Genomic DNA, 56,943 nt, shown 5'->3' with positions numbered 1-56,943 from the left:
CCTGCCTGTACGGCGCGACAGGGGGCAAGCTGTTTGCCGCTGGCACAGCCGGTGAACGCTTTGCGGTTCGTAACTCTGGTGCCCATGCGGTGGTAGAAGGGGCCGGGGACCACTGTTGTGAATACATGACCGGCGGCCTGGTGACCGTTCTCGGTTCCACCGGCTATAACTTCGGTGCCGGCATGACCGGCGGCTTCGCTTATGTCCTGGACCTGGACAACACCTTCGTGGACAAGTACAACCACGAACTTGTTGAGATCCAGCGTATTTCGCGGGAAGACATGGAGGCATACCGGAATCACCTGCGTGGTGTGATCCGGGAGCATATTTCCGAAACCGGAAGCGCCTGGGCGGAGCACCTACTTGAAGATTTCGACGATTACATCGGCCGTTTCTGGCTGGTGAAGCCAAAGGCTGCGAACCTGCGCAGCCTGCTGGCCAGCACCCGTGCCCGCCCGGAATAAGGCTGGGCAACGTAAAGGTTGATGGGCTACGCCAGCGGGCGCAGCCCCCGTCGAAATTGAGCTGATGAGAGTAGCAACATGAAAGAACGTCTCAACAATGACTTTCAGTTTGTGGAAGTTGGGCGGGTAGACCCGAAGAAGGTGCCGGCCAAAAAGCGGAAGAAAGAATTCGGTGAGATCTATCACCCGTTTACCGAAACCCATGCGGCATCTCAGTCTCACCGCTGCCTGGCTTGCGGTAACCCCTATTGCGAGTGGAAATGCCCGGTACACAACTATATTCCGAACTGGCTGAAGCTGGTGTCTGAAGGCAACATCATGAAGGCCGTGGAGTTGTGCCACCAGACCAACTCCCTGCCGGAAGTGTGCGGCCGGGTGTGCCCACAGGATCGCCTGTGTGAAGGTGCCTGTACCCTGAACGATGGCTACGGCGCGGTAACCATCGGTTCAGTGGAAAAATACATTACCGACACGGCCTTCGCGCTGGGTTGGAAGCCTGATATGTCCAATGTGAAATGGACAGACAAAAAAGTGGCGGTTATCGGCGCCGGGCCCGCTGGCCTCGGCTGTGCCGATATCCTGGTGCGTAATGGCGTCAAGGCGGTGGTTTTCGATCGTTACCCTGAAATTGGCGGTCTGCTGACCTTCGGTATTCCCGAGTTCAAGCTGGAAAAGTCCGTGATGTCTCGGCGCCGTAAGGTGTTCGAGGAGATGGGCGTGGAATTCCGTCTGAACACCGAGGTGGGTAAAGACGTCCAGGTGAAGAGCATCATGGAAGAATTCGACGCGGTGTTCATGGGCATGGGCACCTATACCTACATGAAAGGCGGCTTCCCGGGAGAAGAATTGCCGGGCGTCTATGATGCTCTGCCGTTCCTGATTTCCAATGTGAATCGCCGTCTTGGGTTCGAGAAAAAAGCGACAGACTTCATCGATATGAAGGGCAAGCGCGTGGTGGTGCTGGGTGGTGGTGATACCGCCATGGATTGCAACCGCACCTCCATTCGTCAGCAGGCGGAGAGCGTCACCTGTGCCTACCGTCGGGATGAAGCCAACATGCCCGGTTCGCGCCGGGAAGTCGCAAACGCCAAGGAAGAAGGTGTGAAGTTCCTGTTTAACCGGCAGCCTATCGCCATCATCGGTGAAGACCGTGTTGAGGGCGTCAAGGTGGTGTCTACCCAGCTGGGAGAACCGGACGAAAATGGCCGTCGCCGCCCTGAAGTCGTGCCGGGTAGTGAGGAAGTCATTCCTGCCGATGCGGTACTGGTGGCGTTTGGTTTCCGGCCGAGCCCCGCTGACTGGTTCGGTGAACACAAGGTGAACACCGATGATTCCGGTCGCGTTGCAGCGCTGGAGGAAGCCGAGTTCCCGTTCCAGACCAGCAACCCCAAGATCTTTGCCGGTGGCGATATGGTGCGCGGCTCTGATCTGGTGGTCACTGCCATCTGGGAAGGTCGCCAGGCTGCGGAAGGCATTCTGGACTACCTCGACGTATAACTCTGAGTTGATCAGAGTCAGAAGGGCGGCTTGCTACGGGTAAGCCGCCCTTTTTTATTCGTATAAACGGGGTATCATTGCTCCCCATTATCTCTGACCATTTACCGACGAGAACGGGATACCATATGACCGAGCTGAAGAATGACCGCTTCCTGCGCGCCCTGATGCGCCAGCCTGTAGACCGCACCCCGGTGTGGATGATGCGCCAGGCGGGCCGCTACCTGCCGGAGTACCGCGCAACCCGGGCCAAGGCCGGCGATTTTCTCAGCCTGTGCAAGAACACGCCGCTGGCCTGTGAAGTTACCCTGCAGCCGCTCGAGCGCTATCCGCTGGACGCTGCCATCCTGTTCTCCGATATTTTGACCATTCCTGATGCTCTGGGCCTGGGCCTGTATTTCGAAACTGGCGAAGGTCCGAAATTCCGCAAGGTGATTCGCACCGAAGCCGACGTCGACGCTCTGCCGAAGATGAATGCCGAGTCGGATCTGGACTACGTGATGAACGCCGTCTCCACCATCCGCCGCGAACTCAGCGGCCGGGTGCCTCTGATCGGTTTCTCCGGCAGCCCCTGGACCCTGGCCACTTACATGATTGAGGGCGGCTCCTCCAAGACTTTCTCCGAAGCCAAGAAGCTGATGTATGGCCAGCCGGAAGTGATGCACCACTTGCTGGACCACCTGGCAGACTCGGTGATCGATTACCTGAACGGTCAGATCAAGGCTGGTGCCCAGGCCGTGCAGATTTTCGATACCTGGGGTGGGGTGCTGAGTAGCTGGGCCTACGAAGAGTTCTCCCTGCGTTACATGAAGAAGATTGTGGATGGGCTGATTCGTGAAAGCGAAGGCCGCAGGGTGCCGGTGATCGTGTTCACCAAGAACGGCGGCCAGTGGCTTGAATCCATTGCCGATTGTGGTGCGGATGCCGTGGGCCTGGACTGGACAACGGACATCGGCAATGCCCGCGCCCGCGTGGGCGATAAGGTTGCCCTGCAGGGCAATATGGACCCGGCGATGTTGTATGCGCCGAAGGAGCGGATTCGCCAGGAAGTGGCTGACATCCTGAAGCGGTATGGCTCGGGGTCTGGGCATATCTTCAACCTGGGGCATGGGATTACGCCGGATGTGGATCCGGAGCATGCTGGGGCGTTCATTGAGGCGGTTGTGGAGCTTAGCGGGCAGTATCACCAGTGATTTCTGCTTTGGAGAATGCCGTATTTTAGTAGCCTGCAAGGTTGGCGTTTGCGGGCCGGTAGAACGGCCTCCGAAAAAACGCTACGAGCACATCCATGTGCGCTTCGCTCCGGCCATCCATGGCCTCCGAGATTTTTCGGAGGCCGTTCTACCGCCCCGCTTCGGGTCTCTCTGGAAGAAACCTTCCAAGACTCCGGTCTGTTTTCTGATTGGTTGGTGTTATCGTCAACTTGCCTGGTGCTGTACTCCCTTTTATGTCCGGTCTATAGTCATAGGAAGTAAGAACTTCTGGCCGGAGCTTTCCTTTGTCTACCAAATCATCCGAAAAACGCCGTTTCCATCGAATCAGTTTCGATGCGCCCTGTGAGCTGCATTGTCAGGATCAGGTGTGGTCAACCGAGGTGTTGGATATTTCCCTGAAGGGCGTTTTGGTCCAGCGGCCGGAAGATTGGAAGGTTCCGCTGAACAAGCCTTGTGAGGTGGTGATTCACCTGAATGAACATGAAGCCGCGATTGTGATGGCGGTGGAGTTGAAGCACGTGGAGGATCATCGGCTGGGATTTCGGTGTCAGTATATTGATCTTGAAAGTGCAACGCATTTGAAGCGGCTGGTTGAGTTAAATCTTGGGGATCAGGCGCTGTTGGAGCGGGAGTTTGCACATCTGATCGACTGACGAGGGCACGCTGAGGCTTTTCGTTTGAGGTGCGGATTGCACTGAGGATAGAGAGGGCAGTGTTGGAGCGCCTTTCAAAAAATCTCGGAGGCCATGGATGGCCGGAGCGAAGCGCACAGGGATGTGCTCGTAGCGTTTTTTTGAAAGGTCACCCAACGCCGCCCTAACTCCAAGCCTGGGAAGGCTGGGTGCTAGAGCCTAAAGCTCCTCTAAAGCCGAAAGAGCATCAGAAAGCTTGGTCACCGGAATGACCTTCATGCCTTCCAAAGGCTTGCGCGGAACGTTAGCCTTGGGAACCAAAGCCCGAGTGAAGCCGTGCTTGGCTGCCTCGTAAATCCGCTCCTGACCATTCGGCACCGGCCGGATCTCGCCGGACAGGCCCACTTCTCCGAAAATCACCAGATCCTGCGGCAACGCCCGATTCCGGAACGACGACACCACCGCCGACAACAGCGCAAGGTCCGCACTGGTTTCATTGACCTTCACACCCGCCACCACGTTCACGAACACATCCTGATCGGCTACATGCATACCGCCATGACGATGCAACACCGCGAGAAGCATCGCCAACCGGTTCTGGTCGGTACCCACGGCCACACGGCGCGGATAGCTGCCCTGGGCCATATCCACCAAAGCCTGGATTTCCACCAACATCGGCCTGGTGCCCTCCCAGACCACCATCACCACACTGCCGGGAGCAGCTTCCTCTCCCCGGTTCAGGAAAATGGCGCTGGGGTTTTTCACTTCCTTCAGGCCTTGCTCCAGCATGGCAAATACGCCCAGCTCATTCACTGCGCCGAAGCGGTTCTTGATGCCTCTCAGGGTGCGGTAGCGGCTGTCGCTGGAGCCTTCCAGCAGGATGGAGCAGTCGATCATGTGCTCCAGTACCTTCGGGCCGGCCAGGCTGCCGTCTTTGGTGACGTGGCCAACCAGCAGCAAAATCGTGCCGGTTTGCTTGGCAAAGCGGGTGAGGAAAGCGGCGCTCTCCCGCACCTGGGAGACTGAACCCGGGGCGGATTCGATATCGGCCACGTGCATCACCTGGATACTGTCGATCACCAGAATGCGGGGCTTCTCCATTTCCGCCACCTGCATTAAACGCTCCACGGACGTTTCCGAGAGCATTTTCAGGTCTTTGGTGGGTAATCCCAACCGTTTGGCGCGCATGGCCACCTGTTGCAGGGATTCCTCACCGGTGACGTAAAGCGCCGGGTGCTGCTCGGCTAGTTGGCAAACCGCCTGGAGCAGCAGGGTGCTTTTGCCCGCGCCGGGGTGGCCGCCCATCAATACCGCGGAACCCTCCACCAAGCCGCCGCCCAGCACCCGGTCGAACTCCTGCATGCCGGTGCTGATGCGGGCCTGCTCGGCCAAGCTGACTTCGTCCAGGCTTTTGACCTCGGATAGGCTGCCCGCGTAGCCCTCAAACCGGGCGCTGCGGGCGCCCTTGCCGGGGCCGGAAACGCCGCGCACTTCGCTGATGGTGTTCCAGGCCTGGCAGGCCGTGCACTGGCCCTGCCACTTGGAGTAATCCGCACCGCACTCGGTGCATACAAAGGCGGTTTTGGCTTTGGCCATGGCAGAATTCCGTATCGGGCAAATCGGGGCGGGAGGAGCGAGCCGGCAAACGCCGGCTCAGTACCACAGTTACGCCAGCTTCTTGTACTTCATGCGCTTGGGCTGCATGGCAGATTCCCCTTTGCGCTTCTTGAAGTCGGCGTCGTAGTCGCTGAAGTTGCCTTCAAAGTACACCACCTCACCGTCATCCTCGAACGCCAGAATGTGGCTGGCCACACGGTCCAGGAACCAGCGATCGTGCGAGATGATCAGAGCGGAGCCGGGGAAGTTCAGAATGGCTTCTTCCAGTGCGCGCAGGGTTTCCACGTCCAGATCGTTGGTGGGTTCGTCCAGCAGCAAAACGTTGCCGCCTTGCTTTAGCAGCTTGGCCAGGTGCAGGCGGTTACGCTCACCACCGGAGAGATCGCCTACCCGCTTTTGCTGGTCGGTGCCCTTGAAATTGAAGCGGCCCACATAAGCGCGGGAAGGTGTTTCGTAGTTGCCAACCTTGATGATGTCGTTGCCGTCGGACAGCTCTTCCCACACGGTTTTACTGCCGTCCAGGTCGCGCATCTGATCCACGTAAGCGAGCTCAACGGTTTCGCCCACGGTGATAGTGCCGGAGTTTGGTTGGTCCATGCCAGCAATCATCTTGAACAGCGTGGATTTACCGGCACCGTTACCACCGATAATGCCGACAATGGCGCCCGGCGGTACGCTGAACGATACGTTTTCATATAGCAGGCGATCATCGAAGGCCTTGCTGATGCCCTCCACTTCGATCACCTTGCCACCCAGGCGTGGTCCGGGCGGGATATAAAGTTCGTTGGTTTCGTTGCGCTTCTGGAATTCCTGAGAGCTCATCTCCTCAAAGCGGGCCAGGCGGGCCTTGCTCTTGGACTGGCGGCCCTTGGCGTTGGAGCGCACCCACTCAAGCTCCTGCTTGATGGCTTTCTGGTGCGAGGCTTCCTGCTTGGATTCCATTTCCAGACGTTTTTCTTTGTTCTCCAGCCACTGGCTGTAATTGCCCTCGAACGGGATGCCGTGGCCACGATCCAGTTCCAGAATCCAGCCGGCGACGTTGTCGAGGAAGTAACGGTCGTGGGTGATGGCGACCACAGTGCCGTCGTAATCGTGCAGGAAGCGTTCCAGCCAGGCCACGGACTCCGCGTCCAGGTGGTTGGTCGGCTCGTCCAGGAGCAGCATGTCCGGGCCAGACAGCAGCAGGCGGCACAGGGCCACACGGCGGCGCTCGCCCCCGGACAGCACTTTGACTTTCTGATCCCAGGCTGGCAGGCGCAGGGCGTCGGCGGCGACTTCCATTTTGCGTTCGATATCGTGGCCGTCGGTGGCCTGGATGATGGCTTCCAGTTCGCCCTGTTTTTTGGCAAGGGCGTCGAAGTCGGCATCCGGCTCGGCGTAGGCGGCGTACACCTGGTCCAGTTCGGCCAGGGCGTTGTGCACGTGGGCAACGGATTCGTCGACGATTTCCTTGACGGTTTTTTCTTCGTCCAGCTCCGGCTCTTGGGGCAGGTAGCCGACATTGATGCCTGGCTGGGGCCGGGCTTCGCCGATGTAATCCTGGTCGACACCCGCCATAATACGGAGCAGGGTGGATTTACCGGAGCCGTTCAGGCCCAGCACGCCGATTTTGGCGCCCGGGAAGAAGCTCAGGGAAATGTCTTTCAGAATCTCCCGCTTGGGTGGTACCACCTTGCCCACGCGGTTCATGGTGTATACGTACTGGGCCATATTGGCTTAAACCTCATTAAAATCAGGTTCGTGGATTCCGACGACGGTGGCGCGGGCAGCGGGGCAGGCCTCCAGGGATACGCTGTGAATACGTCCATGTACGCTCGACAAAATCATCCCTGATTTTGACGATCCCTGAAGGCCTGCCCCGCCGCCCTCGATCTAACCGCGTGCTTTTGATCCGGTAAGGTATCTAAAGCGTTCCGGGATAGCAATTGAGAGCCGCCCATGTGCCGGTATCTGCGGACGGCATAAAGGATGATTTTTAACCCGCTTTCGGGATAGAATAGCGGCCCAATTTTTCAGGGGTTACGGCATGCACAGAGGCAGCGCCGGGCCAGCCATACAGACAGGGGCAGCACATCCATGTTTAATCGTGATATGAAAATCGCCGGTTTCGATGACGAACTTTGGAACGCCATGCAGGCGGAAGAGAAGCGTCAGGAAGCGCACATCGAACTGATCGCGTCTGAAAACTACACCAGCCCGCGGGTGATGGAAGCCCAGGGCAGTGTGCTGACCAACAAGTACGCCGAAGGTTATCCCGGCAAGCGTTACTACGGCGGCTGTGAGTTTGTCGACATTGCTGAAGACCTGGCCATCGCCCGTGCCAAGGAACTGTTCGGTGCTGCCTACGCCAACGTTCAGCCTCACTCCGGCTCCCAGGCCAACTCTGCCGTGTTCATGGCCCTGCTCAAGCCCGGCGATACCGTTCTGGGCATGAGCCTGGCCCACGGTGGTCACCTGACCCACGGTGCCAGCGTCAACTTCTCTGGCAAGATCTATAACGCCGTTCAGTACGGTATCAACACCGACACCGGCTTGCTGGACTACGACGAAATCGAGGCGCTGGCAGTTGAGCACAAGCCGAAGATGATCATTGCCGGCTTCTCAGCCTACTCCCAGGAACTGGACTTTGCCCGCTTTCGTGCCATCGCCGACAAGGTTGGCGCCTACCTGTTTGTGGACATGGCTCATGTGGCGGGCCTGGTTGCTGCTGGCGTGTATCCGGACCCGGTGCCACACGCCCACGTGGTTGCAACCACCACTCACAAAACCCTGCGCGGCCCCCGTGGTGGCCTGATCCTGGCCTGTGATGATGAAGATCTGCAGAAGAAACTGAACTCTGCCGTCTTCCCCGGCGGTCAGGGTGGCCCGCTGATGCACGTGATTGCAGCCAAGGCCGTGTGCTTCAAAGAAGCCATGAGCGACGAGTTCAAGGCTTACCAGCAGCAAGTGGTGAAGAACGCTGCGGCCATGGCCGAAGTGTTTGTTGCGCGTGGCTTTGACGTGGTTTCCGGTGGCACCAAGAACCACCTGTTCCTAGTCAGTCTGATCAAGCAGGACATCACTGGTAAAGACGCCGATGCCGCGCTTGGCAAAGCGCACATCACCGTGAACAAGAACGCAGTCCCGAATGACCCGCGCTCGCCGTTTGTGACTTCTGGCCTGCGCATTGGTACCCCCGCAGTCACCACCCGTGGTTTCAAGGAAGGGGAGTGTCGTGATCTGGCTGGCTGGATCTGTGACATCCTCGACAACCTTGAAGACGAAGCAACCATCAGCCGTGTGCGTGAGCAGGTAGAAGCGGTGTGTGCCCGCTTCCCGGTCTATGGCTAAGTGATAGCGTAACAAGACTGCCCGGGTGTTCTTGACGGAGCCCCGGGTTCTTCCTTTCCGGAGCATCTGAATTATGCATTGTCCTTTCTGTGGTGAAGCCGATACCAAGGTGATTGATTCGCGCCTGGTGGCTGAAGGTGATCAGGTTCGCCGCCGCAGGGAGTGTTTGTCCTGCCGGGAGCGGTTCACTACGTTTGAAAACGCTGAGCTGGTGATGCCGCGCGTAGTCAAGCAGGACGGCACCCGGCAGCCATTCGATGAAGAAAAACTTCGGGCAGGCCTGATGAAGGCGCTGGAAAAGCGGCCGGTCAGCATCGAGGAAATCGACGCTGCCCTGAACCGTATCAAGTACCGCCTGCGTTCCACTGGTGAGCGTGAAGTAAAATCTATGCAGCTCGGTGAGGAAGTGATGACCGAGTTGCGACAGCTCGACAAAGTAGCCTACGTTCGCTTTGCCTCTGTTTATCGCAGCTTTCAGGACATCAACGAGTTCAAGGAAGAGATTGAGCGATTGTCTCAGGGTAATGGCGAAACCGCAGCCGACGTGGCGCGTGCGCTGGCCGACAAGCAGTCCGGAAAAGGCAAGGCATGATTGCAGACCGTGACCGGGCGATGATGGCCCGGGCCATTCAGTTGGCCTGGCGTGGCCGCTATTCTACCCACCCCAACCCCCGGGTTGGCTGCGTGATCGCCAAGGGCAACCGCATCGTCGGAGAAGGCTGGCACGAACGTGCCGGAGAGGCTCACGCAGAAGTTCGCGCTCTGAGCCAGGCCGGCCAGGATGCCCGTGGGGCGACTGCGTATGTCACGCTAGAGCCCTGCAGCCATTATGGCCGAACGCCGCCCTGTGCCAGAGCGTTGATTGACGCTGGCGTGGCGCAGGTATTTGCTGCGACTAAAGATCCTAATCCGTCAGTGTCTGGCCGGGGGCTGGACATGCTCCGGGATGCCGGCATCAAGGTGACCGAGGGGTTGATGGCTGATGAAGCGGCTCGCTTGAACCCCGGCTTTATGAAACGCATGAATACTGGCCGGCCCTGGGTTCGCCTGAAAATGGCCGCCAGCCTGGATGGCCGTACCGCTATGGCCTCTGGCGAAAGCCAGTGGATCACCGGGCCCGAAGCCCGGAGGGACGTGCAGCGGCTGCGCGCCATCAGCGATGCTATCCTGACGGGAGTAGGCACGGTTCTGGCGGATGACCCATCGTTGACGGTGCGTCGGGATGAAATGGGGGAGATTGGTGATGCCACGGATCCCTCACGCCAGCCTCTTCGGGTTATTGCCGACCGGGACGCCCGCACACCGGCGACGGCGCGTATTCTCCAGGGGGGCAATGTTCAGGTGTTCTGCGCCAGTTCGGCACTGGCATCGGCGCCGGCACAGGATCTGGCCGCGCTGGGCGTTAGCCTGACCGGTGTGGCCTGGAAAGATAATGGTGTTGACCTTGCTGAGCTGCTGGATGCCCTGGGCGAACTTGGCATCAACGAATTATTGGTAGAGGCGGGGCCAACCTTGGCCGGAACGTTCATTCGGGAAAACCTTGCGGATGAACTCTGGTTGTATCAGGCACCGGTATTTCTGGGCAGCACCGGGCGACCAACCGCTCATCTGCCGCTTGAAACAATGGCTGATAAAGTGCAATGGAAAGTGCTGGATCGGCGTCAGGTGGGTGAGGATCAGAGGCTGATCCTGGCCCGCAGCTAATCATTCAATTCATTCCCTTCGGTCGCAGCAAGATGCGGCCAGGGTGACAGGGTGCAGAACCGTATGGCACTGAACAGCATTGAAGACATCATCGAAGACATCCGCCAGGGTAAAATGGTGATCCTGATGGACGATGAGGATCGCGAGAACGAGGGCGATCTGGTAATGGCTGCAGAACATTGCACGCCGGAAGCGATCAATTTCATGGCTCGCTTTGGCCGGGGCCTGATCTGTATGCCGATGACCCGAGACCGGTGCGAACAGCTTGGCTTGCCGTTGATGGTGCAACAGAATGCTTCCGGTTTCGGCACCAAGTTCACGCTGTCTATCGAGGCGCGTGAAGGCGTGACCACCGGTATCTCTGCCGCTGATCGCGCCCGCACGGTACAAGCGGCGGTTGCCCGCAATGCCAAGGCGTCAGACCTGGTTCAGCCGGGCCATATTTTCCCCTTGATGTCTGATCCCGGTGGGGTTTTGAGCCGGGCAGGGCACACCGAAGCCTCCTGTGACCTGGCGGCTCTTGCTGGTTGCGAGCCTGCCGGTGTGATCTGTGAAATCATGAATGACGACGGTTCCATGGCGCGCCGTGAAGACCTGGAAAGATTCGCAGAAGAGCATGACCTGAAAATCGGCACCATCGCCGACCTGATCCACTACCGCACCATGAATGAAAAAACCGTGGAGTGCGTGGAAGAGCACGACCTGGATACCGAGTATGGTCTTTTCAAGTTACGTACCTACCGAGACAACATTCAGGGTGCCACCCACCTGGCCATGGTGATGGGAGATATTGCCCCTGAAGAGCCTGTGTTTGTGCGTGTACACATCACCGATACCCTTCGGGATCTGCTGGGTGCACGTCGTAAGGACTCGCGCAGTTGGCCATTGCATCATGCCCTTGAGAAAGTGGCTGAGGAAGGGCGTGGCGTTGTGGTTCTGCTGAACAGCGCTGAAGACAGCTATAACCTGGAAGATCGAATCCAGGAATTCTACGACGAGGGCACAGCATCTGCCGGGAAAGGCAGTTCTGGCGTGTACTTCACCGTCGGAACCGGTTCTCAGATTCTGCGGGATATCGGCGTAGGCAAAATGCGCTTGTTGAGCCCGCCGGTAAAATTCTCTGCCATTTCCGGTTTCGATCTGGAAGTTGTGGAATACGTACCCTACACCCCCGAATGATAAACCCGGCTGCGGCTCTGAGTGCCGCAGCTCGCGAAGGAGCCCAAGATGGCAGATATCAAAGTAATTGAAGGTGATTTCACCCAGTGCAGCGGCCGTTACGCCCTGGTGGTTGGCCGGTTTAATGGTTTTGTGGTTGAAAGTCTTGTAGATGGAGCTGTAGATACCCTGTTGCGCCACGGTATTTCCAAAGACGACATCGCCATCATCCGGGTACCGGGTGCCTATGAAATGCCGCTGGCAGTCAAGCGCGTAGCCGAAACCTCCGACTACGATGCCATCATTGCCCTGGGCGCGGTTATTCGTGGTGGTACGCCGCACTTCGAATACGTCGCCGGCGAAGCCTCCAGTGGTTTGGGCGCTGTCAGCCTGGAAACCGACGTGCCAGTGACCTTTGGCGTATTGACCGTCGATTCTATCGAACAGGCCATTGAGCGCTCAGGCACCAAGGCCGGCAACAAAGGCGCGGAAGCGGCCATTACTGCCCTGGAAATGGTCAGTCTGTTCAAAAAGTTGGGTGAGTAATGAACGAAGCGGGTGATACCTCCCCCCAGCCGGGGAAAACCGGCCAGCCCAAGGCTGGTGATCGGCGCAGGGCGCGGGCCCTTGCCATGCAGGGCCTGTACCAGCGGCACTTCAGCAAAACGCCGATCTCTGACATTGAAGCGGAGTTCATGGTCGATAATGACATGAGCAAAGTAGACATCATGTATTTCCGGGATCTGTTGCGGGGGATCCATCGGGAACAGGCCGAGCTGGACAAACTGATCGAGCCTTTCCTTGATCGGCCCCTGAAAGAGGTGGATCCGGTTGAGCTGGCGATTGTCCGCCTGGGCACTTATGAGCTGAAGCATCGGATTGATGTGCCCTACAAGGTGGTGATTAACGAAGGCATCGAGATGGCCAAGCGTTTTGGCGGCACCGAAGGCCACAAGTTTGTGAACAGTATTCTGGATAAACTGAGCCAGCGTCTGCGCCTGGCAGAGACTCGCCCGCGTTGATTCATGGGTGAATTCGAGCTGATCCGTCGTTTCTTTGTGCCCCTGGCCAACAAGGCCATGACAGATCAGCTTGTGCTCGGCCCCGGGGATGATTGCGCTATCCAGCGTGTTCCCGAGGGTCGGGACCTGGTGTTCTCAGTCGATACGCTGGTTGAAGGCGTTCATTTCCCTGCTAACTATTCCCCTTTCTGTCTGGGATGGCGAGCGCTGGCGGTAGCCACCAGTGATTTGGCTGCCATGGGCGCGACACCCGTTTGCTTTACCCTTGCACTGACATTGCCTGAGGCGGAGCCTGAATGGTTGGCGGATTTTGCCCACGGGCTTGCTAAGGCCAGCGATGCTTTCGGGATTTCGCTGGCCGGTGGCGATACTACCCGGGGGCCGTTGGCGGTCTGCATCCAGGTACACGGTACGGTGACACAAGGCTCTGCTATCCGGCGCTCTGGCGCCCGTCCCGGTGATCTTGTCTGCGTGTCCGGGCCTCTTGGTGCAGCAGGCGCGGCACTTGATTTTCTGGGGGCCACAAACCCCGGGGTGGACCAGCAGGCGATATTGGCACGTTATCATTTTCCTGAGCCCAGGTTAGTGCTGGGTCAGCAGCTGGTTGGCAGGGCCTCGGCGGCGATTGATATCTCTGACGGGTTGCTGGCGGATCTTGAACACATTCTAGAGCCGTCCGGTGTGGGTGCTGAGCTGGACGCCAAAAACGTTCCAATGTTGCCGGAATTGCGCCGAATTAAAGGGGCTGCGGCGCTCAGTCTGGCATTGACCGCAGGCGACGACTATGAATTGTGCGTGACCATCCCGCCTGATCAGTACGCCGCCCTGGCACCGGAGGCGCAGGTTGGGTTGATTATTATAGGGCGCGTTCAGCAGGAGTCGGGGCTGCGCGTGACGGGAGCGGAGATGACGGAATCACCCGCCGGATTTGATCATTTTGGGGGATCGGTTTGAAGGATGAAGATCTGATACAAGAGCCAGAAAGTCCAACGGCTATACTGCCACCGGGGTTTTTGCGACACCCGGTGCATTTTCTGGCCTTTGGCTTCGGCAGTGGCGCCATGCCAAGGGCGCCCGGTACCTGGGGGAGCCTGGCGGCGATACCGGTATGGTACACCTTCGCCTGGTTGCCGCCGGTTGCCTATTGGCTGGTGGTTCTGGCGGCTTTCCTGGTGGGTATCTGGTTGTGTGGGAAAACCGCAGACGCGCTCAAGGTGCATGACCATGGCGGTATCGTCTGGGACGAGTTTGTGGGTATGTGGATCGCCCTTGGCCTGTTTCCGGACCAGATCTACGGTGTATTGATGGCGTTTCTGCTGTTCCGGCTGTTCGATGTGATCAAGCCCTGGCCCATCAGTTGGCTGGATGCCCGGATGCCAGGAGGGCTGGGGATCATGGTGGATGATGTGGTGGCCGGATTCATGGCCCTGGTCTGCTTGTGGGGTATCGATGTATGGGTAATGCCCTTCATCATCTGAAGAACATTACCCTGCGGATGGGCCAGCCGGAGCTTCCTTTCGGCCAGGTCTAATGGAGTTGCTGTTCTTCCGGTAGCATCCTGACCACGTGCAGAAATCGTTTGAGGCCGATCTCAGCACGCTCCCGGGACGCAAAGGGACCGCTGCCAAAGCCTTCCCGGGTGGTGAAATACCATTTGCTGCCTACACAGAAAAAACGACTGCTGCGAAAGGGTGCCGGGCCGTTTTCTCCGGTTCTGCGCTGAGTGTCCATGGTTGCTCCTGAGCCCGCTTATTCTTTTCTTCTCGGGCAACGCGTTTTGTTTGCCGACCTGATTAAAATTAATCCAATTGCGGCTTAATTCAACAATTTTTTACATTCTTGTGATCGGCGTTATATGAGCCCGGTAAAAATCACCAGTGCTTGGCGCTCGCTTATCAAAGCTTTGCTTGCTCCTCGGGGCCTGGATGGTCAGAATGCGAGAGCGTGTGATCCCGTCATGGCCGCCCAGGCCTCTCAAGGAAAAGGAGATGAAATGAGTATGTGTCACGTTTCCAGGGTTTTCAAGTTGGTTGCCCTGATGCTGAGCGTTACCTTGTTTGGTTGTGCATCATCACTGACGCGAGTGGATGCCTGGCAGGGCGACCCCGAGGGGGCGGCGAACCCGGCAGTGTTGAAGGCCCCGGGCGAAATTCAGGTGGCCGCCATCAATGGCAGAAACATGACCCGCTTCATGCTGGACGATCTGGCTCTGGACTACGGCTTATTGCCCGGCGAAACCGAGGTCGTCTTTACCTACAAGACCATATGGGCCCGAACTGGGGTGGTGCGGGATGGCGAATCCAAAGTGAATACCGTTGAAAGCGAGCAACAAGTGGTGCGCTTCGATGCCCAGCCGGGCGCAGAGTATCGCTTCCGTTTCGAAAAGCCGTCGTCGCGGCAGCAGGCTGAAGCCATGATGACAGATTTTTCTGCAGCCATTGTCGATAGCAATGGTGCGCTGGTGGCTGAATCCAGCAAGTGGGATGGGGCGTCACAGGCCAGCGCTTCTCGCACGCCTTTGGCAGCATTTGGCGATAGCACCGGCGGCGAACCTGGCTCGACCACGCTGGAGCGCCTGAAAGCTCTGTGGGAAGACGCTACCGAGGAAGAGAAGCGAACCTTCCTGCGCTGGGCGTTTGAGTAATATTGTCGGCGGGCCGGGCGTTTTGGTGCCCGGCCCAAGTTATCGACGAAAGCGTTGAAGCCCGCCCCTAATCATGTTTTCAAGCGCCCCTAATATCTCATCGGTCAGGTTTTGGCCGCTGCCGTGCGGAGTCTCCAGGCCCTGATCAGGGCCGAGGTCATGCAGACACTCCTCAATCCCGGTCAGGCTATCCTCAATCAGGTCTTGCAGGCTGTCTCCATCGGGAACCACGTCCGGGCACAGGGTAAAGTTCAGAGTCAGTTGTCCTTGATAGCTCACGGCCACAATGACCAGCCCAAGGCTGTCGAACAGCGGGGCCGTGTTGTATTGCCGGATCAGTCGCGCGCCTTGCAGGAACAGTGGAACTTGTGGTCCGGGTACATTGGTGATCGGCAGGTTGAAGAGCGGGTGATAACGCTGCGCCACCTGCAGCTCGGAATATAGCCGGGCAGACAGCGCCAGCAGGGTGGACGGCAGCAGTTCGGTCAGCCGGTCGGCGGCAATGGCTTCCCGGTAGGGTTCAGACTCCACCGCGTTCTGATGGATGCGTCGGATCCGGGCTGCGGGATTGGGTTCGTTAGTGGCAAGGTCCAGCAGCATCGCAGACATCTGGTTGCCGGTGGCTTTGCGCAGGCTGCTGGAGCGCACCGAAATCGGCGTCATTGCTACCAGGGACTTGTCTGTGTCGCCACCCTGTTGTTCGAGGTAACGGTGCAGGGTCTCAGCGCATAATCCGAGCACCACGTCGTTCAGGGTGACATCTCCGAGGCTGGCCTTGATTGCCTTGAGCCGGGACAGGCTGACGCTGGAGGAGACAATGCGCCGGTTGGCGGTGATCTGCCGGTTAAACGGACTGTGGGGTGCGGTGAACAGCGGGAAGGGCACCGGCAGCTTCTGCAGCTGTTTCTTGACCAGGCCCCGGGCGGTGGCTTCTGCTGCGTTGTAGGCGAGTGAGGCAACCTGCATGGGGGTCTTGAGCATATTGGCGCTGGCCTGAAGAAATACACGCTCCTCGGAAGGCTCCGGTCGCGCCAGCCAGGGACGTGGCGGTGCAATGGGCCGGGGCTCTGGTGTGTATTCCAGTAACTTGCCCATGATCTCCTCGCCACTGAAGGCATCAATGGCGGCATGGTGCAGTTTGACGATCAGCGCAAATCCTTGTTTATCACCTTCCGGGTCGTCAATGCGAAAGCCGTCGACAAACGTGATGTGCCACAGGGGGCGGTCACGTTTAAGCGGCTCTTCCATGATTTTTGACGCCAAAGACATCAGGCTTGCCTGTTTGCCATGTTCACCCAGGTTAACGTAGGCCAGGTGCCGTTCAATACTGAAGCCGGGGTCATCGATCCAGTAGGGGCGCCCCAGGCGCAGGGGGATTTCCTTGAGCTTTTGCCGAAACAGGGGTACCACGTGCAGGCGGCTGCGCAGGTATGACACAAACGTGCTGAATGCCAGGGGATCTCTCAGGCCGCTGGCGTCGAACAGGTACACACCGCCAATGTGCATGGGGGTGGTTTCTGACTCCAGATAGAGAAACGAGGCATCCAGTTCCGACAGCTGACGCATCCAGCGCACTCCCTTGTGTGTCACGGTTAAGATTGCGGGCCTTGGAGTATAGCCCATGGCATGATCGGGCCTATTGGCCCCGGTGCCCCGATTTTATTCCGGTTGAAGCCATTTGTGGATGGTCTCATCATGGCTGAGTCTGTCCCAGAACCACATCAATGCCTTGCCTTTGTCTTCGCTATGGCGGGCCAGATGTACGCTGATGGCGGAGCGGGGTTCACTCGTCTCTTTGGTAATAAGCGAGCCTCTGGCGAGCTGGTTCCGGATTCTCGGGTAGGGCAGCCAGCCAACCCCCAGTCCTGCCTCCTGGGCCAGAATCTTTTGGTCAATGTTGCTGACGGTGAGGGTTCTCTGGCGCCGGAATATTCCCGCATGGCCGGGTGGCAGCGAGCGCGACGTATCCGCCGCTACCGCTGCGGGATACTGTGCAATATCCGCTTCGGCCAGGGGGTCGGTTACACTGGCGAGAGGGTGTTCTGCGCCTACCGCAAACACAAACGGTACTTCCCCCAGTGATTTGGTGGCGAAAGCTCCGGCAGGTTTGCTCAGCAGGTCTGCCCCGACAACCATATCAACGCGACGGCTTTGCAGGGCATCCCAGGCACCGGCGAAGACTTCTTCGATAATCTGCACATCAACCGGAACCCCGAGCTGATGAAAATCCCGAATGGCCGGAAACAGGCATTCAGCCGGCAGCAGCGAGTTAAAGCCAATACGCAGCCGGGTTTCCCAGCCCTGGGCCACCTGCCGCGTGGTATGGGCAAGGTTCTCCGCGGCTTCCAGCAGTGAACGCCCCTCCTCAAGCAGATACCGCCCGGCTGAGGTCAGTACAGCCTTATGACCGCTGCGGTCAAAGATACTGACGTTCAGATCCTCTTCGAGCTTCTGAACCGTGTAACTGATGGCGGAAGGCACCCGGAATAGCTCCGAGGCAGCCCCTGCAAAACTGCCCTTGCGGTCAATGGCGTCCAGCACTTTGAGTGCGTCAATCGTAATAGCTGTATGCATGTTCGAATAATCTGAAAGTGTTTGCCAGAAATGCTTGCTATCAGCCTACCAGCCCACCCGGTAACCTGTCTCCAACATTTGTAAACGGGGTCAGACCCCTGTGAATTAATGTGGACAGTTAAATTGGGGTCAGACCCCTGTTGATAAGTCTGCAGTTATGCACAGGGGTCTGACCCCAACAGGAGGTTTTATGGGTTTGTTGGTTGATGGTCAGTGGCACGACGAGTGGTATGACACGGACAAGACCGGAGGCAAGTTTGAGCGTGAAGCGGCTCGGTTTCGCAACTGGGTAACGGTTGATGGATCGCCCGGTCCGGCGGGGGAGGGCGGCTTTGCGGCCGAGAGCGGGCGCTACCACCTGTATGTGTCTATGGCCTGCCCCTGGGCGCACCGGACATTGATATTCCGGAAGCTGAAGGGTTTGGAGCGTCACATTTCGGTGTCGGTTGTGCATCCGGACATGGTGGAGAATGGCTGGGAGTTTCGGGAGGATGATCCGGCTCACCAGGATCATCTGTATCAATCGGAGTTCATGCATCAGATCTACACTCGGGCCGCGCCAGATTATTCCGGTCGGGTCACCGTACCGGTGTTGTGGGATAAGCGGCAGGAAACCATTGTCAGCAATGAGTCTGCCGATATCATCCGGATGTTCAATTCCGCGTTTAACGGCCTGGAAGGGGTGAATTCCGGTCTGGATCTATACCCGGAGCAGCTGCGCGAGCAGATCGATTCGGTGAACGAGCGGGTTTATGACACCGTTAACAATGGTGTTTACAAGGCCGGCTTCGCGACTGCACAGGACAAATACGAAGAAGCCTACAGCGCGCTGTTTGATTCTCTGGACTGGCTTGAGCAGATCCTGGCGGGGAAGCGCTATCTGACCGGCAGCCAGCTTACCGAGGCGGACTGGCGCCTGTTCACCACGTTGATTCGGTTTGATGCCGTGTATTACAGCCACTTCAAATGCAATCGCCAGCAGATTCGGGATTACCCGAACCTGTCCGGTTATTTACGGGAGTTGTACCAGGTGCCCGGAGTGGCCGAGACGGTGGATATTCGGCAGATCAAGCAGCATTACTATGTCAGCCAGCGCACCATCAACCCGACACAGGTGGTGCCGGTTGGGCCAGATCTGGACTTCGATGCGCCCCATGGCCGAGAGCAGGTTGGCTAAGGCAGTAGAACGGGCAACGCCTGATGGGTTGCCGCCCGGCTTAACACTCAGCTGACTCGGGCTACCGCCACTTCAGTCAGCAACTCCAAGGCCTTCCGGTGCTCAGACTTCGGAAGGCAGGTGAGCAGGTCGCAGGCGATCCGTGCCTGCTCTTTTGCCTTGGACATGGTGTATTCAATGGCGCCGGAGGATTTGACGATCTCCAATATCTTCGGCAGGTCGTCCAGCCCGCCTTTGCGGATGGCCTGACGAATCAGCTGTCGCTCTTCATCGCTGCCGTTGGCCATGGCATAAATCAGGGGCAGGGTGGTTTTCCCCTCGGCCAGGTCGTCACCCACGTTTTTGCCCATGGCCTCGGCATCGCCCAGATAATCGAGAACGTCGTCCACCAGCTGGAACGCCAGGCCTAGATGCTTGCCATAGTCTTTCAGTGCAGCTTCCTGTTTGTCATCAGCGCCCGCCAGCAGCGCGCCGGTGTGGGATGAGGCCTCGAACAACATGGCGGTTTTGTTATGGATGACCACCATGTACTGCTCTTCTGTCAGGTCCGGGTTCTTTACGTTCATCAATTGCATCACCTCGCCTTCGGCAATCACCGCCGTGGCGTGGGAAAGAACGTTCATAATTGGCAGGCTTTCCAGCTCCACCATCATCTCGAAGGCCCGGGCGTAGAGGAAATCACCCACCAACACACTGGGTGCATTACCCCACTTGGCGTTGGCGGTGCTGCGGCCCCGGCGCATGTCGGAGGTGTCGACAACATCGTCGTGGAGCAGGGTGGCGGTGTGCAGGAACTCAATGACGGCAGCCAGTTTCAGGTGTTCGCTTTCGCTGTAGCCTGCAGCCCGACTGGATAGCAGTACCAGCAGCGGCCTCAGGCGTTTGCCGCCGCTTTCAATGATGTATTGAGCGATCTTCTCAACCATTGGGACGTCAGAGGCAAGCCGCTGGATTATCAGGTCATTGACGCGGCTGAAGTCTTCCGCCACGGTGTCATGGATGCGCTGGGCTGTCATCGGGCTGGTACGTCCCTTGCTGGTGTTTTCGTTGAGTTTTCGGGCAGGACGCGGCAATGCTAGGTATTGCTGCCTACAGTGTCAACTTGAACCGGAATCCCGCTTGTATTGCCCGGCGGCTTTTCGTACAATCACGCGCCCAACTCATCCCAACCTGCGCTCCCTGCAATAGGGTCGCCAGAGCGCTTCCCTTAGAACCAGGTGGATAAGAGCAGGGATGGGTCAATCGCGGAGACTATGAATGTACGCAGTTATTGTTAGCGGTGGTAAGCAGCACCGTGTAAAAGAAGGCGAAACTCTGAAGCTTGAAAAGCTGGAAGTTGAAACCGGCGGCTCTGTTGAGTTCGATCGTGTTCTTCTGGTTGCCAACGGCGACGACGTAAAAGTTGGCGCTCCGGTTGTTGACGGCGCCAAGGTAACCGCTGAAGTGGTTAGTCACGGTCGTCACGACAAGATCAACATCATCAAGTTCCGTCGTCGTAAGCACCACATGAAGCGTCAGGGCCACCGTCAGTGGTTTACTGAAGTCAAGATCACGGGTATCCAGGGCTAAGCCCTCGAATAACCCCTTAATTAAGGAGGCTGGTAATGGCTCATAAAAAGGCAGCAGGTAGTACCCGTAACGGTCGCGATTCCGAGTCGAAACGACTTGGTGTCAAGCGCTACGGCGGTGAGACTGTCACTGCAGGCAGCATCATCATTCGTCAGCGTGGCACCCGTTTCCACGCCGGCAGCAACGTAGGCATTGGCAAGGACCACACCCTGTTCGCGAAAGCGGAAGGTCAGGTGAAGTTCGAGACCAAAGGCCCGCAGAACCGCAAGTTCGTGAGCATCGTTCCGGCTGCGTAAGCAGCGGCGATCCGGTTCTGTCGAACCTTGGGTGAGCCTGATATGCTGATCTGATCAGCCCTCAGGTGAATCCGGAGCCCCGCAAAGCTTCCATGAGGCTGCGGGGCTTTTTAGTTTATGCAAAGGCATCAGGCGTATGAAATTTGTAGACGAAGCCACCATCATTGTTGAAGCCGGTAAAGGCGGCCACGGCTGCCTGAGTTTCCGGCGGGAAAAGTATGTACCCAAGGGTGGTCCCGACGGCGGTGACGGCGGGGATGGCGGCTCTGTCTACCTGGAAGCGGACAGCGCTCTGAACACGCTGATCGATTACCGCTTCCGGCGCAAACACAAGGCCCAGAATGGCGAGCCGGGGGCCGGGCGTAACTGCACAGGTAACAAGGGTGAAGACCTGGTGCTGCCGGTACCGGTAGGCACCACCGTTGTGGATATTGATACCCATGAAGTGCTGGGCGACCTCACCAAGGAAGGCCAGCGCCTGAAGGTGGCTCAAGGTGGTTTTCATGGCCTGGGGAATACCCGTTTCAAGTCATCGGTCAATCGTGCCCCGCGACAGACCAGTAAAGGCTCGGAAGGTGAGACCCGTAATTTGCGCCTGGAGCTGAAGGTTCTTGCGGATGTCGGTTTGCTGGGCATGCCCAATGCCGGCAAATCTACTTTCATTCGTTCGGTATCTGCGGCAAAGCCGAAGGTGGCTGACTACCCGTTTACCACGCTGGTACCCAATCTTGGTGTGGTTAGTGTTCAGGCTCACCAGAGCTTTGTCATTGCCGACATTCCGGGGTTGATCGAAGGCGCTGCCGAGGGCGCAGGGCTGGGTATCCGCTTCCTTAAACATCTGGTGCGTACCCGCTTGTTGCTGCACTTGGTTGATGTGGCGCCTTACGATGGTTCGTCCCCCGTTGAGGCGGTAAAGGCCATTGCTCACGAGTTGGAGAAGTTTAGCGAAACCCTGGCCAGCCGCCCCCGTTGGCTGGTGCTGAACAAGGTCGATATGGTGCAAGAAGAAGATCGTGAAGCCCATTGCCGGGCCATTGTGGATGAACTGGGCTGGGAAGGCCCGGTATTCCGCATCTCGGCGCTCAGTGGTGAAGGCACCAAGCCACTGGTTCAGGCGGTGATGCGCTGGATTGAGGAGCAGGCGGAGCAGGAGGCCGAGAACCCGGAAGTTGCCGAGCAGGAGGCCGCTCGTCGCCGCCGGATGGACGAAGAGGCCCGCGCCAGAATTGAAGCTGATCGACAGGCTCGCCGGGCTGCGCGAGAAGCCGATGACGATGATGACTTTGACGACGACGATTACGACGTCGAAGTCGTCTACGCCCCTGAGTAAACCGCAACCCCAAGGGATAGAATCACAATCATGAGTGAACGCCTCCAGCTCCGAAAGGCTCGACGTCTGGTTATCAAAATTGGTAGTGCCTTGCTTACCGATGATGGCAAGGGGTTGGATGTCGCGGCCCTCGGGTTGTGGGTAGACCAGATTGCGGAGCTGATTGCCGAAGGCGTGGAAGTGGTGGTGGTGTCCTCAGGCTCGGTGGCTGAAGGCATGAGTCGCTTGGGCTGGAGCTCACGGCCCCAGCATTTGCACGAGTTGCAGGCCGCAGCGGCGGTCGGTCAGATGGGCCTGGTGCAAACCTGGGAGGCGCAGTTTAAGCGCCATGATATCCACACCGCTCAGATTCTGCTGACCCACGATGATCTCTCCGATCGCAAGCGTTACCTGAACGGCCGCAGCACGCTGCGCACGCTTCTGGATTACGGTGTGGTGCCCATCGTCAATGAAAACGATACGGTGGTGACCGACGAGATCCGTTTCGGTGACAACGATACCTTGGGCGCGCTGGTGGCCAACCTGATCGAAGCCGATGGTCTGATCATCCTTACCGACCAGTTGGGGTTGTTTAACAAGGACCCACGTAAGCATCAGGATGCAGAACTGGTTACCGAACGCAAAGCCGAAGACCGGGATCTCGACGCCATGGCGGGTGGCGGCGCCGGGGCGCTAGGCCGCGGAGGTATGCTGACAAAGCTGCGGGCAGCCCGCCTGGCAGCCCGTTCAGGTGCCTTTACCGTGATTGTCGGCGGTCGTATCGAGCATGCGATTTCCCGTCTGCGGCAGGGTGATGTGATTGGCACGTTATTGCTTCCAGAGCAGGGTAGAATGGCAGCTCGCAAACAGTGGATTGCCAGCCACCTGAAAACCCGGGGTAAGTTGACGCTGGATGATGGTGCGATAAAGGTGTTGCGCCAGGGCGGTCGCAGTTTGTTGCCGGTAGGCGTGAAGGCAATTGCCGGCCAGTTCCGGCGGGGCGAGATGGTGTCATGCGTTGACCTGAATGGCCGGGAAATTGCCCGCGGGCTTGTTAACTACGATGCTGACGAAGCAAGGGCTATTGCCGGCCGCTCAAGTGATCGCATTGCCGATGTGCTGGGTTATGTCTCCGACGAAGAGATGATTCATCGGGATAATCTGGTTGTGGTCTGAGTTGTTCGTATAACGGATAAAATTCAGGCACAAAAAAACCGGCACGAAGCCGGTTTTTTATGAGCTCAAGATTCAGGCAGCTTTCAGGGCCTTGATCTTGGCGTTCAGGCGGCTCTTATGACGAGCAACCTTGTTCTTGGCGAAGATGCCTTTGTTGACCATGCTGTCCAGAATCGGCTGCGCGGCCTTCAGAGCTTCTTGAGCGCCTTCGTAGCTACCAGCTTTGATCTGGGCGTCTACTTTCTTCATGTACGTACGTGCCATGGAACGCAGGCTGGCGTTGTGCTTGCGGTTTTTCTCGTTCTGACGAGCGCGCTTCTTGGCTTGCGGGGAATTTGCCACCGTAAAACTCCTGAAATTCGTTGCTGTAACTACTGAATATGTTTACATCGCGGGCGCGCCAAAACCAGCGCGTCGGAATAAATGACGCGGAACTATGCCGCCGAAAGCCCCAAATGTCAAGGCCGGCGGCGCAGTAATCCCCGTGTTGAAAAGGCCTGTGATACACTCCCGCATCGCCTGCATGGGGCCTGAGCCGGCTATGGCTGGCACCTTGCGGATTACCGAAACGCCGTTCCGGCCTGAACCCTGGATTTCTGGACGCCCATCACCATGTCATCGGAACCTCAACCAATAGACTCTCAGCCCCCAGTTCAGGAGCCCCCAAAAGCGCCCGGCTTGCTGCGTTCATCCGGGGTGGTTGGCGTAATGACCATGCTATCGCGGGTGCTGGGGTTAGTGCGGGATATGGTGATTGCTCGCTATTTCGGGGCCGGTACCGCGGCGGATGCCTTCTTCGTGGCGTTCAAGATTCCCAACTTCCTGCGCCGCCTGTTTGCCGAAGGCGCCTTTTCCCAGGCCTTCGTGCCGGTGCTGTCGTCCTATCGGGAAAATCGTGACATCTCCGAGGTCAAACGCCTGGTGGATGCGGTGGCAGGTTCTCTTGGCCTGGTGCTGCTGGCGGTGACGCTGGTCGCCATGCTGGGTGCGCCGGTATTGACCTCCATCTTTGCCCCGGGCTTTCTCAGTGATGACGTCAAGTTTGCCCTGGCCAGCGATATGCTGCGCATCACGTTTCCATATCTGCTTTTGATTTCTCTGACCGCGTTTGCTGGCGGTATCCTGAATAGTTATGACCGGTTTGCCATTCCCGCGTTCACGCCGGTATTGCTGAACCTCGCCATGATTGGGGCGGCCATCTTTCTGGCGCCACTGATGGATGAGCCGGTGATGGCGTTGGCCTGGGGCGTATTTATCGCCGGTGCCTTGCAGCTGTTTTTCCAGTTACCGTTCCTGATGCGCCTGGGGCTGCTGCCCAGGCCTCGGGTGGACTACAAGCACGAAGGGGTCAGCCGGATTTTCAAACTGATGGCTCCGGCGTTGTTTGGCGTGTCGGTCAGCCAGATCAACCTGCTGCTGGACACCGTTTTGGCGTCGTTCCTGCAAACCGGCAGCGTATCCTGGCTGTATTACTCTGACCGTCTGGCGGAACTGCCCTTGGGGGTATTCGGTATTGCTATCGCCACGGTGATTCTGCCCAGCCTGTCCCGCAAGCACGCGGCCGCCTCGAAAGACCAGTTTGCCGCTACCCTGGATTGGGCCGTGCGTGCGGTGTTGTTGATTGGTGTGCCGGCGGCGTTGTCACTGGCGCTGTTGGCAGAGCCTCTGATTGCCACCCTGTTCCACTACGGTGAGGTGACCGACCGGGATGTGGCCATGTCGGCCCAGAGCCTTCGGGCATACTCTGCTGGTTTGCTGGCGTTCATGTTGATCAAGGTGCTGGCCCCCGGCTTTTTCTCCAGGGAAGACACCAAAACCCCCGTGAAGATCGGCGTGATTGCCATGGTGGCCAATATGGCCTTCAATCTGGCGTTGATTGTGCCCCTGGCCCATGCAGGCCTGGCGCTGGCAACGTCGATGTCTGCCTGGCTGAATGGCTACCTGCTCTGGCGCGGATTGCGTAAAGAAGGCGTGTGGAAAAGCCAGCCGGGCTGGCCCAGGTTCCTGATGCAGTTGTTGGTGGCCAATGCCGCCCTGGCTGCGGTGGTGTTCTGGCTGAACGCCCCGGTGGCAGACTGGCTTGCCGCCAGTGGTTTGCAGCGGGCCATCGACATGGGGGTTCTGGTTGTTGCCGGGGTGGCGGCGTACTTTGTGGCCTTGGCCCTGGTGGGGGTGCGGGTGCGCCAGTTCCGCCAGAAGTGAGCCGTTGTTTGATTTCTACCAACCCCCCGTCTGGGGTATAATCGCGCGTTTTCTCACCAGCGCCTTGCCTTGGGCATGGGCGCCGAAAAGTCAGCTGGCAAGTGAAGGTTCGCAGTACATGCGTCTGATTCGAGGCCTGACCAATCTTAAGCGCCTGTCCGGGCAAGCGGATTCGCCGCTCGCCGATGGCTGTGTGGCGACCATCGGCAATTTCGATGGCGTGCACCTGGGCCACAAAACCATTATTGATCAGGTGAAGCAGAAAGCCGCTGAGCTGGACGTGCCCTCGGTGGTAATGATTTTTGAGCCTCAGCCCCGGGAGTTTTTCCAGGGTGCTGGCGCGCCACCACGACTCATGCCGTTCCGCCAGAAATTTGAGGCGTTGTTGGCCGAGGGCGTGGATGTGGTGCTGTGCATCCGTTTCGACGAGCGATTCCGCAGTTATTCTGCCATGGGCTTTGTGGAGGATGTGCTGATCCAGGGCCTGGCGGTGCGCCATCTTGTGGTGGGCGATGACTTCCGTTTTGGCTGCGACCGGGCGGGGGATTTCAAGCTGTTGGAGCAGGTTGGCCAGGAGCACGACTTCACCGTCGAGAATACCCGTACCGTGACGGTGGATGGCGAGCGGGTGAGCAGCACCCGGGTTCGCAATGCCCTGAATGTGAACGGCCTTGAGGAAGCGGAACGCTTGCTCGGGCATCCTTACCGTATTCACGGCCGGATTGTTTACGGGCGCCAGTTGGGGCGCCAGATAGGTGCGCCCACCGCCAATATCCTGCTTGACCGAATGCCGGCGCTGCGGGGCGTGTACGTAGTGCGGGCCCGGCTTGAAAGCGGCGAATGGTGCGATGGCATCGCCAATATTGGCTTGCGCCCCACAGTGGATGGCAAGCGGCCATCACTGGAAGTGCACCTGTTCGACTTTGCTGGCACACTTTATGGCCAGCATCTGGACGTGGTATTCCGCCACGGCCTGCGGGACGAAGTGAAATTCGATTCTGTTGACGAACTGCGGCAACAGATCGCCCGGGATTTCGAGCATGCCCGGGCCTGGCTGGCGAGTAATCCCGCCACGCCGGAAACCTGATTCAACTGACCAACCGAGAGTACGCACAACGACATGAGCGACTACAAGCATACCCTGAATCTGCCGGAAACCGCGTTTCCCATGCGCGGCAACCTGGCCAAGCGCGAGCCGGACATGCTCAAGCACTGGCAGGACCTGAACGTATACGGCAACCTGCGCAAGCAGCGCGAAGGCCGGGAAAAGTTCATCCTGCACGATGGCCCTCCATACGCTAACGGCAGCATTCATATCGGGCATGCGGTCAACAAGATCCTGAAAGACATGATCGTGAAATCCCGCAGCTTCATGGGCTTTGATGCACCTTACGTGCCCGGCTGGGATTGCCATGGTCTGCCGATCGAACACAAAGTAGAGCAGGAAATCGGTAAGGCGGGCGTTAAGGTGGATTACAAAACCTTCCGCCAGGCCTGCCGTGACTACGCCGCCAAGCAGATCGAGGGCCAGAAGGCCGACTTCATCCGCCTGGGCGTCATGGGCGAGTGGGACAAGCCCTACCTGACAATGGACCCGAAAGTGGAAGCGGGCATTGTGCGGGCACTGGGCAAGATCGTGGCCAAGGGCCACTTGGTGCGCGGATTCAAGCCGGTATACTGGAGTGTGGTTGGTCAGTCCGCACTGGCAGAAGCCGAAGTTGAATACCAGGACAAAACCTCTACCCAGATCGACGTGCGCTTCACCGCCGTGGATCAGGACGCTGTATTGAAAGCCTTCGGCACCAGCGATGGCCAGGGCGATGTGTCGGTTGTGATCTGGACTACCACCCCCTGGACTATCCCCGCCAATCAGGCGGTGTCCATCGGTGCGGACCTGGAATACGCACTGGTGCAACTGGATGTCGGCAGCGGCCCTGAGCGCCTGATTCTGGCCACCGATATGGTGCAGGGCATCATGGCCCGCTGGGGGGTGGAAGATTATCAGGTGCTGGCCAATGTGGTCGGTTCAGCGCTGGAAAACCAGCTATTGCACCATCCGGTGTATGACAAACAGGTTCCGGTGCTGCTGGGCGACCATGTCTCCCTGGATGCCGGTACCGGCGCAGTCCACACCGCACCAGACCACGGTATGGAAGACTTTGAAGTAGGCAAGGCCTACGGCATTGGCACCATCAACCTGGTGAAAGCTGACGGTACCTACACCGAAGCGGCTGGCGAGTTTGCCGGCGTGCACGTATACAAGGCCGACGAGCCCGTATGCAGCGCCCTTGAGCGTGAAGGTAAGCTGGTGCGCTCGGAGAAATTCCGCCACAGCTACCCGCACTGCTGGCGGACCAAAACCCCGCTGATCTATCGGGCCACGCCCCAATGGTTCATCAGCATGGACAAGCTCAACCTCCGCGCCGATGCTCTGGAAGCCATCAAGGGCATCCGCTGGGTGCCATCTTGGGGCCAGAATCGTATCGAGGCCATGTTCGAGCAGAGCCCGGACTGGTGTATCTCCCGTCAGCGCACCTGGGGTGTACCGATCACCTTGTTTATCCACAAGGAGACCCAGGAACTGCATCCGAACACCCAGGAACTGATCGAGAAGGTAGCCCAAGCGGTGGAAGCCGGCGGCATCGACGCCTGGTACGACATTGACCAGAAGGAACTGCTGGGCGCAGATGCCGACCAGTACGAAAAAGTAATGGATACCCTGGATGTCTGGTTTGATTCCGGTGTCACCCACGACTCTGTTCTGAGAGTGCGGGAGGAACTGGGCCAGTTCCCGGCCGATCTGTACTTGGAAGGCTCCGACCAGCACCGAGGCTGGTTCCAGTCGTCCCTGAAAACCTCCATCGCCATGAATGGCGTGGCCCCGTACAAGCAGGTGCTGACCCACGGCTTCACCGTGGACGCCAAGGGCTACAAGATGTCCAAGTCCATGGGCAATGTGATCGCACCACAGGAAGTGATGAACGAACTGGGTGCCGACATCCTGCGCTTGTGGGTATCCGCCACCGACTACAGCGGTGAGATGAGCGTCTCTAAGGACATCCTGCGCCAGACGGCAGACGGCTATCGCCGTATCCGTAACACCGCCCGCTTCCTGCTGAGCAACCTGACCGGGTTTGATCCGGAGCAGCACACTGTGGCGCCGGAAGACATGATCGCCCTGGACCGCTGGATGGTGGACCGTGCCCTGCAGCTGCAGAACGAGTTGCACGAAGACTACGGCAACTACGCCTTCCTGCGGATTTACCAGAAGGTATACAACTTCTGTGAATCCACCCTGGGCGGTTTCTACCTGGACATCATCAAAGATCGCCAGTACACCACCCAGGCTGACAGTCTGGCGCGGCGTTCCTGCCAGACGGCGCTCTATCATGTAGCCGAAGCCCTGGTGCGCTGGATTGCCCCGATCCTGAGCTTCACCGCCGATGAAATCTGGCAGCACCTGCCAGGCAAGCGCGGTGACACGGTGTTCTATGAAACCTGGTATGAAGGCCTGACCGCTCTGCCGGAAGACTTTGATCTGGGCCGGGACTACTGGCGCGAGATCTACGCGGTAAAAGAAGCCGTCAACAAGTGCCTGGAAGAAGCCCGTGCCCGCGGCGAAATCAAAGGCTCCCTGAGTGCTGAGGTCACCCTGTACTGTGAAGGTAGCCTGGCCGAGCGCCTGAACCACCTGGGCGAAGAGTTACGCTTTGTACTGATTACCTCAGAAGCTACCGTGAAACCGGTGAGCGAAGCGGCGGGCGCCGAGCAAACCAACCTGGAAGGCCTGCTGGTGAAAGTGCAGCCGGCTGCCCACGCCAAGTGCGAACGCTGCTGGCACCACCGCGAAGATGTGGGTGCCAATGAGCAGCACAGCGACCTGTGCGGGCGCTGCGTCACCAACGTGGAAGGCCCGGGCGAAACCCGCGCCTACGCCTGATGGACACTGTGATGACTGAAGCCCGTGTGGGTAGCAAATTAAAATGGTTGTGGCTGGCGGTGCTGGTGATAGCCCTGGACCTGGGCACCAAAGCCCTCGCCACCGCCATGCTCACCTACGGCAACCCCGTACCGGTGATGCCCAGCTTCAACCTGACCCTGCTGCACAACACCGGCGCTGCTTTCAGCTTCCTGGCGGATGCCGCCGGCTGGCAGCGCTGGTTCTTCGTAACCCTGGCCATCGTGGTCAGCGTGGTACTGGTGGGCTGGCTCAGAAAACTCCAGAGCCACGAAACCTGGATGGCCATCGCCATCGTACTCATCCTCGGTGGCGCCCTTGGTAACGTCTACGACCGGGTAGTGCATGGCTATGTGGTGGACTTCCTGCACTTCTACTGGCAGGACTGGCATTTCCCGGCCTTCAACCTGGCCGACACCGCCATCACCATCGGTGCCGCCATGATGATACTCGACGCATTCCGCAAACCCGCTGACGACAGCGGCGATGCCAACCGGAGCAACTGATTCCCATGAAAGACCTACCTATCGACAAGGGAACCCGCGTAAAACTCCACTTCGCCCTCAAATTTGAGGATGGCGAAACCGTGGACTCCACCTTCGATAAAGAACCGGCCACCCTGGAAATCGGCGACGAAAACCTGCCGGAAAACTTCGAGGCCTATTTAATGGGCCTGAAAGCCGGCGACCACCAAACCTTCCAGGTGCCACCGGAAAAAGCCTTCGGCCAGCACAACCCCAGCAACGTACAAACCTTCAAACGCCACGAATTCAGCGCCGACATGGTGCTGGAGCCCGGCGTGGTGGTGTCTTTCGCCGACGCGCGCCAGCAGGAGCTGCCCGGGGTGATCAAGAGGGTGGAAGGTGATCAAGTGGATGTGGACTTTAATCACCCGCTGGCAGGGCATACACTGAGCTTTGAAGTGAAGATCATTGATGTGGAGCCGGCTGGGCCTACGCATTGATGGCCAAGGCGCGGCCCTGAACAGCTAACTCGAATATAGCGGGATGCGGGGAGGAGCTTTCAGGGACTGTCTGCAGCAGGGATGCTGCAGTCAAGCGTACACGGACGTATTCACAGCGTGTCCCTGAAAGCTCCTCCCCGCAGCACGCGGGCGACCAACTCCACCAGGCGGAAACTCCAAAGGCAAGATGATGCAAATCCGACTCGCTAACCCCCGTGGCTTCTGTGCCGGCGTAGACCGCGCCATAGAAATCGTAAACCGCGCCCTCGACGTATTCGGCGCCCCCATCTACGTACGCCACGAAGTCGTCCACAACAAATTCGTCGTCGACAACCTCCGCAACCGCGGGGCCATCTTTGTTGACGAACTGCACGAAGTGCCAGACGACAAACTTGTCATCTTCAGCGCCCACGGCGTGTCCCAGGCAGTGCAGAACGAAGCTGCCCGCCGTGGCCTGAAAGTTTTCGACGCCACCTGCCCACTGGTCACCAAAGTCCACATGGAAGTCATGCGCTACAGCCGCGACGGCCGAGAATGCATCCTCATCGGCCACCATGGCCACCCGGAAGTCGAAGGCACCATGGGGCAGTACGACCACAGCAACGGCGGCGACATCTACCTGGTAGAAGACGAAGCGGACGTACAAAAGCTGGAAGTGAAAGACCCCAGCCGCCTCGCCTACGTCACCCAGACCACTCTCTCCATGGACGACACCGCCCGGGTGATCGACGCCCTGCGCGCCAAATTCCCGGAAATTGAAGGCCCCCGCAAAGACGACATCTGCTACGCCACCCAGAACCGCCAGGATGCCGTCAAACAACTGGCCGGCGACTGCGACCTGATGCTGGTTGTCGGTTCACCGAACAGCTCCAACTCCAACCGCTTGCGGGAACTGGCCGAACGCATGGGTACCCCGGCCTACCTGATCGACGAAGCGGCCCAGATTGAACCCCAATGGCTGGAAGGCAAGCAGGCCGTCGGTGTAACAGCGGGTGCCTCGGCACCGGAAGTGCTGGTGGCGGATGTGATTAGCCGGCTGAAGGAGCTGGGTGGGGAAGAGCCCCAGGAAGTGACGGGTAGGGAGGAGAATATTGTGTTCTCTATGCCTAAGGAATTGCGGATCGATGCTATTAATGTGTGAGCTGCGTCAGATTACAAAAGACTGATTTCCGCTCGTCAGTCCTAAACCGCCATTTGTCGATGACATCTGGCGGTTTTTTTTTGCGACTTTATTCTGTAAACATGAAAAATTGTTCAGGGAGCTGGCTTATGCGCAGTATCAACGCGCAGCGAGGATTCACATTAATTGAGTTGTTGGTTGTGATCGTGTTAGTCGGCATAACTGCGGCGATCGCTGTGCCTAATTTTGGCCGGCTGATCGATTCCAGTCAGCGCTCGGCAGCCGCAAACGACATGTCTGGCTTGCTTAGTTTTGCGCGATCAGAGGCGATTCGTCGTGGAAATCGGGTCGCGGTTTATGCAAGAGATACCAGCGATACAAGTGCGGGCTACGCTGTATGTGTTCAGGCTGCCATAGCGGCCTGTAAAGCGGGCACGGCTGGTCCGGATCAGCTGTTAAGAACCACCAACTCTCTTTCTGGCAGCGTGTCCATAAGTCAAATTACACCCTCCACAGCTGCCGATCTTATTTTTAGTGGTCGCGGTATGGCCAGTCAGCAGTTCGATTATCGCGTATGTGGTCAGTCTGGTACTGAAGCAGTTGATCTTGAAGTGAATGTCGGTGGTCAGGTTCGAATCAACAATAACACCAACATAAGCTGCCCTTAAGGAATGGATGTTGTGAAACGCAAAAATACCCAATTGCCGGTTAATGAACAGGGATTCTCCCTGATTGAGGTTTTGGTGGCCGTACTGGTTCTGGGGATCGGACTACTGGGAGCGGCAGCTCTGCAGTTGTTGTCTTTACAGAATATCAGCAATGCCGAGCTTCGAACCCAGGCCACTTTGTTCGCTCAGGAACTGACCGAACTGGCCAGAACGACCAATACCCCGTCTGACTTCGCGCAATCCGGCGGCAGCACGGCTTCTTGCTCATCGCTGTCCGGGCAGTTTCAAGTCTGGTGTGAAGCTATGTCACACACTATGCCCGGAGCGACGTTCGACTCTAGCTGGGATGGCACGACAAATGAATTTACGGTTGAGGTGATCTGGCCAGAGCGCATCATGTATCCGGATGCAACGGCAACACCCGGTGCCGGTGAAGCCACATCAGACTACACATTAGTCACGAGGTTCCAGTAATGAAGGACTTGGGTAAACAGGCAGGTTTGACGCTCGTTGAGCTTCTTATTGCGTCGGTGCTGGGCTTACTTTTGACACTGGGTGTGGCTCAACTCTTTGTTAGCGGGAGCGATACGTTCCGTTTGGCGGAGTCGATCGGGCGCATGCAGGAGTCTGGTCGACTGGCTCAGGATATTTTAGGTAGAAGTGTTCGGAGTACTGACTACTGGGGATGCCTAAGCGCAGACAGAATCCGGAGTGTGGTGGATGAAAACCATGGTAGTTACGATCCAGATTTGCACAACTTCGTCGACCCTCAGGGTATTCAGTTCGATATAGGTGATGGAACAACGGCGGCTACGGGGACTGTCCTGATCCAGCTCAAGGGTATGCGAAGTGTTGCATTGCCTGTGGATACGAGTGCAGGCGGAACCAATGGGGCGCCGATCAGTGGTAGAACAATTCCTTTGCAGTCACTGTCAGCAGGCCAGGTCAACCAAGGTGGGTTTGCCATGCTAAGTGATTGTGATGATGCGATTGTTTTCAGGGTCTCCGACATAGATCTTGCCAACAACACAGTAGATCTGGCAGCGACTATCACCGATTCCGGTGGAAATGCTGTTGTCCCGGGCAATGAAGCAGCAGGGAGCTGTAGCGACAGCTCCCTGCCAAACTGCTTTCCGGCGACACTTGCCGGTGGTGAGCTTTTCACTGGTTACGTAGAGCGCTACTACATCAGAGACGATAATGGCCGGAGGTCATTGGTTTTCGACGGATTTGGGCCTACCGGCGTTATCAATCGTCAAGAAATTGTGACTGATGTTATCGATATGCAAGTGCAAGTTGGCTCGGGTCCAAGGGGAGACAACGTGATCAATAACTGGCAAACGGTTAATGCCGGTAACTTAACAACTGTCAATGATAAATCAGTTGCTTATGTTAAAGCTGTTCGCATCAGCCTTCTAGTGCGCAGCCAGGAGGATGGTGTGGCTGGGTCATTGCAGAATGTCTGTTATCCGGCCTGGTCAAATTGTACGGCTGGTAATAACTGGACGCCCGCCAACACGGCTGACCGCCACTATTATCGGGTTTACACGTCAACTTACAGCATTCGTAACCGTCTTTTGGATACATCGCCATGAGTCATTTGAAAACTTGGATGCCAGCTAATCGATTCCCGAAGCAGCAGCGCGGCGCGGCTCTACTTGTAAGTCTGGTCATCTTGCTGGTTCTGACGGTGCTTGCTCTTTCGAGCATGCAGGGTACGTCTACCCAGGAACGGATGGTTTCGGCTCAGCGAGACGCTCAGATCGCCCTCGAGGGCGCAGAAGCGGCGCTGTTGGCAGCTGAAGCGGAGTTGAGCGGTGGCACGCTCCCCACATTTAGTGCCGGTGCCGGTCTTTACGATGAGACTACCGCCGCACCGACGGATTTACTGAACCCCCAAACCTGGGCTGCGCCGTCAGGAGGTGGAAATGGAAATGGCACAAGACAGGCTCCGATGCCTCAGCTAGACGGAGTGGATCTTCTGGCGGAGCCGCCTAGATATTTTATCAAGGAAACGCCTGCAACCGGCTCAACTACCAATAGTGGGTTTGGTCTGGGCACCGGAGGCGTGGCCGATGGGGTTCAGCAGTCGACATCGAACGGACGGGTTTTTCGGGTAGTCGCATACAGCAGCGGGGCATCTGGCGAGGCTGGTCGAGCGGTTGAAGCCTACGTTATCCGAGCCCAATAAGCATTGCGTGACAGATCACGTGGAGAGTAAATATGAAGGTTAAAAATTTCTTTCGACAAGGCCTGAAGAGCAGTCTGGTCGCAATGTTTGTGGCTTGGCCAGCGATCGGCTGGTCGGCGACTGTCGCAGACCGTCCTCTGTTTATTGACGCTGCGGTTGATCACAATCTGATGTTTGTGATCGACGATTCAGGGAGTATGGATTACGAGGTCATTGCTCCCAGTGTTGGTGTGCAGGGAGACATAACCAATTATTATCTGTTCGATCCGGGTTACGACCGGCCCTATAAAGATGGTGATCGCCTGTATAATAGCTGGTACAGCTTTCAGAAGCGTTATTATTATCTTCGGTCTAGCACCTACAATCTGCAGTATTATGATCCAGGCGCAGAGTACAAACCGTGGCCGTCTGGCGCAAATAACACTTTTGCGGACGCAGATATCACAGACGCCAGCATGGATGCTGGTTTTGGTAATCGATCTGAAAGCTACGACCTGACAGCGACGAATACACTCGGTCTTGGATCAGATGATATTCCAGCGACCTTTTTTGTGGTTAACAAAACCGCAGAAGTTTTTGAGACTAGTGAACGTTACCAGCAGTGCTCTTCAAGTTGGGACGGTATTACCGACAACGGTTACTGTTACCGCCGTGAATGTAATCGAAGATGGGGTTGCTGGAACAATAGTCATTATGATTATATTTTTGCCAATAGTCGCCAGCCTGTTATTACCGATGAGACCAAGTTGCTCTCCTGCTCGAGCATAGAGTCAAACGAATACACGGACTGGCGTCAGGAAAACAAGACCTACCTCTTTAAGGATGCTTCTGGAAACGTTATCCCTTCACGAAAGATGGGGTTTGCCCCGGATGGAACCTGCATTCAGAGGCTCGAGTTGGTTGATGACACCAACGGTGCCAACAAAGCCGAGGTTTATGCCGCTTTGAATGGTACCGGTTCTGTGGATGACTTTTTTGCAGAGCAACAGCAGAACTTTGCCAACTGGTTTTCGTACTATCGTCGTCGCCATCAGGTAATACGGGGTGCTGTCGCGGAGTCAGTAAAAAACCTGGAGAACATGCGGTTGGGGATTTTCTGGATCAACGACAGTTCTCCAAGCGTCACGATGTACAACTCGGACTCCAGTGGAGAATCCTTTTTGGATGCCAACTATGGGCGATTTGTGGATGGCACATATACGGCGTTAGGTACCCCGAACCGTCAAGCCCTTGATCGCGCGGGTAAGTTGTTTGCTGACGAGAATGTTCGAGGGACACTCGAGTGCAGAAAGAACTTTGCACTTTTGTTTACCGATGGATACTCCTCGAATCCGGGCAGTAGCTGGAATTTCGGCAATGCCGATAAAGATGCGGATGCGCCATTTGCCAATAGCAAGTATTCCGGAACCCTTGGCGACGTAGCCTACTACTACAACCAGGGTTTGAGAACGGCAGCTGGAGCTATTCTTCCTGGTGGCGAAATGCGTGTGGATGCGGCTTGTGGAACAGGCGCAGAAAAGCCTTGGATGGACTGTAACCGGGACTTCCACATGAACACCTTCACTGTCGCCTTGGGTATGAAGGGGGACAAATTTGCTGGGCGTGGCTATTCCAAGGTGATGGATGCCCACAACAATCCGCCCGATTGGGGCAGCACGAACATGAACAGCTTCGGTGGCGAGTCGCAGATTGATGACTTGTACCATGCGGCGGTCAACGGCAAAGGGGAATATTATGATGCCCAGTCAACAACAGAACTTGTGAAGGCTCTGGAAGCCGCAATTGATGATGTCCAGCAGCAACAGGGAAGTGGTTCGAACGTCAGCTTTAACACGACGTCGTTAAAAAGTGGTGGCTATATTTTCAGCGCTCAGTTTACCTCCCAGATCTGGACCGGAACGCTGAAGGCCGAGGCTATTGACAAGGATGGTGTTGTGTCCAGCGAGAAATGGGATGCAGCGACGATTCTGAACGCCAGAGATCTTTCAACCGATCCGCGTCTTATTCTGACCAATAATGGGAGTGGCGTCACCTTTGATTGGGCAAACCTGACCACCACCCAAAAAGCGGATCTGAAGGCGGGTGGCTCAGATGCACTGGGGCAAGCGCGTTTGTCTTTCATCAAGGGCAATAAGGTCACCAGCGCGGAGGGCGTCACCTTCCGGGATCGCAAGAGCCGCTTGGGCGCCATCATCAATTCGGCACCGGTGTATGTCGGCGAACCCAACCGTATCTGGCCGGATAAAACGATGTTTGGCGCGACGCCATACAGTGCGTTCAAGACAAGCAAGAAGAGTCGCACGAAAGCGGTCTATGTTGGCGCGAACGATGGCATGTTGCATGGTTTTGATGCCGACACCGGCGAAGAGTTGTTGGCCTACATACCGGGTTTCCTGTACTCGACGAATGCAAACAAAGGTCTGAGTGCCCTGACTGATCCTAACCTGGATTTCCAGAGCTATGTGGATCTGCCGCTTAACACCTCTGATGTATACGCTAATGGTGCCTGGCGCTCTATTGTTATCGGTGGCTCGCGAGGCGCCACGCCGGGTATTTTCGCTCTGGACGTCACGGATCCATCCAGTTTCTCGGCGGCCAATGCCGGATCCACAGTTATGTGGGAATTCTCCGGTAACAACAACCTCGGTAATATGACGGAGGCTGTTCAGATTGCACTACTTAAGTGGGCAGACGGTGATTATCGATGGAGTGCCGTATTCAGTAACGGCTACGGCGCACCAAGCGGAAAGAACGGACTGTTCGTGCTCGATATTGAAAACCCGGGTAACTATGAATTCATCGAGGTTGCAAATGGTGCCGGCCTGTCGGCGCCGCGTCTGGTTGATTTCATGGATGTGAATGGTGATCCGAATAGTGATGGTGTTGCCGATCGTGTCTATGCCGGCGATCTTGAGGGCCGTTTGTGGGCCATCGACCTCAGTGGTGGGAAGAATAGCTGGGGTGTTCTTTATAATGGGAACCCTCTGTTCGTGGCTAAAGATAATCTGGGCAACGCACAGCCGATTACCGCGCAGCCTGATATTGCTCGGAATACGTACAAGAAAGACTTGAATGACCCCAACTTGCTGGTCTTCTTTGGGACCGGTAAGTATCTGGACGCATCAGATATCCCGGCTGCAGGGGCAACATCGCAAACCCAGACATTCTATGGCATAAGCGATCGTGGAACGTCTGTTGATAGTAATGGCAATCCTTTAGCCAGAGATGACCTGGCCCTGCGGACGTTTACCGGTGGTAGCATAATGGTTGATGGAGAACCGAGGCCGGTGCGAAAGACGGACGGTGCCGCCTTGGATTGGGCAAACAAATTTGGCTGGTATGTGGATCTGCCAAGCTCTGGTGAGCGGCTTTCGGAGGCTCCTGTGGTGCGCGGCAATTATGTTGTCTTCGCATCCACCATTCCGGTGGGCGGTGATCCGTGTGGCGGTGGCGGTAGCTCCTTCCTGACGGCGCTCCAACTGGACGGATCAACAGATTCCAGTAAGTCGATTATCGATGTGAATAATGATGGCAAGCTCGACGGCGATGATCAGGGTTGGGCTGGAGTGTACTATGGAGATGGTATTATTACCGGCCTTTCGTTCATCGATAATTTGTTGATTGCCCCTGACACGGCCGCAAACAAAACACCGTTTTTGACTGACTTCGGTGCCGGTCTCAGTGGTACCCGGCGAGTAGGTTGGCATGAGCTCATTGACTAAAACAGGATCAACTATGAACGATGCATTAAACACAGGACCGGGCTATGCCCGGCCTGCTGATGAGCGCGGTTTTACGTTAATTGAGCTTATGATCGTGGTTGCCATTGTTGGTATCCTTGCAGCCATTGCGTATCCCTCCTATCAAAGCTCGGTTGAGAAAAGCCGCCGTTCCGATGCGCAGGCTGCGTTAACTGCGTTCAGCGCTGCTATGGAGCGCCATTACACGGATAACGGAAATAGCTATCTCGGAGCCGCGGCTTCGGGCGCTGATACTGGCGCTCCCGAGATCTTTCCCACACAGGCCCCGCTCGATGGTTCCACCAAGTTTTACGACCTGACTATCGGTGCCGCGACTCGAAATACCTATACTTTGGTTGCCACACCCAAGGGAGCGCAGGCCGGCGATGGTGCACTGCGCTTGTTGTCGAATGGCGTTCGTCAATGGAATAAGGATGGTGCTGGTTCCTGGGTGGAGTGGAATCAATAACCCTTTGCGCCTATGGGCATTTTATGTTCCGCCCATAGGTGTCTTCGACTATACCATCATGGTCACTATCCCTTGCCAGAATTGGCCTTCCCCCCATATTGATTCTGATCTGGAAGGCTTGTCTCGGGTCGCCATCTGGGGGACACCAGAGTAGATGTCCGATACTTTCCCGCGCCATTCCCGTCGATCTGAACCCAAAGTGCTTTCTGATTCCTGTTCTCCCGTAGAGGTAGCCTTGGGAGGGAGAGGGCAGCACCCGAAGGATGTCATCTGACGAAGTCAGATTCCGGGATCGTGATGAATCGACAAAAATTGTGATTGGCTTGTTCCAGTCTGCCGAACATTTACCGTGTGCATCCAGTGGGCACAAGGTAATATTCGCGCTTCTGGTGATGGCCTCAGTTCGGGCGTAGCTTATGCCAGTCAGTAGCTGATGCAGAGTGTCCTTGCGATGACTATCCTCGATGAGTTTGCCAAACGAGGGGAGGCCAATACCGAGCGCGATGGTCAGTATGGCCATAGTGAGCAGCAACTCTATGAGGGTGAATCCCCGGTAATGTTGTTTTTTCATTTCTACGTCCTTGTGATTGGTAGCTTAGCTCTCGTCCTGGGAGCCGAGTGAAATTATCTACTCCATCCCCAACTTCTTCAACCGATACCTCAACGCCCGAAAACTGATCCCCAGCCTCTTGGCCGCCGCCGTCTTGTTCCACCGGGTTGCCTCTAGCGCCTTCTCAATCGCCTGCCGCTCGATGTTCTCCAGGAAGCCTTCCAGGTCTATCTCCCCCTCGGGTACAGGAGCAGGAGCCTCTGATGTGCCAGTGTCAGAGCTGCGCTCCGATACCGGGGTTCCGGGGATAGCACCACCGCCCAGATGCAAATCAGCCGCATCAATAAAATCTTCATCACACAGCGTAAACGCCCGCTCCAGAATGTTCTCCAGCTCCCGCACGTTGCCTGGGAAATCGTATCCCTGCAGGCGTTCGATAGCCCCCGGCGTTAGTTTGGCGGGGGCGCATTCGTACTCTCGGGCGATGCGCTGCAGAATATGGTCGGCCAGCAGGGAAATGTCTTCCGCCCGCTCGCGCAGAGGCGGTACCGCCAGTTCAATCACGTTAATCCGGTAAAACAGATCCTGACGGAAGCTGCCTTCCTGCACCAGTTCTGGCAGGTTCTTGTGGGTGGCGCTGAGCACACGGATGTCGACATGCAACTCTTTGGTGTCGCCCACCGGCCGCACTGCCTTTTCCTGAATGGCGCGCAGCAGCTTTACCTGCATGGCCAGGGGCAGGTCGGCGACTTCGTCCAGGAACAGGGTACCGCCGTTGGCGCTTCGGAACAGGCCCTCCTTGTTTTCGACCGCACCGGTAAAACTGCCTTTCTTGTGGCCAAAGAACTCGCTTTCCATCAGTTCCGAAGGGATGGCGCCACAGTTAACGGCGATAAAGGGGCCATCGGAGCGGGGGCCTTGCATGTGGATCATTCGGGCGACCAGTTCCTTGCCGCTGCCGGATTCGCCGCTGATGAACACCGGCGCCTGGCTGCGGGCCAGTTTTCGGGTCTGGTTTCGCAGCTTGCGGATTTGTGGGGACTCGCCGAGAAGAAGTCCTGGCTCGTCGTCTTCGGGGCTATCCTGGTTCTTGGGTTCGCTCAGCTTCAGGGCGCTGTTCACCAGTTCCCGCAGGCGGGGCAGTTCCACAGGCTTGGAGACAAAGTCGAAAGCGCCGGCCTTGAGTGATTCGATGGCAGTGTCCATGTTGCCGTAGGCAGTGATTACGGCAACCGGCGTACAGGGCGTGTGCTGCTGAATCCAATGCACGAGGTCTATACCGTTGCCGTCTGGCAGGTTCATGTCGGTCAGGCACAGTTGGGGCTTATGCTGTTCAAGCAAGGCCCGGGCTGTGGTCAGGTCCGGTGCAGTGTAGGTGGTAATCCCCATGCGGGTGAGGGTGATTTCCAGCAAGTCCCGGATATCCGGTTCGTCGTCAACAATCAGCGCTGTTTGGTGTGTCATTATTTGTGTTCGGTTCCCTGTTGAATTTCAAACGCCCGATGCCCCTCGCCCGGTTTAAATCATCCGCCCGGGATGCGCGAAGGTAATGCGAAAGCGACAGCCTGGCTGCTCATCTTCCACCAACGACAAATGCGCCTGGTTGGCCTCGCAAAGTTCCCGGGCCAGGTACAGGCCAAGGCCCGTGCCACTTTTGTCGGTGGTGAAAAAGGGCTCAAAAACCGAGTGTCGATGCTCCGATGTGATGCCGGGGCCGAAATCCCGTACATCCACGTAAGCCCGCTCGCCATCCGCCGTGGCGCCCACCGCTAATTGTATCCTGTTTTGCCCGGTCTGTTGTTTGCTGTAGCGCAAACCATTGTCACACAGATTCACCATGACCTGCTCAATCTGGCTCTTGTCAAAGCGGGCAGGCGGTACGGCATCGTCGGCCTGTAATTCGATGATGGCTTTGGAACCGTCGTCCCGGGTCTGTTGGAAGTCCCGGGTGAATTCGGTAAGCCAGTCCCTCAGGTCCACCTGCTCTGAGTTGGCTGCCCGGCGCCGGGACAGGTCGAGCACGTTTTCAATGATGCCGTTCACCCGGTTCGAGTGTCGGCGAATGATATCCAGCATCTGTTTATCGCCGTTGTCCAGGTTGGGCGACTCCTCCATCAGTTGCGCCGCGTGGCTGATGGCTCCCAGGGGATTGCGGATCTCATGGGCGATGCCGGCGGTCAGGCGCCCCAGTGAAGCCAGCTTCATTTGTTGGGCTTGCTGGGTGACTTTGCTCATGTCTTCAATGAATACCAGGATCTGGTCACCCCGCTCCTGGTCCAGTTGAGTATAGTTGGCCTGTAGCAGGGGGGACGTAGGCGAAGCCTGGAATGGCTCGATGCGCATGTTGGGATTTTTCAGCCAGGCCTCCAGGCCTTTGCGCAAAGGTTTGGGCAGTAATCGGTTGTGGTGCTCTGCGCTGCCTTGGCTGTTTACCGAGCCGAAAAGCAGCTCCTCCGCCGCTGCGTTAGCCAGTCGGACCTGGCCGAAACGGTCCAGCACCAGAATGCCCGTTCGCATGCGCTGGATGATCTGCTGGTTGATCTGCTCCAGCTCGGCAATGCTTCTGGCACGGCTGGTGGCAAGAGCCTCGCTGCGCATCATGCGCTTTGAGATGCCTTGCAGAACGAAGGCAGCGGCAAAATAGAGGATGCCCAGTGAGCCGGCGCGAACAATGTCATCGGCAGATTCGTTGATCGCCAGTACCGCCCAGCCGGAGATGCCAAGGGAGCAGATGGCCGAGAGCGCCGCGTAGAAGGTGCCCATACGGCTGGGATTGAGAATATTGCCGGCTGCAACGGAGACAATAACCAGATTGGCGAGGCCGTTGGTGATGCCGGTACTGGCCAGTAACAAACCATGCATAACCAGAATGTCGACCAGTATGGAAAGGGTGATATGCCGTTGTCGTGGCTGCAGTCCGACCAGCAACATGATCCCGATAAATCCGTTAATTGCAAGGTAAGACACGGCCCCGGCCTGATAATAATCCAGCCAGCGAAACTTGGAGTCGGTCGTGAAGGGGTCCACAAACAGCAGGCCCACCAGCATCAGACTGATCACCAGCCGGTAATGATTGTAGATGCGGAACAGCCTCACCTGTTGATGGTGTGCCCGCGGTCCGAATGGAGAGCGTGCGGCTGTGACTGAGGGCGCGTCGGTTACCATGGATGTGGTTATCTGCCTCTGGTCAGGAGAAATCCTTGTCTTTGGAGGGTTATAATAGCCTTTTAACGGCAATAAGTTACAGGAGCCTTGACCATGACGGTACCCGGTACATCCACCGAAGACACTGCTGCACCCCGTAAGCTCCGGGTAGTGATGGCCCAGCTGGATTTTCTGGTGGGAGATATTCCTGGCAATACCGATTTGATCATTCAGGCCACCCGTGAGGCAGTGGAACAGCACCGGGCGGATATCGTATTGTTCCCGGAACTCTGTTTGACCGGGTATCCGCCGGAAGACCTGTTGCTTAGGCCGAGCCTGGATTTGCGAGTGCAAGAAGCGCTTGAGCGTTTGCAACAGGCGAACCTGGCGCCCGCGATTGTCATTGGTGTGCCCATACGTTCGGCGGGCCTGCTCTACAACGCGGCGGTGATCATTGAAGCGGGAGAAATTCGGGGCCAGTATTTCAAACGCTGCCCACCCAACTACCAGGTGTTCGACGAAAAGCGTTACTTTGCCGAGGGCTCCCAGAGCCTGGTTGTCGACATTAAAGGGGTTCCGGTGGGTATCACGGTGTGTGAAGACCTCTGGAAAGATGGCCCCCTCGAAGATGCGGCTGCTGCTGGTGCCCAGTTAGTCCTGAACCTGAATGCGTCTCCCTATGACATCGACAAGCAGGCTCGTCGAAAGGCGCTGCTGGAGCGAAAAGCCTCGGAAAACTGCGTCAGCATCGTGTACGTCAACCTGGTAGGCGGTCAGGACGAGTTGGTATTTGATGGTGGTTCGATGGTTTATGACCACTCGGGCACTTTAAAAGTGGAAATCCCCCAGTTTGCCAGTGGCCTGTTTCCAGTAGATTTCCTGTGTGAGCACCACTGCCAGCCCGTGTCTCAGCCACTGCCTGCGGAGCCGTCACTGGAGGCGAATGTTTATAACGCTTTGGTCACGGGTGTACGAGACTATGTAAACAAAAATGGCTTCAAATCGGTGGTCCTCGGGTTGTCGGGCGGTATTGATTCCGCGGTGACTCTGGCCGTGGCAGCAGATGCCCTGGGTAAGGAGAGGGTGCGGGCGGTGATGATGCCATTCCGCTATACCTCCAGTGCCAGCCTGGAAGATGCAGAAGCCCAGGCAAATGCTATGGGCGTTCAGTACGATGTGTTTTCCATTGAACCGATGTACGACACCTTTATGGCGACCCTGGCGAAACCCTTTGAGGGCACTCGCCCGGACACCACGGAAGAAAATCTTCAGGCGCGCCTGCGCGGTGTGTTGCTGATGTCCCTGTCCAACAAGTTCGACTCCCTGGTGCTGACCACCGGTAATAAGAGTGAGATGGCCGTGGGCTATTCCACGCTTTATGGCGACATGGCTGGAGGCTTCGATGTGCTCAAGGACGTGCCGAAAACCCTGGTGTTCCGCTTGGCCTGGTACCGCAACAGCGTATCACCGGTGATTCCTGAGCGGGTCATTACCCGCCCGCCATCGGCTGAACTGGCGCCAGACCAGAAAGACGAAGACAGCCTGCCCGGCTATGACATCCTTGACCAGATTCTGCATTTTTACGTAGAGCGGGACTACAGTGCCGAGGCGATTGTTGCCGAGGGGTTTGCGCGGGCGGATGTTGAGCGGGTGGTGCGCCTGGTGGACATTAACGAGTATAAGCGCCGCCAGGCGCCTATTGGCGTGCGTATTACCGAGCGGGGCTTCGGGAAAGACCGTCGCTATCCGATCACCAATGGCTGGAAGCTTGGCTTCTGATAGCTTCCTCTTGAGAGAAATAAGGGCCGGCGGCGAATGCTCCCGGCCCTCCTGGTATCTGGATGGTTATTCGTCGCCGATCAGGCCGAAAGTGACTACGTTGGTAAGAGAACGATTCTGGCGGCGCAGGCGATCAGACTGGAATTCGCCGTTCTCATCAAACGCCTCGCTGTTGGGGAAGTTGGTGCGCAGGGTGGCGATGGCATCGCTGGCGCCTTTTTTGATGTCCATAAACCGGAAGGTGTCGGCCAGCAGAATCAGGGCCTCTTCAACCGCCGGTGAAGACGGGTAGTTCTCCACAACAAAACGGGCCCGGTTGTTTGCCGCGATGTAGGCCTCGCGCTTGATGTAATAGCGAGCGGCGTGCAGCTCCAGTTCCGCCATGCGGTTACGCACCGCAATCATGCGCTGGCGGGCATCCGGCGCGTATTCACTGTCCGGGAAACGGTTCAGCAGTTGGGAAAAATCCCGGAAAGCCTGCAGTTGCTCACCGGGGTTGCGGGCAGCCACATCAATGGCGAAGTAGCGTGCCGCCAGGCCGATATCGAGATTGTAGGAGGCAAGGCCACGCATGTAGAGGGCATAGTCCAGGTGCTCGCTCTGGGGATTCAGCCGCATGAACCGATCGGCCGCCGCCCGTGATCCTTCAAGGTCAAGGTTCTGGTAACGGGCATAGATCAGGTCGAGCTGGGCCTGCTCGGCATAGCGGCCGAACGGGTAGTAGGTTTCCAGGGCGTCCAGATTCTGCTCGGCTTCATTGAAATTGCCGGAGTTCATCGCCTGGCGGGCATTGTCGTAATAGGTCTTCTCCGGCAGCACTTCCACGTCTTTTTTGGAAGCGCAGCCGGTGGCCAGCGCTATCATTGTGGAAAGTAGCAGTAATCGGACAACTGATCTCATGCCGGAATCCCGTATAATGGTCACAACTTGAATGAATTTTGCATTGTAGCAAAAAGAGGCTGAATGTCTTCCAATAACCGGATTACCGGACATTACATAGTACCCCCGCAGCTCAGCGACAAGCGCCTGGACCAGGCCGCCGCCGAGTTGATGCCCGAGCATTCCCGCTCGCGCCTGCAGTCCTGGATCAAAAGCGGCGCCCTGACCGTCAACGGCACCGTTCGCAAGCCCAGAGACAAGGTGATGCTGGATGACGTTCTCGACCTGGATGCCGAGCCGGAAGCTCAGGTGACCTGGGAAGCCGAGCCCATCAGCCTGGACATTGTCTACGAAGACGAGCACCTGCTGGTGATCAACAAACCGGCGGGCCTGGTGGTACATCCTGCCGCAGGCCACGCCGATGGCACCCTGGTCAACGCACTACTCAATCATGCGCCAGAGGTAGAGAACCTGCCCCGGGCCGGCATTGTTCACCGCCTGGATAAGGACACTTCCGGCATCATGGTGGTGGCTCGCAGCCTGATAGCCCACACCTCCCTGGTGGACCAGCTGCAAACCCGTACCATGGGGCGGGAATACGAAGCCGTGGTCGTCGGTTCGCTGACCGGAGGTGCCACCGTAGACGCACCCATCGGCCGACACCCCCAGGATCGCAAGCGCATGGCGGTGGTCCCGTCCGGAAAACCGGCGGTCACCCACTACCGGTTGCTGGAACGTTTCGCCGCCCATACCCATATCCAGTGCAAACTGGAAAGCGGCCGAACCCACCAGATCCGAGTACACATGACCCATGTGCGCCACCCCCTGGTGGGCGACCCGGCATACGGCGGCCGCCTGCGCCTACCCAAGGGCACCACAGAAGAACTTCGCCAGGCGCTGGCTGCGTTTAGCCGCCAGGCCCTGCATGCCAGAAGGCTGACTCTGGAACATCCGGAAACCTGCGAAACCCTCAGCTGGGAAGTGCCGCTGCCGGAAGACATGGTCCAACTTATCGAAGCCCTGCGCAAGCACGCCCGGGAGCTGGAAAACAGTGATTTCTGACAACAACACCCTGACCCCGAGTTGGCGCGCACCAGCTCATGTGCGGGCCCTGTGCACAACCCGAAAAGGTGGCATAAGCCTGCCGCCCTGGGAAGCTCTGAACCTGGGCGGGCACGTCAACGACAACCAGGACCACGTGGCCGAAAACCGCAGCCGCCTGGCCGGATTTATCGGCCTGGATGCCAACAACATTGGCTGGCTCAACCAGGTACACGGCACCGGCGTGGTAGAACTCACGCCAGATAACGTTGGGGCGATCCCCGAAGCCGATGCCAGCTACACCCGGCAGCCCGGAATCGCCTGCGCCATCCTCACCGCCGACTGCCTGCCCGTCATCCTGGCAGACACCGACGGCACCGTCATAGGCGCCGCTCACGCAGGCTGGCGCAGCCTGTGCGGCGGCGTACTCGAAAACCTCATGGCCGCCATGGCCGTACCCCCGTCCAACCTCCAGGCCTGGCTCGGCCCCGCCATAGGCCCCGACAGCTTCGAAGTCGGCCCCGAAGTCCGTCAGGTCTTCCTCGACCACAACCCCGAAGCCGATCAGGCCTTCACCCCCTCAAAACAACGCCCCGGCCACTACCTGGCCAATATCTACCAACTCGCGAGCCAGCGTTTGAGAGCAGCCGGCGTTACGTCCATCTCTGGCGGCAGCTTGTGCACCGTCAACGACAGCGACTGGTTCTTCTCGTATCGACGAGACGGTGAAACCGGAAGAATGGCGACGTTGATCTGGATGAGGACATAACCGAGCTTTAGGCCTTCCAGGCGAAAAACTCTAAAGTATCGGGCTGGGGCAGGGAGAGCTTTCCAGAACTGTCTGCAGCAGGGATGCTGCAGTCAAGCCTACAGGGAAGTATTTACGGCGAGTTCTGGAAAGCTCTCCCTGCCCCAGCCCCGACCACGTAATAGCATGCCCGTAACGAACCAAACTCCACGCCAAGACTGACCGCCGTCAAATTTCTGACGAAATAGCTCCGAGCCAACTTGAAGTCCCCCAGGTTGCCCCTACATTAATTGTCAAAGCAACACGAATACCCTTCACCAACCACCAACTGGTATTCGCACAAAATTCGGGGAAACGAACACATGAGAATCGACAAACTCACCAGCAAACTGCAAAGCGCCCTGGCCGACGCCCAGTCCATTGCAGTCGGCAAAGACCACAACTTCATCGAGCCGGTTCACCTGATGCAGGCCCTGCTCGACCAGCAAGGTGGGTCCATCAAGCCCCTGCTCAAACAGGTGGGTGTGGAGCCCGGCCGCGTGCGCCAGGCCATCGCCAAAGAAATTGAAAACCTGCCGGAAGTGCAGGGCAACGCCGGCGACGTCTCCATGTCCAACGACATGGGCCGGCTGTTCAACATGGCAGACAAACTGGCCCAGAAACGCGGCGACCAGTTCATCTCCAGCGAGCTGATCCTGCTGGCGGCCGTCGAAGACCGCGGCTCCCTCGGCCGCGTGCTTAGAGAGCAAGGTGTAGATAAGGCTGCCCTGGAAAAAGCCATTGATGCCGTGCGCGGCGGCGAAACCGTCAACGACGCCAGTGCCGAAGAGAACCGTCAGGCGTTGTCCAAATACACCATCGACCTCACCGAGCGGGCCGAAGCCGGCAAACTGGACCCGGTCATCGGCCGTGATGACGAAATCCGCCGCACCATCCAGGTACTCCAGCGCCGCCGCAAGAACAACCCCGTGCTGATTGGCGAGCCAGGTGTGGGTAAAACGGCCATCGTTGAAGGCCTGGCCCAACGCATCGTCAACGGTGAAGTGCCGGATGGTCTCAAAGATAAAAAGGTGCTGTCTCTGGACATGGGTGCCCTCATCGCCGGCGCCAAGTTCCGCGGTGAGTTCGAAGAGCGCCTAAAAGCCGTGCTCAACGAACTGTCCAAACAGGAAGGTCAGATCATCCTGTTCATCGATGAGATCCATACCATGGTCGGCGCCGGCAAAGCCGAAGGCTCCATGGACGCCGGTAACATGCTCAAGCCTGCGCTGGCACGGGGAGAGTTGCACTGCGTCGGCGCCACCACCCTGAACGAATACCGGGAAAACATCGAGAAAGACGCAGCGCTCGAGCGCCGTTTCCAGAAAGTACTGGTGACCGAGCCCAGTGAGGAAGACACCATTGCGATTCTTCGTGGCCTCAAAGAGCGCTACGAAGTTCACCACGGTGTGGAAGTGACCGATGGTGCGATCATCGCCGCCGCGAAACTGTCCCATCGTTATATCACCGATCGCCAGCTGCCGGATAAGGCCATCGATCTGGTAGACGAAGCGGCAAGCCAGATTCGTATGGAAATGGATTCCAAGCCCGAGGCGTTGGATCGACTGGAGCGGCGCCTGATTCAGCTCAAGATTGAACGCGAGGCCCTGAAGAAAGAAACCGATGCTGCTTCCAAAAAGCGGTTGGAAGAGTTGTCCTCGGTGATCGGCAATGTCGAACGCGAATACGCCGATCTGGAAGAAGTCTGGAACACCGAGAAAGCGGCGCTGCATGGCTCCCAGAAGATCAAGAGCCAGCTGGAGCAGGCCCGGATTGACCTGGAAAACGCCCGCCGCGCTGGCGATCTGGGCAAAATGTCCGAGCTTCAGTACGGCACCATTCCGGAACTGGAGCGCCAGCTGGATATGGCCAGCCAGGCCGAAATGATGGAAATGAAGCTGTTGCGTAACCGGGTCACAGACGAGGAAATCGCAGAGATCGTCTCCAAGTGGACCGGCATCCCGGTATCGAAGATGCTGGAGGGCGAGCGGGATAAACTGATGCGCATGGAAGACGCCCTGCACGACCGGGTGATCGGCCAGCATGAAGCGGTCGAGGCGGTCTCCAATGCCGTGCGTCGGTCCCGGGCCGGGTTGTCTGATCCCAACCGGCCGAATGGCTCGTTCCTGTTCCTCGGGCCGACCGGTGTGGGCAAGACCGAGCTGTGTAAGACTCTGGCATCGTTCCTGTTTGATACCGAAGAGGCCATGGTGCGGATCGATATGTCCGAGTTTATGGAGAAGCACTCCGTTGCTCGTCTGATCGGCGCGCCTCCCGGTTACGTGGGCTACGAAGAGGGGGGCTACCTGACCGAGGCGGTGCGCCGCCGGCCTTACTCGGTGCTGCTGCTGGATGAGGTGGAAAAGGCCCATCCTGATGTCTTCAACATCTTGTTGCAGGTGCTGGATGATGGTCGCCTGACCGACGGCCAAGGCCGTACGGTCGATTTCCGGAATACTGTGATCGTGATGACCTCCAACCTGGGTTCTCACATCATTCAGGAAAAGGCGGGCGAGGAAAACTACGACGCCATGAAGGCGGCAGTTATGGAGGAGGTTGGAACGCACTTCCGCCCTGAGTTCATCAACCGGGTGGACGAAGTGGTGGTGTTCCATCCGCTGGCGGAAAGCCAGATTCAAGGTATTGCCCGTATCCAGATCGAGAATCTGGCGCGGCGATTGAAGGATCAGGATATGAAGCTTGAGCTGGACGATGCGGTTATGCAACTGCTGGCGGAAGTGGGCTACGACCCGGTCTACGGTGCACGTCCTCTCAAACGTGCGATTCAGCGGATGATTGAAAACCCGCTGGCGCAGAAGCTACTGCAGGGCGGCTTTGTGCCCGGCGACACTATTCGTGCCGCTGTAGAGAACGACCAGTTGGTGTTCTCGAAGGCTTGACAAAGCCGGGCGTCAGCCAATAAGAAAAGGCCGGGCAACCAAACTTGGTTGCCCGGCCTTTTTTATGGTGAGAAAACTAGCGTTGGGCGGGTGCCGAGCCTTCCGGCCCGCAGTTTTCTTCCATAATCTCCCGGAACCGGCGACGTTGCTCTTCGATTTCGTCCGGCGCCAGATAGCGCATCTCGCCGTTCTCCTCAACCCGGATCCGCGCGTTGCTGTTCAGCACGTCCAGGTTGGATCGGGCGGTGGCACAATTGGCTTCCCGCTGCTTGCGGCGAGCTTCCTCAACAGCGGTCTCTTGACGGCGCTGTTCCTGGGAGCGCTGCTGCTCCTGCAGTTCTCCCAGCTGTTCCTGGGCACTTTGGCGCTGGCCAGATTGGCTTCTGCTGGTCGTGCCGGAGCGGACATTCACCTGCTCCGAGTTCGCGCCCGTTGGCTGGCGGTCGCCAAAGTGGGTTACCCCGTTTTCATCTGTCCATTTATACACTGAAGCGCCGGCCGCAAGGCCCGGTGTCATCGCCATCAGAAGTGTCAGCATCAGGATTTTTCGATTCATGTCTCTGCTCGTTTCTAGTCTACTGCCTGGGGATATCATGCCACCGAAACGATGGATTTTCCCTTGCCTGGTTCAAATCTCTTGCACGTTATATCCGGTCAGTATGGCAGAGTGTAGAGGAAAATGGTCGCAATTAAGCCACAGCGCCTATTGACAGTGAGTTTCCCGCTGTCAAAATTACCGATTGCCTGAAGACTGGGGTCAATACGGCAGGCAATCCCGAGCGAGTATCCCCCGTTAATCACCACACTGAGTTCGCCACGCGCTGGCGGGCGCTGGTTGTTGCTTACGTGCAACCCGTTGATTGGTCGTTCTCCGCAACCCTCAGGAGGGCGGCTGGCCAGGAGACAACCTCTTATTCATGGTGTGGAGGAATGCCGGTTCCGCTTTCAAAAGAAGCAGGGAAACCGAAAATCCAGGCAACCGGGGCGAAACCCGGCTCATTCACTCGTAGAAGAGGGTAGAAAATCGTGGAGTTATTGTCTGGCGCCGATATGCTGATCCGCTCCCTGCAGGATGAAGGGATCGAATACATATACGGCTATCCGGGTGGTGCAGCCCTTCATATTTATGATGCGCTGTTCAGGCAGGACAAAGTCAAGCATATTCTGGTGCGGCACGAGCAGGCGGCGGTCCACATGGCCGACGGCTACGCCCGTGCAACCGGAAAACCAGGTACCGTACTGGTGACCTCGGGTCCTGGAGCCACCAACACTATTACCGGCATTGCCACCGCCTTTATGGATTCCATCCCCATGGTGGTTCTGTGCGGCCAGGTTGCATCCACCCTGATTGGTGAAGATGCTTTCCAGGAAACCGATATGATGGGTGTTTCCCGCCCGGTGGTTAAACACAATCTCAGTGTGCGCCATCCGGAAGAGATTCCCGAAGTCATTCGCAAGGCCTACTACATTGCTGCGACCGGCCGCCCCGGCCCGGTGGTGGTGGATATCCCCAAGGATATGACCACCCCGAACGAGCGCTATGAGTATTCCTACCCCAAGAAAGTGAAACTGCGCTCCTATAACCCGGCGGTTCGTGGCCACGCAGGCCAGATCAAGAAAGCCGTGGATATGTTGATGGCCGCTAAGCGCCCGATGATTTACGCCGGTGGCGGGGTGATTCTGGGTAAGGCCTCCAGCCAGTTGACTGAGCTGACCAAGACACTGGGATTCCCGATCACCAATACCCTGATGGGCATTGGCTGTTATCCGGCGACTGACAAACAACACCTTGGCTGGCTGGGCATGCATGGCACCTACGAAGCCAACATGGCGATGCACCACTCAGACTTGATCCTATGCGTCGGCGCGCGTTTTGATGACCGGGTAACCAATGCCACCGAGAAATTCTGCCCTGGCGCTCGCATCATTCATATCGACATTGACCCCGCGTCTATTTCCAAAACGATTGATGCCGATGTGCCGATTGTGGGGCCGGTGGATGCTGTTCTGAAGGAAATGCTGTCACTGGTCAAAGAGTCGAAAGACAAGCCGGATACGGATGCGCTGGCGGCCTGGTGGAAGCAGATTGAAGAGTGGCGAGCATTCCACGGGATGCGTTACGAGACCAGTCCGGACGTCATCAAGCCGCAGGAAGTGGTTGAGATGCTCTGGAAGCTCACCAATGGCGACGCCTTTGTGACCAGCGATGTTGGCCAGCACCAGATGTTCGCGGCCCAGTACTACAAGTTTGACAAGCCCAACCGCTGGATTAACTCCGGTGGCCTTGGCACCATGGGCTTCGGCTTGCCGGCAGCCATGGGTATCAAGCTGACTCACCCGGATGACGAAGTCCTTTGCTTCACCGGTGAGGGTAGTATCCAGATGAACATTCAGGAGCTGTCTACCTGCAAGCAATACAATCTGCCTGTGAAGATCATCAACCTGAACAACCAGGCACTGGGTATGGTCAAGCAGTGGCAGGACATGAACTATGAGTCCCGGCACGCAGAATCCTACATGGAGTCATTGCCCGATTTCATCAAGCTGGCGGAAGCCTACGGTCATGTCGGTGTTCGCATTGAGCGCAAGGAAGATCTTGAGCCCAAGCTCAAGGAAGTTCTGGCGATGAAAGACAAGCTGGTGTTTGTGGACATCTACGTTGACCGCTTCGAGCATGTGTACCCGATGCAGGTTGCCCGTGGTTCCATGAAAGACATGTGGCTCAGCAAAACGGAGAGGGTGTGATCATGCGTCGAATCATTTCTGTTTTGCTTGAAAACGAACCCGGTGCCTTGTCTCGGGTAGTTGGTCTGTTCTCGCAGCGCAACTACAACATCGAGACCCTGACCGTGGCCCCGACGGAAGATGAGACGCTGTCCCGCCTGACCGTCACCACCACCGGTTCCGACAAGGTCATCGAACAGATCACCAAACAGCTGAACAAGCTGATTGAAGTGGTCAAGCTGGTCGACCTCACCGAAGGTTCGCACATTGAGCGCGAACTGATGCTGGTCAAGCTCAAGGCGACCGGCTCCCAGCGTGCGGAAATCAAGCGCACGGTGGATATCTTCCGAGGCCAGATCGTGGACGTGACCAGTTCTGTGTACACCGTGCAGTTGGCGGGTGACAGCGAAAAGCTGGATGGTTTTATCCAGGCGGTGGGTACCTCCGGAATCCTTGAAGTGGTGCGTACCGGCGTCTCAGGTATCGCTCGTGGCGAAAAGGTGCTCAGCCTCTGAGGCTGCTTTGCAAATTTGAACATCATGGCCCGGCAGGGCCATTTCATATAATAGAGGTTTCTCATGCAGGTTTATTACGATAAAGATTGTGATCTTTCCATCATCCAGGGCAAGAAGGTTGCCATTCTGGGTTTCGGTTCTCAGGGCCACGCCCACGCGTGCAACCTGAAAGACTCTGGCGTTGACGTAGTGGTTGGCCTGCGTGCTGGCTCTTCCTCCATCGCTAAAGCCGAAGCCTACGGCCTGAAGACCAGCGACGTGGCTTCGGCCGTTGCTGCCGCTGATGTGGTAATGGTTCTGACTCCGGATGAATTCCAGGCCCAGTTGTACCGTGAGGAAATCGAGCCGAACCTGAAGCAGGGCGCTACTCTGGCCTTCGCTCACGGCTTCGCAATCCACTACAACCAGATCGTTCCCCGTAAAGATCTGGACGTGATCATGGTTGCCCCGAAGGCGCCGGGCCACACTGTGCGCACCGAGTTCACCAAGGGCGGTGGTATTCCTGATCTGATCGCCATCTTCCAGGACGCTTCCGGCAACGCCAAGAACGTCGCTCTGTCCTACGCCAGCGGCGTAGGCGGCGGCCGTACCGGTATCATCGAAACCACCTTCAAAGACGAAACCGAAACCGACCTGTTCGGTGAGCAGGCGGTTCTGTGTGGCGGTGCGGTTGAGCTGGTGAAAGCTGGCTTCGAAACCCTGACCGAGGCAGGCTACGCTCCGGAAATGGCTTACTTCGAGTGTCTGCACGAGCTGAAGCTGATTGTTGACCTGATGTACGAAGGCGGCATCGCCAACATGAACTACTCCATCTCCAACAACGCCGAGTACGGTGAGTACGTAACCGGCCCGGAGGTGATCAACGAGCAGTCCCGTGAGGCCATGCGCAACGCACTGAAGCGCATTCAGAGTGGCGAATACGCTAAGATGTTCATCTCTGAGGGCGCGTTGAACTACCCGTCCATGACAGCTCGCCGTCGCCAGAATGCGGCCCACGAGATCGAGACTGTGGGCGAGAAGCTTCGCTCCATGATGCCGTGGATCTCCGCGAACAAGATCGTGGACAAAGAAAAGAACTGATCCGGAATTTCCGGTACGGTTTTGAAAGCGCGGCCCTAGTGGCCGCGTTTTTCGTATATACTCCGCCCAAATGCTTTCCGGAGTTTATGGAATGACTGAAGACAAAAAATCTGTTGAACATCCAGAGTCCCACGGTGCACACGAGTCAGAAGTGGCGGCCGGAGAGGTTATTGAGGAAGAAGTCGTAGGTGGTGCAAAGGTTCGCCGAAAAGGTATCTATCTACTGCCAAATGCCCTGACAACGGCATCCCTGTTTTCCGGGTTCTATGCGATTGTTTCAGCAGCCAACGGCGTTTTCGATAATGCAGCTATAGCAATATTCGTCTCCATGATTCTCGACGGCCTTGATGGCCGGGTAGCGCGGATGACCAATACCCAGAGCAAGTTCGGGGAAGAATACGATAGCCTTGCCGACATGGTGGCGTTCGGCGTTGCGCCCGGCATGGTGGCGTTTTTCTGGGCTCTGAACGGCCTCGACAAGGTTGGTTGGGCTATTACGTTCATCTACGTTGCCGGCGCGGCCTTGCGCCTCGCCCGTTTCAACACCCAGATTGGCTCGGTGGACAAAAAGTACTTTGTAGGGTTGCCAAGCCCGGCCGCTGCAGCCTGTGTGGCGGGGCTGGTCTGGTGCTTCCATCAGTATGAGCCAGCCACCTGGCTGACCTTGCTGTCTATCATTGTTGTAGGCGGCGCGGGCGTGCTGATGGTCAGTAATGTGCTTTACCGAAGCTTCAAGGATCTCGACATGCGGGGACGGGTGCCATTCGCGGCCATCCTGCTGGTCGTGCTGATTCTTGTGGTGATCGCCCTTGATCCGGCTACCGTACTGTTTACAGCATTCCTGATTTATGCACTGTCTGGTCCGGTGCGGGCCTTGTTCAGACAAAAGGCAAAGCGCACCTGAAGCTACAGTGCACCCGCCCGGGGAAGTCCGGGCGGGAATTTCTCCGGGAATCTACGGTCACTTATTCAAACCGCTTTCTCTGGAGTCAGCCCATGCTAATCAAACGGCGCCCTTCCTGGTCTTTGCCCGAATCCGAAGTCACTCCCCGGTCTGTCTACCTGAACCGACGTAAATTCATGACCGGTGCCATTGCCTCTGCTGCAGCTCTCACTGCGCCCGGCCTTTTGCGGGCAGGTGACAGTTCGACAACCACGCCGCTGACTTTCCGTGAAGCGCCGGAGTACTCGACCGACGAGAAGAAAACGCCCTTTGATGCAGTAGCCAAGTACAATAATTTCTATGAGTTTGGCACCGGCAAGGGCGATCCTGCCAAGTATGCCCACGAGATGTCTGTGGACCCCTGGTCTGTGGAGGTTGATGGGGAGTGTGCCCGGCCTGGTCGTTACGCCGTTGAAGATCTGCTGAAGCCCCACGACTATGAAGAGCGAATTTACCGGCTCCGCTGTGTTGAGGCGTGGTCTATGGTGATTCCCTGGGTCGGCGTGCCGTTAGCGGCAGTGTTGAATCGCCTGGAGCCGAATTCGCGAGCGAAGTATGTGTACTTCGAAACCCTGCATGACCCGAAACAGATGCGAGGTCAGCGCTCCCTGTTCAGTACCATAGATTGGCCGTACCGGGAGGGGCTACGTATGGATGAGGCGATGAACGAGCTTTCGTTCTTGGCGATTGGTCTCTACGGCGAAACTCTGCCTAATCAGAATGGCGCTCCGATCCGCCTCGTGGTTCCCTGGAAGTACGGATTCAAGAGTATTAAATCGATTGTTCGGATTCGGTTTCTGGAAGAGCAGCCTAAAACGACCTGGGAATTGCTTGCGCCAAGTGAGTACGGATTCTATGCCAACGTAAACCCTGAGGTGGATCATCCGCGTTGGAGTCAGAAGAGAGAGCGGCGTTTACCCTCTGGTGTGCTCCGTCCGAATTGGATGGAAACCCGAATGTTTAATGGTTACGAAGAGCAGGTTGCGCATCTCTACAAAGGGATGGACCTGGCCAAGTTCTACTGATGTTGCCTGCAGCTGAACGAATGGTGTCGAGCGTTGTGGCGAAAGTTATCGTCTTTTGCGCTGCCTTGATGCCATTGATATGGCTGGTGTCCGATGTTGTGTTTGGCCGAATAGGTCCGGATCCTGGTCAGGAGATAACGGAGCGGCTCGGCATTGCGGCCTTCCAGTTATTGCTTGTGACGCTTCTGATAACCCCTTTGAAGAAGATGACCGGCTGGCCTGGTTGGTTACGCCACCGGCGCATGCTGGGTTTGTTTGCCTTCTTTTACGCAGTGTTGCATGTGTTTGCGTTCTTGCAGCTGATTCTCGGTTGGGGTGATTTGTGGGCGACCTTCACACGCCGGCCCTACATCGCCCTGGGGGCAGTCGCCTTCCTTCTGATGATTCCTCTCGCATTAACTTCAACAAAAGCGATGATGAAGCGGATGGGGCGTCGATGGAAGCTGATCCACCGCTTGATCTACCTGTCGGCACTTTTCGCCTGGCTGCATTTTTTGTGGCAGGCAAGGAGTGATGTCACCGAAATGGTGATATACGGGCTGTTGCTTCTGGCTTTACTGTTTACCAGAGCTTACTGGTTTGGTGTTTCTTCGTTGGTTCCCCTGCGAAAGTCCAGAGTTTGACTGGAAAGTAAGCATTTTGGTGGTGTATTGATCAGTGACATAGGTGGAAACCGAATAAGGGGAAGGTTTTTCGAAAAAGGGCGTTGACAGTTTTCGTGGCGCCTGTAGAATGCGCATCACTTCTGAGGGACAAGCCGCTGACGGCAACCTCCCAGACGAAAGCAACTGTTTGAAAGTATTCGAAAATTTGATCTGAAAATTCTTCGAAATAAACGGTTGACAGGGCAGCGGAACGATGTAGAATACGCGGCCTTGATTGAG

General features: G+C 57.2%; 54 protein-coding genes (1 of these 54 only partly in view). 41 read left to right on the top strand and 13 right to left on the bottom strand.

The window, feature by feature from the left end; translation table 11 throughout:
* The 4 genes from gltB to ACTZWX_RS14805 form a co-directional block, all read left to right on the top strand.
* Positions 1 to 464, top strand: the final stretch of a protein-coding gene (gltB, locus tag ACTZWX_RS14820) for a glutamate synthase large subunit (protein ID WP_444714599.1). 3,985 nt of this gene lie to the left of the window's left edge; the window shows 464 of its 4,449 coding nt (coding positions 3,986–4,449); the start codon falls outside the window, past its left edge; it ends in the stop codon at positions 462 to 464.
* 78 nt (positions 465 to 542) lie between these two features.
* Positions 543 to 1,961: an FAD-dependent oxidoreductase gene (locus ACTZWX_RS14815; protein ID WP_444714598.1), complete on the top strand. Its 1,419-nt coding sequence runs from the start codon at positions 543 to 545 to the stop codon at positions 1,959 to 1,961.
* Between the two features lie 125 nt (positions 1,962 to 2,086).
* On the top strand, positions 2,087 to 3,151 hold the full coding sequence (gene hemE / locus ACTZWX_RS14810) for a uroporphyrinogen decarboxylase (protein ID WP_444714597.1): 1,065 nt from the start codon (positions 2,087 to 2,089) through the stop codon (positions 3,149 to 3,151).
* Between the two features lie 305 nt (positions 3,152 to 3,456).
* Positions 3,457 to 3,825: a PilZ domain-containing protein gene (locus tag ACTZWX_RS14805; protein WP_444714596.1), complete on the top strand. Its 369-nt coding sequence runs from the start codon at positions 3,457 to 3,459 to the stop codon at positions 3,823 to 3,825.
* Positions 3,826 to 4,023: 198 nt separating this feature from the next.
* Here ACTZWX_RS14805 and radA read toward each other — a convergent pair whose 3' ends face one another.
* Together radA and ettA are read right to left on the bottom strand one after the other, a co-directional pair.
* Positions 4,024 to 5,400: a DNA repair protein RadA gene (gene radA / locus ACTZWX_RS14800; protein WP_444714595.1), complete on the bottom strand. Its 1,377-nt coding sequence runs from the start codon at positions 5,398 to 5,400 to the stop codon at positions 4,024 to 4,026.
* A 69-nt stretch (positions 5,401 to 5,469) separates the two neighbouring features.
* Positions 5,470 to 7,131, bottom strand: coding sequence for an energy-dependent translational throttle protein EttA (gene ettA, locus ACTZWX_RS14795; RefSeq protein ID WP_444714594.1), 1,662 nt, complete (start codon positions 7,129 to 7,131; stop codon positions 5,470 to 5,472).
* 366 nt (positions 7,132 to 7,497) lie between these two features.
* Here ettA and glyA point away from each other — a divergent pair, with 366 nt between their 5' ends.
* The 8 genes from glyA (at position 7,498) to ACTZWX_RS14755 (ending at position 14,113) form a co-directional block, all read left to right on the top strand.
* Positions 7,498 to 8,751, top strand: a complete 1,254-nt coding sequence (gene glyA / locus ACTZWX_RS14790) for a serine hydroxymethyltransferase (RefSeq protein WP_444714593.1) — start codon at positions 7,498 to 7,500, stop codon at positions 8,749 to 8,751.
* A 73-nt stretch (positions 8,752 to 8,824) separates the two neighbouring features.
* Positions 8,825 to 9,343, top strand: coding sequence for a transcriptional regulator NrdR (nrdR, locus tag ACTZWX_RS14785; protein WP_058091276.1), 519 nt, complete (start codon positions 8,825 to 8,827; stop codon positions 9,341 to 9,343).
* Positions 9,340 to 10,455, top strand: coding sequence for a bifunctional diaminohydroxyphosphoribosylaminopyrimidine deaminase/5-amino-6-(5-phosphoribosylamino)uracil reductase RibD (ribD, locus tag ACTZWX_RS14780; RefSeq protein WP_444714592.1), 1,116 nt, complete (start codon positions 9,340 to 9,342; stop codon positions 10,453 to 10,455). The genes nrdR and ribD overlap by 4 nt, the downstream gene beginning before the upstream one ends.
* 63 nt (positions 10,456 to 10,518) lie before the next feature.
* On the top strand, positions 10,519 to 11,634 hold the full coding sequence (gene ribBA, locus ACTZWX_RS14775) for a bifunctional 3,4-dihydroxy-2-butanone-4-phosphate synthase/GTP cyclohydrolase II (protein WP_072678407.1): 1,116 nt from the start codon (positions 10,519 to 10,521) through the stop codon (positions 11,632 to 11,634).
* A gap of 48 nt (positions 11,635 to 11,682) precedes the next feature.
* Positions 11,683 to 12,159 carry a 6,7-dimethyl-8-ribityllumazine synthase gene (gene ribH, locus ACTZWX_RS14770; RefSeq protein ID WP_058091279.1) on the top strand — a complete coding sequence of 159 codons (477 nt, stop codon included), beginning with the start codon at positions 11,683 to 11,685 and terminating at the stop codon, positions 12,157 to 12,159.
* Positions 12,159 to 12,635: a transcription antitermination factor NusB gene (gene nusB, locus ACTZWX_RS14765; RefSeq protein WP_072678316.1), complete on the top strand. Its 477-nt coding sequence runs from the start codon at positions 12,159 to 12,161 to the stop codon at positions 12,633 to 12,635. The genes ribH and nusB overlap by 1 nt, the downstream gene beginning before the upstream one ends.
* A 3-nt stretch (positions 12,636 to 12,638) precedes the next feature.
* On the top strand, positions 12,639 to 13,589 hold the full coding sequence (gene thiL, locus ACTZWX_RS14760; protein WP_444714591.1) for a thiamine-phosphate kinase: 951 nt from the start codon (positions 12,639 to 12,641) through the stop codon (positions 13,587 to 13,589).
* Positions 13,586 to 14,113: a phosphatidylglycerophosphatase A family protein gene (locus tag ACTZWX_RS14755; protein ID WP_444714590.1), complete on the top strand. Its 528-nt coding sequence runs from the start codon at positions 13,586 to 13,588 to the stop codon at positions 14,111 to 14,113. Before thiL ends, ACTZWX_RS14755 begins: the two co-directional genes overlap by 4 nt.
* 49 nt (positions 14,114 to 14,162) lie before the next feature.
* Here the strand turns inward: ACTZWX_RS14755 and ACTZWX_RS14750 are convergent, their stop codons facing one another.
* On the bottom strand, positions 14,163 to 14,366 hold the full coding sequence (locus ACTZWX_RS14750) for a DUF6316 family protein (protein WP_444714589.1): 204 nt from the start codon (positions 14,364 to 14,366) through the stop codon (positions 14,163 to 14,165).
* Between the two features lie 262 nt (positions 14,367 to 14,628).
* On the opposite strand from ACTZWX_RS14750, the gene ACTZWX_RS14745 reads away from it, so the two are divergent.
* Positions 14,629 to 15,279 (top strand): DUF2057 family protein, encoded by a 651-nt coding sequence (locus ACTZWX_RS14745; RefSeq protein WP_444714588.1) that lies wholly within the window; start codon positions 14,629 to 14,631, stop codon positions 15,277 to 15,279.
* A gap of 39 nt (positions 15,280 to 15,318) precedes the next feature.
* Here ACTZWX_RS14745 and ACTZWX_RS14740 read toward each other — a convergent pair whose 3' ends face one another.
* Positions 15,319 to 16,845, bottom strand: coding sequence for a WS/DGAT/MGAT family O-acyltransferase (locus ACTZWX_RS14740; protein WP_444714587.1), 1,527 nt, complete (start codon positions 16,843 to 16,845; stop codon positions 15,319 to 15,321).
* A gap of 93 nt (positions 16,846 to 16,938) precedes the next feature.
* Complete coding sequence (locus ACTZWX_RS14735; RefSeq protein WP_444714586.1) at positions 16,939 to 17,853, bottom strand: LysR substrate-binding domain-containing protein; 915 nt, start codon at positions 17,851 to 17,853, stop codon at positions 16,939 to 16,941.
* Positions 17,854 to 18,043: 190 nt separating this feature from the next.
* Here ACTZWX_RS14735 and ACTZWX_RS14730 point away from each other — a divergent pair, with 190 nt between their 5' ends.
* Positions 18,044 to 19,030, top strand: coding sequence for a glutathione S-transferase family protein (locus tag ACTZWX_RS14730; protein ID WP_444714585.1), 987 nt, complete (start codon positions 18,044 to 18,046; stop codon positions 19,028 to 19,030).
* A gap of 47 nt (positions 19,031 to 19,077) precedes the next feature.
* Here the strand turns inward: ACTZWX_RS14730 and ispB are convergent, their stop codons facing one another.
* The gene (ispB, locus tag ACTZWX_RS14725; RefSeq protein ID WP_444714584.1) at positions 19,078 to 20,046 is read right to left on the bottom strand and encodes an octaprenyl diphosphate synthase; all 969 of its coding nucleotides are present in this window, start codon (positions 20,044 to 20,046) and stop codon (positions 19,078 to 19,080) included.
* Between the two features lie 241 nt (positions 20,047 to 20,287).
* Between ispB and rplU the strand changes: the two genes are divergently transcribed.
* From rplU to proB, 4 genes are all read left to right on the top strand, one after another.
* Positions 20,288 to 20,599, top strand: a complete 312-nt coding sequence (gene rplU / locus ACTZWX_RS14720; protein ID WP_061332366.1) for a 50S ribosomal protein L21 — start codon at positions 20,288 to 20,290, stop codon at positions 20,597 to 20,599.
* 35 nt (positions 20,600 to 20,634) lie between these two features.
* A complete protein-coding gene (gene rpmA, locus ACTZWX_RS14715) occupies positions 20,635 to 20,895 on the top strand; it encodes a 50S ribosomal protein L27 (RefSeq protein WP_022987754.1) in 261 nt (86 codons plus the stop codon).
* A 136-nt stretch (positions 20,896 to 21,031) separates the two neighbouring features.
* Positions 21,032 to 22,225: an Obg family GTPase CgtA gene (gene cgtA, locus ACTZWX_RS14710; protein WP_444714583.1), complete on the top strand. Its 1,194-nt coding sequence runs from the start codon at positions 21,032 to 21,034 to the stop codon at positions 22,223 to 22,225.
* A 30-nt stretch (positions 22,226 to 22,255) separates the two neighbouring features.
* Complete coding sequence (proB, locus tag ACTZWX_RS14705; RefSeq protein ID WP_444714582.1) at positions 22,256 to 23,380, top strand: glutamate 5-kinase; 1,125 nt, start codon at positions 22,256 to 22,258, stop codon at positions 23,378 to 23,380.
* Positions 23,381 to 23,452: 72 nt separating this feature from the next.
* Here proB and rpsT read toward each other — a convergent pair whose 3' ends face one another.
* Entirely contained in the window at positions 23,453 to 23,722 is a 270-nt protein-coding gene (gene rpsT / locus ACTZWX_RS14700) for a 30S ribosomal protein S20 (RefSeq protein ID WP_444714581.1), read from the bottom strand.
* Positions 23,723 to 23,992: 270 nt separating this feature from the next.
* Between rpsT and murJ the strand changes: the two genes are divergently transcribed.
* From murJ to ACTZWX_RS14640, 12 genes are all read left to right on the top strand, one after another.
* Positions 23,993 to 25,582, top strand: coding sequence for a murein biosynthesis integral membrane protein MurJ (gene murJ, locus ACTZWX_RS14695; RefSeq protein ID WP_444714580.1), 1,590 nt, complete (start codon positions 23,993 to 23,995; stop codon positions 25,580 to 25,582).
* Positions 25,583 to 25,700: 118 nt separating this feature from the next.
* A complete protein-coding gene (gene ribF / locus ACTZWX_RS14690; protein WP_444714579.1) occupies positions 25,701 to 26,669 on the top strand; it encodes a bifunctional riboflavin kinase/FAD synthetase in 969 nt (322 codons plus the stop codon).
* A 33-nt stretch (positions 26,670 to 26,702) separates the two neighbouring features.
* A complete protein-coding gene (gene ileS, locus ACTZWX_RS14685) occupies positions 26,703 to 29,522 on the top strand; it encodes an isoleucine--tRNA ligase (protein WP_444714578.1) in 2,820 nt (939 codons plus the stop codon).
* Positions 29,522 to 30,046, top strand: a complete 525-nt coding sequence (gene lspA, locus ACTZWX_RS14680) for a signal peptidase II (protein WP_444714577.1) — start codon at positions 29,522 to 29,524, stop codon at positions 30,044 to 30,046. Before ileS ends, lspA begins: the two co-directional genes overlap by 1 nt.
* A 5-nt stretch (positions 30,047 to 30,051) precedes the next feature.
* Positions 30,052 to 30,504 (top strand): FKBP-type peptidyl-prolyl cis-trans isomerase, encoded by a 453-nt coding sequence (gene fkpB / locus ACTZWX_RS14675; protein WP_106693201.1) that lies wholly within the window; start codon positions 30,052 to 30,054, stop codon positions 30,502 to 30,504.
* Between the two features lie 190 nt (positions 30,505 to 30,694).
* Positions 30,695 to 31,645: a 4-hydroxy-3-methylbut-2-enyl diphosphate reductase gene (gene ispH, locus ACTZWX_RS14670; protein WP_374814602.1), complete on the top strand. Its 951-nt coding sequence runs from the start codon at positions 30,695 to 30,697 to the stop codon at positions 31,643 to 31,645.
* Positions 31,646 to 31,773: 128 nt separating this feature from the next.
* Positions 31,774 to 32,292: a GspH/FimT family pseudopilin gene (locus ACTZWX_RS14665; RefSeq protein WP_444714576.1), complete on the top strand. Its 519-nt coding sequence runs from the start codon at positions 31,774 to 31,776 to the stop codon at positions 32,290 to 32,292.
* Positions 32,293 to 32,304: 12 nt separating this feature from the next.
* Positions 32,305 to 32,766: a type IV pilus modification protein PilV gene (pilV, locus tag ACTZWX_RS14660; protein ID WP_444714575.1), complete on the top strand. Its 462-nt coding sequence runs from the start codon at positions 32,305 to 32,307 to the stop codon at positions 32,764 to 32,766.
* On the top strand, positions 32,766 to 33,887 hold the full coding sequence (locus tag ACTZWX_RS14655) for a PilW family protein (protein ID WP_444714574.1): 1,122 nt from the start codon (positions 32,766 to 32,768) through the stop codon (positions 33,885 to 33,887). The genes pilV and ACTZWX_RS14655 overlap by 1 nt, the downstream gene beginning before the upstream one ends.
* 17 nt (positions 33,888 to 33,904) lie before the next feature.
* On the top strand, positions 33,905 to 34,483 hold the full coding sequence (locus tag ACTZWX_RS14650; RefSeq protein ID WP_444714573.1) for a PilX N-terminal domain-containing pilus assembly protein: 579 nt from the start codon (positions 33,905 to 33,907) through the stop codon (positions 34,481 to 34,483).
* A gap of 32 nt (positions 34,484 to 34,515) precedes the next feature.
* Positions 34,516 to 38,205, top strand: coding sequence for a pilus assembly protein (locus tag ACTZWX_RS14645; RefSeq protein ID WP_444714572.1), 3,690 nt, complete (start codon positions 34,516 to 34,518; stop codon positions 38,203 to 38,205).
* Positions 38,206 to 38,218: 13 nt separating this feature from the next.
* On the top strand, positions 38,219 to 38,692 hold the full coding sequence (locus ACTZWX_RS14640; RefSeq protein ID WP_058091304.1) for a type IV pilin protein: 474 nt from the start codon (positions 38,219 to 38,221) through the stop codon (positions 38,690 to 38,692).
* Between the two features lie 10 nt (positions 38,693 to 38,702).
* Here the strand turns inward: ACTZWX_RS14640 and ACTZWX_RS14635 are convergent, their stop codons facing one another.
* Positions 38,703 to 39,224: a GspH/FimT family pseudopilin gene (locus ACTZWX_RS14635; protein ID WP_444714684.1), complete on the bottom strand. Its 522-nt coding sequence runs from the start codon at positions 39,222 to 39,224 to the stop codon at positions 38,703 to 38,705.
* Here ACTZWX_RS14635 and ACTZWX_RS14630 point away from each other — a divergent pair.
* The gene (locus ACTZWX_RS14630) at positions 39,144 to 39,314 is read left to right on the top strand and encodes a hypothetical protein (RefSeq protein WP_342631862.1); all 171 of its coding nucleotides are present in this window, start codon (positions 39,144 to 39,146) and stop codon (positions 39,312 to 39,314) included. The two genes, ACTZWX_RS14635 and ACTZWX_RS14630, sit on opposite strands and share 81 nt — an antisense overlap.
* Positions 39,315 to 39,320: 6 nt before the next feature.
* Here ACTZWX_RS14630 and ACTZWX_RS14625 read toward each other — a convergent pair whose 3' ends face one another.
* Positions 39,321 to 40,706, bottom strand: a complete 1,386-nt coding sequence (locus ACTZWX_RS14625; protein ID WP_444714571.1) for a sigma-54-dependent transcriptional regulator — start codon at positions 40,704 to 40,706, stop codon at positions 39,321 to 39,323.
* A gap of 54 nt (positions 40,707 to 40,760) precedes the next feature.
* A complete protein-coding gene (locus tag ACTZWX_RS14620; protein WP_444714570.1) occupies positions 40,761 to 42,407 on the bottom strand; it encodes a sensor histidine kinase in 1,647 nt (548 codons plus the stop codon).
* Positions 42,408 to 42,500: 93 nt separating this feature from the next.
* Between ACTZWX_RS14620 and ACTZWX_RS14615 the strand changes: the two genes are divergently transcribed.
* The gene (locus ACTZWX_RS14615) at positions 42,501 to 44,165 is read left to right on the top strand and encodes an NAD+ synthase (RefSeq protein WP_444714569.1); all 1,665 of its coding nucleotides are present in this window, start codon (positions 42,501 to 42,503) and stop codon (positions 44,163 to 44,165) included.
* A gap of 66 nt (positions 44,166 to 44,231) precedes the next feature.
* On the opposite strand, the gene ACTZWX_RS14610 is transcribed toward ACTZWX_RS14615, so the two are convergent.
* Positions 44,232 to 45,065 (bottom strand): outer membrane protein assembly factor BamD, encoded by an 834-nt coding sequence (locus ACTZWX_RS14610; protein WP_444714568.1) that lies wholly within the window; start codon positions 45,063 to 45,065, stop codon positions 44,232 to 44,234.
* A 63-nt stretch (positions 45,066 to 45,128) separates the two neighbouring features.
* Here ACTZWX_RS14610 and rluD point away from each other — a divergent pair, with 63 nt between their 5' ends.
* The 3 genes from rluD (at position 45,129) to clpB (ending at position 49,772) form a co-directional block, all read left to right on the top strand.
* Entirely contained in the window at positions 45,129 to 46,106 is a 978-nt protein-coding gene (rluD, locus tag ACTZWX_RS14605; protein ID WP_444714567.1) for a 23S rRNA pseudouridine(1911/1915/1917) synthase RluD, read from the top strand.
* Entirely contained in the window at positions 46,096 to 46,854 is a 759-nt protein-coding gene (pgeF, locus tag ACTZWX_RS14600; RefSeq protein ID WP_444714566.1) for a peptidoglycan editing factor PgeF, read from the top strand. Before rluD ends, pgeF begins: the two co-directional genes overlap by 11 nt.
* Positions 46,855 to 47,195: 341 nt before the next feature.
* Positions 47,196 to 49,772, top strand: a complete 2,577-nt coding sequence (gene clpB, locus ACTZWX_RS14595; RefSeq protein WP_444714565.1) for an ATP-dependent chaperone ClpB — start codon at positions 47,196 to 47,198, stop codon at positions 49,770 to 49,772.
* Between the two features lie 76 nt (positions 49,773 to 49,848).
* On the opposite strand, the gene ACTZWX_RS14590 is transcribed toward clpB, so the two are convergent.
* Entirely contained in the window at positions 49,849 to 50,328 is a 480-nt protein-coding gene (locus ACTZWX_RS14590) for a DUF4124 domain-containing protein (protein WP_072678286.1), read from the bottom strand.
* Between the two features lie 470 nt (positions 50,329 to 50,798).
* Between ACTZWX_RS14590 and ACTZWX_RS14585 the strand changes: the two genes are divergently transcribed.
* The 6 genes from ACTZWX_RS14585 to ACTZWX_RS14560 all read left to right on the top strand — a co-directional run bounded on the left by ACTZWX_RS14585 (position 50,799) and on the right by ACTZWX_RS14560 (position 56,682).
* Positions 50,799 to 52,517 carry an acetolactate synthase 3 large subunit gene (locus ACTZWX_RS14585; RefSeq protein ID WP_444714564.1) on the top strand — a complete coding sequence of 573 codons (1,719 nt, stop codon included), beginning with the start codon at positions 50,799 to 50,801 and terminating at the stop codon, positions 52,515 to 52,517.
* 2 nt (positions 52,518 to 52,519) lie between these two features.
* Positions 52,520 to 53,011: an acetolactate synthase small subunit gene (gene ilvN / locus ACTZWX_RS14580; protein WP_058091315.1), complete on the top strand. Its 492-nt coding sequence runs from the start codon at positions 52,520 to 52,522 to the stop codon at positions 53,009 to 53,011.
* Positions 53,012 to 53,074: 63 nt separating this feature from the next.
* On the top strand, positions 53,075 to 54,091 hold the full coding sequence (gene ilvC / locus ACTZWX_RS14575) for a ketol-acid reductoisomerase (RefSeq protein WP_072678284.1): 1,017 nt from the start codon (positions 53,075 to 53,077) through the stop codon (positions 54,089 to 54,091).
* A 91-nt stretch (positions 54,092 to 54,182) separates the two neighbouring features.
* Positions 54,183 to 54,995: a CDP-diacylglycerol--serine O-phosphatidyltransferase gene (gene pssA / locus ACTZWX_RS14570; RefSeq protein ID WP_444714563.1), complete on the top strand. Its 813-nt coding sequence runs from the start codon at positions 54,183 to 54,185 to the stop codon at positions 54,993 to 54,995.
* Positions 54,996 to 55,087: 92 nt separating this feature from the next.
* Entirely contained in the window at positions 55,088 to 56,059 is a 972-nt protein-coding gene (gene msrP / locus ACTZWX_RS14565; RefSeq protein ID WP_444714562.1) for a protein-methionine-sulfoxide reductase catalytic subunit MsrP, read from the top strand.
* Positions 56,060 to 56,094: 35 nt separating this feature from the next.
* On the top strand, positions 56,095 to 56,682 hold the full coding sequence (locus ACTZWX_RS14560) for a sulfite oxidase heme-binding subunit YedZ (RefSeq protein WP_444714561.1): 588 nt from the start codon (positions 56,095 to 56,097) through the stop codon (positions 56,680 to 56,682).
* 31 nt (positions 56,683 to 56,713) lie between these two features.
* Here ACTZWX_RS14560 and ACTZWX_RS14555 read toward each other — a convergent pair.
* The coding region (locus ACTZWX_RS14555) for a hypothetical protein (protein WP_444714560.1) at positions 56,714 to 56,943 on the bottom strand (230 nt) is incomplete at its 5' end.

Source organism: Marinobacter sp. NSM (assembly GCF_052380025.1).
Classification (GTDB): Bacteria; Pseudomonadota; Gammaproteobacteria; order Pseudomonadales; family Oleiphilaceae; genus Marinobacter.
This window is presented reverse-complemented; position numbering and strand designations above follow the sequence as displayed.

Excerpts from the sequence above, each read along its gene's own strand:
- ACTZWX_RS14815 (WP_444714598.1), top strand. The coding sequence starts at position 543 with ATGAAAGAACGTCTCAACAATGACTTTCAGTTTGTGGAAGTTGGGCGG.
- hemE (WP_444714597.1), top strand. The coding sequence starts at position 2,087 with ATGACCGAGCTGAAGAATGACCGCTTCCTGCGCGCCCTGATGCGCCAG.
- radA (WP_444714595.1), bottom strand. The coding sequence starts at position 5,400 with ATGGCCAAAGCCAAAACCGCCTTTGTATGCACCGAGTGCGGTGCGGAT.
- ettA (WP_444714594.1), bottom strand. The coding sequence starts at position 7,131 with ATGGCCCAGTACGTATACACCATGAACCGCGTGGGCAAGGTGGTACCA.
- glyA (WP_444714593.1), top strand. The coding sequence starts at position 7,498 with ATGTTTAATCGTGATATGAAAATCGCCGGTTTCGATGACGAACTTTGG.
- nrdR (WP_058091276.1), top strand. The coding sequence starts at position 8,825 with ATGCATTGTCCTTTCTGTGGTGAAGCCGATACCAAGGTGATTGATTCG.
- ribD (WP_444714592.1), top strand. The coding sequence starts at position 9,340 with ATGATTGCAGACCGTGACCGGGCGATGATGGCCCGGGCCATTCAGTTG.
- ribBA (WP_072678407.1), top strand. The coding sequence starts at position 10,519 with ATGGCACTGAACAGCATTGAAGACATCATCGAAGACATCCGCCAGGGT.
- ribH (WP_058091279.1), top strand. The coding sequence starts at position 11,683 with ATGGCAGATATCAAAGTAATTGAAGGTGATTTCACCCAGTGCAGCGGC.
- nusB (WP_072678316.1), top strand. The coding sequence starts at position 12,159 with ATGAACGAAGCGGGTGATACCTCCCCCCAGCCGGGGAAAACCGGCCAG.
- thiL (WP_444714591.1), top strand. The coding sequence starts at position 12,639 with ATGGGTGAATTCGAGCTGATCCGTCGTTTCTTTGTGCCCCTGGCCAAC.
- ACTZWX_RS14750 (WP_444714589.1), bottom strand. The coding sequence starts at position 14,366 with ATGGACACTCAGCGCAGAACCGGAGAAAACGGCCCGGCACCCTTTCGC.
- ACTZWX_RS14745 (WP_444714588.1), top strand. The coding sequence starts at position 14,629 with ATGAGTATGTGTCACGTTTCCAGGGTTTTCAAGTTGGTTGCCCTGATG.
- ACTZWX_RS14740 (WP_444714587.1), bottom strand. The coding sequence starts at position 16,845 with ATGCGTCAGCTGTCGGAACTGGATGCCTCGTTTCTCTATCTGGAGTCA.
- ACTZWX_RS14735 (WP_444714586.1), bottom strand. The coding sequence starts at position 17,853 with ATGCATACAGCTATTACGATTGACGCACTCAAAGTGCTGGACGCCATT.
- ACTZWX_RS14730 (WP_444714585.1), top strand. The coding sequence starts at position 18,044 with ATGGGTTTGTTGGTTGATGGTCAGTGGCACGACGAGTGGTATGACACG.
- ispB (WP_444714584.1), bottom strand. The coding sequence starts at position 20,046 with ATGACAGCCCAGCGCATCCATGACACCGTGGCGGAAGACTTCAGCCGC.
- rplU (WP_061332366.1), top strand. The coding sequence starts at position 20,288 with ATGTACGCAGTTATTGTTAGCGGTGGTAAGCAGCACCGTGTAAAAGAA.
- rpmA (WP_022987754.1), top strand. The coding sequence starts at position 20,635 with ATGGCTCATAAAAAGGCAGCAGGTAGTACCCGTAACGGTCGCGATTCC.
- cgtA (WP_444714583.1), top strand. The coding sequence starts at position 21,032 with ATGAAATTTGTAGACGAAGCCACCATCATTGTTGAAGCCGGTAAAGGC.
- proB (WP_444714582.1), top strand. The coding sequence starts at position 22,256 with ATGAGTGAACGCCTCCAGCTCCGAAAGGCTCGACGTCTGGTTATCAAA.
- murJ (WP_444714580.1), top strand. The coding sequence starts at position 23,993 with ATGTCATCGGAACCTCAACCAATAGACTCTCAGCCCCCAGTTCAGGAG.
- ribF (WP_444714579.1), top strand. The coding sequence starts at position 25,701 with ATGCGTCTGATTCGAGGCCTGACCAATCTTAAGCGCCTGTCCGGGCAA.
- ileS (WP_444714578.1), top strand. The coding sequence starts at position 26,703 with ATGAGCGACTACAAGCATACCCTGAATCTGCCGGAAACCGCGTTTCCC.
- lspA (WP_444714577.1), top strand. The coding sequence starts at position 29,522 with ATGGACACTGTGATGACTGAAGCCCGTGTGGGTAGCAAATTAAAATGG.
- fkpB (WP_106693201.1), top strand. The coding sequence starts at position 30,052 with ATGAAAGACCTACCTATCGACAAGGGAACCCGCGTAAAACTCCACTTC.
- ispH (WP_374814602.1), top strand. The coding sequence starts at position 30,695 with ATGCAAATCCGACTCGCTAACCCCCGTGGCTTCTGTGCCGGCGTAGAC.
- ACTZWX_RS14665 (WP_444714576.1), top strand. The coding sequence starts at position 31,774 with ATGCGCAGTATCAACGCGCAGCGAGGATTCACATTAATTGAGTTGTTG.
- ACTZWX_RS14655 (WP_444714574.1), top strand. The coding sequence starts at position 32,766 with ATGAAGGACTTGGGTAAACAGGCAGGTTTGACGCTCGTTGAGCTTCTT.
- ACTZWX_RS14650 (WP_444714573.1), top strand. The coding sequence starts at position 33,905 with ATGCCAGCTAATCGATTCCCGAAGCAGCAGCGCGGCGCGGCTCTACTT.
- ACTZWX_RS14645 (WP_444714572.1), top strand. The coding sequence starts at position 34,516 with ATGAAGGTTAAAAATTTCTTTCGACAAGGCCTGAAGAGCAGTCTGGTC.
- ACTZWX_RS14640 (WP_058091304.1), top strand. The coding sequence starts at position 38,219 with ATGAACGATGCATTAAACACAGGACCGGGCTATGCCCGGCCTGCTGAT.
- ACTZWX_RS14630 (WP_342631862.1), top strand. The coding sequence starts at position 39,144 with ATGACTATCCTCGATGAGTTTGCCAAACGAGGGGAGGCCAATACCGAG.
- ACTZWX_RS14625 (WP_444714571.1), bottom strand. The coding sequence starts at position 40,706 with ATGACACACCAAACAGCGCTGATTGTTGACGACGAACCGGATATCCGG.
- ACTZWX_RS14620 (WP_444714570.1), bottom strand. The coding sequence starts at position 42,407 with ATGGTAACCGACGCGCCCTCAGTCACAGCCGCACGCTCTCCATTCGGA.
- ACTZWX_RS14615 (WP_444714569.1), top strand. The coding sequence starts at position 42,501 with ATGACGGTACCCGGTACATCCACCGAAGACACTGCTGCACCCCGTAAG.
- ACTZWX_RS14610 (WP_444714568.1), bottom strand. The coding sequence starts at position 45,065 with ATGAGATCAGTTGTCCGATTACTGCTACTTTCCACAATGATAGCGCTG.
- rluD (WP_444714567.1), top strand. The coding sequence starts at position 45,129 with ATGTCTTCCAATAACCGGATTACCGGACATTACATAGTACCCCCGCAG.
- clpB (WP_444714565.1), top strand. The coding sequence starts at position 47,196 with ATGAGAATCGACAAACTCACCAGCAAACTGCAAAGCGCCCTGGCCGAC.
- ACTZWX_RS14590 (WP_072678286.1), bottom strand. The coding sequence starts at position 50,328 with ATGAATCGAAAAATCCTGATGCTGACACTTCTGATGGCGATGACACCG.
- ilvN (WP_058091315.1), top strand. The coding sequence starts at position 52,520 with ATGCGTCGAATCATTTCTGTTTTGCTTGAAAACGAACCCGGTGCCTTG.
- ilvC (WP_072678284.1), top strand. The coding sequence starts at position 53,075 with ATGCAGGTTTATTACGATAAAGATTGTGATCTTTCCATCATCCAGGGC.
- pssA (WP_444714563.1), top strand. The coding sequence starts at position 54,183 with ATGACTGAAGACAAAAAATCTGTTGAACATCCAGAGTCCCACGGTGCA.
- msrP (WP_444714562.1), top strand. The coding sequence starts at position 55,088 with ATGCTAATCAAACGGCGCCCTTCCTGGTCTTTGCCCGAATCCGAAGTC.